Origin of the sequence: Actinomadura luteofluorescens, assembly GCF_013409365.1 — a bacterium.
In the GTDB taxonomy this organism is placed as follows: domain Bacteria; phylum Actinomycetota; class Actinomycetes; order Streptosporangiales; family Streptosporangiaceae; genus Spirillospora; species Spirillospora luteofluorescens.
Map to the genome: position 1 here is coordinate 4,810,108 of NZ_JACCBA010000001.1, position 56,643 is coordinate 4,866,750.

52 protein-coding genes (2 of these 52 cut by a window edge) are annotated in these 56,643 nt (G+C 72.1%); 24 read left to right on the forward strand and 28 right to left on the reverse strand.

Annotated elements, in window-relative coordinates:
- From BJY14_RS22370 to BJY14_RS22390, 5 genes are all read right to left on the reverse strand, one after another.
- Positions 1-1,687, reverse strand: partial view of an FUSC family protein gene (locus tag BJY14_RS22370; protein WP_179845415.1) — the 5' portion only. Its footprint begins 563 nt before the window's first position; 1,687 of the gene's 2,250 nt are visible here — the first part of the coding sequence; it begins with the start codon at positions 1,685-1,687; the stop codon falls past the left edge of the window.
- Positions 1,688-1,737: 50 nt separating this feature from the next.
- A complete protein-coding gene (serB, locus tag BJY14_RS22375) occupies positions 1,738-2,940 on the reverse strand; it encodes a phosphoserine phosphatase SerB (protein ID WP_179845416.1) in 1,203 nt (400 codons plus the stop codon).
- A gap of 63 nt (positions 2,941-3,003) precedes the next feature.
- Complete coding sequence (locus tag BJY14_RS22380) at positions 3,004-4,047, reverse strand: S-adenosylmethionine:tRNA ribosyltransferase-isomerase (RefSeq protein WP_179845417.1); 1,044 nt, start codon at positions 4,045-4,047, stop codon at positions 3,004-3,006.
- Complete coding sequence (locus BJY14_RS22385) at positions 4,044-5,402, reverse strand: MFS transporter (RefSeq protein ID WP_179845418.1); 1,359 nt, start codon at positions 5,400-5,402, stop codon at positions 4,044-4,046. The genes BJY14_RS22380 and BJY14_RS22385 overlap by 4 nt, the downstream gene beginning before the upstream one ends.
- Positions 5,399-6,067, reverse strand: coding sequence for an SDR family NAD(P)-dependent oxidoreductase (locus BJY14_RS22390; protein ID WP_179845419.1), 669 nt, complete (start codon positions 6,065-6,067; stop codon positions 5,399-5,401). The genes BJY14_RS22385 and BJY14_RS22390 overlap by 4 nt, the downstream gene beginning before the upstream one ends.
- A 214-nt stretch (positions 6,068-6,281) precedes the next feature.
- On the opposite strand from BJY14_RS22390, the gene BJY14_RS22395 reads away from it, so the two are divergent.
- From BJY14_RS22395 to BJY14_RS22420, 6 genes are all read left to right on the forward strand, one after another.
- Complete coding sequence (locus tag BJY14_RS22395; protein ID WP_179845420.1) at positions 6,282-7,421, forward strand: GAF domain-containing sensor histidine kinase; 1,140 nt, start codon at positions 6,282-6,284, stop codon at positions 7,419-7,421.
- On the forward strand, positions 7,418-8,119 hold the full coding sequence (locus BJY14_RS22400; protein ID WP_179845421.1) for a response regulator: 702 nt from the start codon (positions 7,418-7,420) through the stop codon (positions 8,117-8,119). The genes BJY14_RS22395 and BJY14_RS22400 overlap by 4 nt, the downstream gene beginning before the upstream one ends.
- A 36-nt stretch (positions 8,120-8,155) precedes the next feature.
- Positions 8,156-8,941 carry a PP2C family protein-serine/threonine phosphatase gene (locus tag BJY14_RS22405; protein ID WP_179845422.1) on the forward strand — a complete coding sequence of 262 codons (786 nt, stop codon included), beginning with the start codon at positions 8,156-8,158 and terminating at the stop codon, positions 8,939-8,941.
- Positions 8,942-9,361: 420 nt separating this feature from the next.
- Entirely contained in the window at positions 9,362-9,811 is a 450-nt protein-coding gene (locus tag BJY14_RS22410) for a DUF2752 domain-containing protein (RefSeq protein WP_246396042.1), read from the forward strand.
- A gap of 88 nt (positions 9,812-9,899) precedes the next feature.
- Complete coding sequence (locus tag BJY14_RS47300) at positions 9,900-10,616, forward strand: RDD family protein (protein ID WP_179845423.1); 717 nt, start codon at positions 9,900-9,902, stop codon at positions 10,614-10,616.
- 577 nt (positions 10,617-11,193) lie between these two features.
- Positions 11,194-12,159, forward strand: a complete 966-nt coding sequence (locus BJY14_RS22420; RefSeq protein WP_179843367.1) for an IS481 family transposase — start codon at positions 11,194-11,196, stop codon at positions 12,157-12,159.
- A 10-nt stretch (positions 12,160-12,169) separates the two neighbouring features.
- On the opposite strand, the gene BJY14_RS22425 is transcribed toward BJY14_RS22420, so the two are convergent.
- Positions 12,170-12,937, reverse strand: coding sequence for an Rv1486c family protein (locus BJY14_RS22425; protein WP_179845424.1), 768 nt, complete (start codon positions 12,935-12,937; stop codon positions 12,170-12,172).
- A gap of 226 nt (positions 12,938-13,163) precedes the next feature.
- On the opposite strand from BJY14_RS22425, the gene BJY14_RS22430 reads away from it, so the two are divergent.
- The 3 genes from BJY14_RS22430 to BJY14_RS22440 all read left to right on the forward strand — a co-directional run bounded on the left by BJY14_RS22430 (position 13,164) and on the right by BJY14_RS22440 (position 15,162).
- Positions 13,164-13,952, forward strand: a complete 789-nt coding sequence (locus tag BJY14_RS22430; RefSeq protein WP_179845425.1) for an ABC transporter ATP-binding protein — start codon at positions 13,164-13,166, stop codon at positions 13,950-13,952.
- Positions 13,953-14,058: 106 nt separating this feature from the next.
- Positions 14,059-14,832 (forward strand): sulfite exporter TauE/SafE family protein, encoded by a 774-nt coding sequence (locus BJY14_RS22435; RefSeq protein ID WP_179845426.1) that lies wholly within the window; start codon positions 14,059-14,061, stop codon positions 14,830-14,832.
- 90 nt (positions 14,833-14,922) lie between these two features.
- Positions 14,923-15,162: a DUF8836 family protein gene (locus BJY14_RS22440; protein WP_179845427.1), complete on the forward strand. Its 240-nt coding sequence runs from the start codon at positions 14,923-14,925 to the stop codon at positions 15,160-15,162.
- Between the two features lie 52 nt (positions 15,163-15,214).
- Here the strand turns inward: BJY14_RS22440 and BJY14_RS22445 are convergent, their stop codons facing one another.
- The 6 genes from BJY14_RS22445 to BJY14_RS22470 form a co-directional block, all read right to left on the reverse strand.
- Complete coding sequence (locus tag BJY14_RS22445; RefSeq protein WP_179845428.1) at positions 15,215-15,901, reverse strand: class F sortase; 687 nt, start codon at positions 15,899-15,901, stop codon at positions 15,215-15,217.
- A 4-nt stretch (positions 15,902-15,905) separates the two neighbouring features.
- On the reverse strand, positions 15,906-16,586 hold the full coding sequence (locus BJY14_RS22450) for an SH3 domain-containing protein (RefSeq protein ID WP_179845429.1): 681 nt from the start codon (positions 16,584-16,586) through the stop codon (positions 15,906-15,908).
- A 395-nt stretch (positions 16,587-16,981) separates the two neighbouring features.
- Positions 16,982-17,896, reverse strand: coding sequence for a Rieske (2Fe-2S) protein (locus BJY14_RS22455; RefSeq protein WP_179845430.1), 915 nt, complete (start codon positions 17,894-17,896; stop codon positions 16,982-16,984).
- Positions 17,897-18,002: 106 nt separating this feature from the next.
- Positions 18,003-20,258, reverse strand: a complete 2,256-nt coding sequence (locus tag BJY14_RS22460) for a molybdopterin oxidoreductase family protein (RefSeq protein ID WP_179845431.1) — start codon at positions 20,256-20,258, stop codon at positions 18,003-18,005.
- A gap of 150 nt (positions 20,259-20,408) precedes the next feature.
- Positions 20,409-21,029: a hypothetical protein gene (locus BJY14_RS22465; RefSeq protein ID WP_218905551.1), complete on the reverse strand. Its 621-nt coding sequence runs from the start codon at positions 21,027-21,029 to the stop codon at positions 20,409-20,411.
- Between the two features lie 114 nt (positions 21,030-21,143).
- Positions 21,144-21,359 (reverse strand): hypothetical protein, encoded by a 216-nt coding sequence (locus BJY14_RS22470; protein ID WP_179845432.1) that lies wholly within the window; start codon positions 21,357-21,359, stop codon positions 21,144-21,146.
- 172 nt (positions 21,360-21,531) lie between these two features.
- Here BJY14_RS22470 and BJY14_RS22475 point away from each other — a divergent pair, with 172 nt between their 5' ends.
- A complete protein-coding gene (locus BJY14_RS22475; protein WP_376770014.1) occupies positions 21,532-22,641 on the forward strand; it encodes a CapA family protein in 1,110 nt (369 codons plus the stop codon).
- Positions 22,642-22,930: 289 nt separating this feature from the next.
- Positions 22,931-24,784 (forward strand): SDR family oxidoreductase, encoded by a 1,854-nt coding sequence (locus BJY14_RS22485; RefSeq protein ID WP_179849552.1) that lies wholly within the window; start codon positions 22,931-22,933, stop codon positions 24,782-24,784.
- A gap of 1 nt (position 24,785) precedes the next feature.
- Here BJY14_RS22485 and BJY14_RS22490 read toward each other — a convergent pair whose 3' ends face one another.
- Complete coding sequence (locus tag BJY14_RS22490; protein WP_179845434.1) at positions 24,786-25,778, reverse strand: AraC family transcriptional regulator; 993 nt, start codon at positions 25,776-25,778, stop codon at positions 24,786-24,788.
- Positions 25,775-26,881, reverse strand: a complete 1,107-nt coding sequence (locus BJY14_RS22495) for an LLM class flavin-dependent oxidoreductase (protein ID WP_179845435.1) — start codon at positions 26,879-26,881, stop codon at positions 25,775-25,777. The genes BJY14_RS22490 and BJY14_RS22495 overlap by 4 nt, the downstream gene beginning before the upstream one ends.
- A gap of 107 nt (positions 26,882-26,988) precedes the next feature.
- Here BJY14_RS22495 and BJY14_RS22500 point away from each other — a divergent pair, with 107 nt between their 5' ends.
- Positions 26,989-27,759 carry an endonuclease/exonuclease/phosphatase family protein gene (locus BJY14_RS22500; RefSeq protein WP_179845436.1) on the forward strand — a complete coding sequence of 257 codons (771 nt, stop codon included), beginning with the start codon at positions 26,989-26,991 and terminating at the stop codon, positions 27,757-27,759.
- Here the strand turns inward: BJY14_RS22500 and BJY14_RS22505 are convergent.
- Complete coding sequence (locus BJY14_RS22505; RefSeq protein WP_179845437.1) at positions 27,756-28,556, reverse strand: SAM-dependent methyltransferase; 801 nt, start codon at positions 28,554-28,556, stop codon at positions 27,756-27,758. The genes BJY14_RS22500 and BJY14_RS22505 overlap by 4 nt on opposite strands.
- 104 nt (positions 28,557-28,660) lie before the next feature.
- Between BJY14_RS22505 and BJY14_RS22510 the strand changes: the two genes are divergently transcribed.
- Positions 28,661-29,716 (forward strand): MBL fold metallo-hydrolase, encoded by a 1,056-nt coding sequence (locus tag BJY14_RS22510; RefSeq protein WP_179845438.1) that lies wholly within the window; start codon positions 28,661-28,663, stop codon positions 29,714-29,716.
- Positions 29,717-29,726: 10 nt separating this feature from the next.
- Here BJY14_RS22510 and BJY14_RS22515 read toward each other — a convergent pair whose 3' ends face one another.
- The 7 genes from BJY14_RS22515 to BJY14_RS22545 all read right to left on the reverse strand — a co-directional run bounded on the left by BJY14_RS22515 (position 29,727) and on the right by BJY14_RS22545 (position 35,590).
- Complete coding sequence (locus BJY14_RS22515) at positions 29,727-30,488, reverse strand: class I SAM-dependent methyltransferase (RefSeq protein WP_179845439.1); 762 nt, start codon at positions 30,486-30,488, stop codon at positions 29,727-29,729.
- Positions 30,485-31,132 (reverse strand): GNAT family N-acetyltransferase, encoded by a 648-nt coding sequence (locus BJY14_RS22520; protein ID WP_179845440.1) that lies wholly within the window; start codon positions 31,130-31,132, stop codon positions 30,485-30,487. Before BJY14_RS22520 ends, BJY14_RS22515 begins: the two co-directional genes overlap by 4 nt.
- Positions 31,133-31,185: 53 nt before the next feature.
- Positions 31,186-31,383, reverse strand: a complete 198-nt coding sequence (locus tag BJY14_RS22525) for a hypothetical protein (RefSeq protein WP_179845441.1) — start codon at positions 31,381-31,383, stop codon at positions 31,186-31,188.
- Between the two features lie 87 nt (positions 31,384-31,470).
- Positions 31,471-32,196: a hypothetical protein gene (locus BJY14_RS22530; RefSeq protein WP_179845442.1), complete on the reverse strand. Its 726-nt coding sequence runs from the start codon at positions 32,194-32,196 to the stop codon at positions 31,471-31,473.
- Entirely contained in the window at positions 32,196-33,893 is a 1,698-nt protein-coding gene (locus BJY14_RS46635; protein ID WP_179845443.1) for a protein kinase domain-containing protein, read from the reverse strand. Before BJY14_RS46635 ends, BJY14_RS22530 begins: the two co-directional genes overlap by 1 nt.
- A 33-nt stretch (positions 33,894-33,926) precedes the next feature.
- Entirely contained in the window at positions 33,927-34,217 is a 291-nt protein-coding gene (locus tag BJY14_RS22540) for a chorismate mutase (protein WP_218905552.1), read from the reverse strand.
- A 68-nt stretch (positions 34,218-34,285) separates the two neighbouring features.
- Positions 34,286-35,590 carry a GH1 family beta-glucosidase gene (locus BJY14_RS22545; RefSeq protein WP_179845445.1) on the reverse strand — a complete coding sequence of 435 codons (1,305 nt, stop codon included), beginning with the start codon at positions 35,588-35,590 and terminating at the stop codon, positions 34,286-34,288.
- A gap of 149 nt (positions 35,591-35,739) precedes the next feature.
- Between BJY14_RS22545 and BJY14_RS22550 the strand changes: the two genes are divergently transcribed.
- From BJY14_RS22550 to BJY14_RS22570, 5 genes are all read left to right on the forward strand, one after another.
- On the forward strand, positions 35,740-36,363 hold the full coding sequence (locus BJY14_RS22550) for a TetR/AcrR family transcriptional regulator (protein ID WP_179845446.1): 624 nt from the start codon (positions 35,740-35,742) through the stop codon (positions 36,361-36,363).
- 84 nt (positions 36,364-36,447) lie between these two features.
- On the forward strand, positions 36,448-37,056 hold the full coding sequence (locus BJY14_RS22555; RefSeq protein WP_312879353.1) for an LURP-one-related family protein: 609 nt from the start codon (positions 36,448-36,450) through the stop codon (positions 37,054-37,056).
- Between the two features lie 195 nt (positions 37,057-37,251).
- Entirely contained in the window at positions 37,252-38,358 is a 1,107-nt protein-coding gene (locus BJY14_RS22560; RefSeq protein ID WP_179845447.1) for a ferritin-like domain-containing protein, read from the forward strand.
- A 259-nt stretch (positions 38,359-38,617) separates the two neighbouring features.
- Positions 38,618-39,628 carry a hypothetical protein gene (locus tag BJY14_RS22565; protein ID WP_179845448.1) on the forward strand — a complete coding sequence of 337 codons (1,011 nt, stop codon included), beginning with the start codon at positions 38,618-38,620 and terminating at the stop codon, positions 39,626-39,628.
- Positions 39,629-40,113: 485 nt separating this feature from the next.
- Positions 40,114-40,743 (forward strand): septal ring lytic transglycosylase RlpA family protein, encoded by a 630-nt coding sequence (locus BJY14_RS22570; RefSeq protein ID WP_179845449.1) that lies wholly within the window; start codon positions 40,114-40,116, stop codon positions 40,741-40,743.
- A 52-nt stretch (positions 40,744-40,795) separates the two neighbouring features.
- On the opposite strand, the gene BJY14_RS22575 is transcribed toward BJY14_RS22570, so the two are convergent.
- Together BJY14_RS22575 and BJY14_RS22580 are read right to left on the reverse strand one after the other, a co-directional pair.
- Entirely contained in the window at positions 40,796-41,785 is a 990-nt protein-coding gene (locus BJY14_RS22575) for an alpha/beta hydrolase (protein ID WP_179845450.1), read from the reverse strand.
- 9 nt (positions 41,786-41,794) lie between these two features.
- Positions 41,795-42,058: a hypothetical protein gene (locus BJY14_RS22580; RefSeq protein ID WP_179845451.1), complete on the reverse strand. Its 264-nt coding sequence runs from the start codon at positions 42,056-42,058 to the stop codon at positions 41,795-41,797.
- Between the two features lie 72 nt (positions 42,059-42,130).
- Here BJY14_RS22580 and BJY14_RS22585 point away from each other — a divergent pair, with 72 nt between their 5' ends.
- On the forward strand, positions 42,131-42,493 hold the full coding sequence (locus BJY14_RS22585) for a YkvA family protein (protein WP_179845452.1): 363 nt from the start codon (positions 42,131-42,133) through the stop codon (positions 42,491-42,493).
- 13 nt (positions 42,494-42,506) lie between these two features.
- On the opposite strand, the gene BJY14_RS22590 is transcribed toward BJY14_RS22585, so the two are convergent.
- A complete protein-coding gene (locus BJY14_RS22590) occupies positions 42,507-43,256 on the reverse strand; it encodes an IclR family transcriptional regulator (RefSeq protein ID WP_312879354.1) in 750 nt (249 codons plus the stop codon).
- A gap of 2,101 nt (positions 43,257-45,357) precedes the next feature.
- On the opposite strand from BJY14_RS22590, the gene BJY14_RS22600 reads away from it, so the two are divergent.
- From BJY14_RS22600 to BJY14_RS22615, 4 genes are all read left to right on the forward strand, one after another.
- Positions 45,358-45,612 carry a hypothetical protein gene (locus BJY14_RS22600; RefSeq protein ID WP_218905554.1) on the forward strand — a complete coding sequence of 85 codons (255 nt, stop codon included), beginning with the start codon at positions 45,358-45,360 and terminating at the stop codon, positions 45,610-45,612.
- A gap of 155 nt (positions 45,613-45,767) precedes the next feature.
- Positions 45,768-46,016 (forward strand): TFIIB-type zinc ribbon-containing protein, encoded by a 249-nt coding sequence (locus BJY14_RS22605; RefSeq protein WP_179845456.1) that lies wholly within the window; start codon positions 45,768-45,770, stop codon positions 46,014-46,016.
- A 267-nt stretch (positions 46,017-46,283) separates the two neighbouring features.
- Positions 46,284-48,080 (forward strand): fatty acyl-AMP ligase, encoded by a 1,797-nt coding sequence (locus BJY14_RS22610; RefSeq protein ID WP_179845457.1) that lies wholly within the window; start codon positions 46,284-46,286, stop codon positions 48,078-48,080.
- A gap of 61 nt (positions 48,081-48,141) precedes the next feature.
- Positions 48,142-50,967: an MMPL family transporter gene (locus tag BJY14_RS22615; protein WP_179845458.1), complete on the forward strand. Its 2,826-nt coding sequence runs from the start codon at positions 48,142-48,144 to the stop codon at positions 50,965-50,967.
- 8 nt (positions 50,968-50,975) lie between these two features.
- On the opposite strand, the gene aac(3) is transcribed toward BJY14_RS22615, so the two are convergent.
- The 3 genes from aac(3) to BJY14_RS46640 all read right to left on the reverse strand — a co-directional run bounded on the left by aac(3) (position 50,976) and on the right by BJY14_RS46640 (position 56,177).
- Positions 50,976-51,821 (reverse strand): aminoglycoside 3-N-acetyltransferase, encoded by an 846-nt coding sequence (gene aac(3) / locus BJY14_RS22620; RefSeq protein WP_179845459.1) that lies wholly within the window; start codon positions 51,819-51,821, stop codon positions 50,976-50,978.
- Between the two features lie 217 nt (positions 51,822-52,038).
- A complete protein-coding gene (locus BJY14_RS22625; RefSeq protein ID WP_179845460.1) occupies positions 52,039-53,268 on the reverse strand; it encodes a glycosyltransferase in 1,230 nt (409 codons plus the stop codon).
- A gap of 8 nt (positions 53,269-53,276) precedes the next feature.
- A complete protein-coding gene (locus BJY14_RS46640) occupies positions 53,277-56,177 on the reverse strand; it encodes an MDR family MFS transporter (protein ID WP_281382120.1) in 2,901 nt (966 codons plus the stop codon).
- A 358-nt stretch (positions 56,178-56,535) separates the two neighbouring features.
- Here BJY14_RS46640 and BJY14_RS22635 point away from each other — a divergent pair, with 358 nt between their 5' ends.
- Positions 56,536-56,643: the 5' end (the start) of a type I polyketide synthase gene (locus BJY14_RS22635; RefSeq protein ID WP_179845461.1), read on the forward strand. 6,402 nt of this gene lie beyond the right edge of the window; only the first 108 of its 6,510 coding nucleotides appear in the window; its start codon is at positions 56,536-56,538; the stop codon falls past the right edge of the window.

Genomic DNA, 56,643 nt, shown 5'->3' on the forward strand with positions numbered 1-56,643 from the left:
CGAGCCCGGCGTGCGTGCGCATGAGCCCTTCGAGCTGGCCCGGCAGCCGTTCGAGGTGCCCGGCCGGCCACAGCAGCAGGACGGCGAGGTAGGCCATCAGCGACCCGGCGAGCGTGAGGCCGATCCGTTCGCCCGCGATGCGCCAGTCGGCGGGCGCGGAGAAGTCCAGCAGCATCATCGCCAGCGGCGTCCCGAACAGGGCCCAGTAGGAGAAGTTCACCGACCGCATCGCGAACCCGGCCCCCGCGAAGCAGAACGCGATCACCGCGACGGTGGGCTGCCCGGGCGCGAGCGTCAGGATGACCGCGGCGACGGCGGCGCCGGCCGCGGTGCCCCCGACGCGCTGGACGAGCCGGTCCACGGTCTCGCCGTAGGTGGCGCGCAGGCTCAGCATCGCGGTGATCGTCAACCAGTGGCCGTGCGGGATCGCCAGCGCGGCGGTGAGCGCCATCGACACCACGGCCGTCACGTACACCCGCGACACCTGCCGGAACGTCGGGGAGCGCGTGCGGACGGCGCGGCGCACCCGGTCCCAGACCGGCATCGGGTCGAGCGTGCCCGGCATCCGCGGCACCGTGAACCCGATGCGCAGCCCGCCCGCGACGAGGCGGCGCGTGGAGGCGACCTCGCCGGCGATGCGGTCGACGGAGCGGCGCACCTGGCCGATCAGCGCGACCGCCACCAGGTCCTCGTCGCCGGCGAGCCCGGCGCGCCTGATCTGCTCGGCGGCGCGGACCATCCGCCGGACGGCGGCGGACTCCTCGCGGCCGAGGGGCGCCTCTCCCGCCGTCGCGATCGCCCCGGACAGCAGCCGCAGCCGCGCCGCGAGCGCCGAGATCGCCGTCTGCGTCTCCATCTGCCACTCGCGGTCCGGCGGGTAGTTCTTCGCCGCCTCCAGGACGGCCTGGAGCGTCACCGTCTCGTGCAGGACGCGTCCCAGCGCGTCGATGACCCGCTCCGGCCTCGTGGGTTCATTCCCCGCCCGCCCCGACCGGTACAGCTTGTAGGTGGCCCGCGCCGCCGTCAGCGACTCCGACGCCGCCCGCCGCTTGGCCTCCCAGTCGGGGATGCGGGTGACCGCCAGCAGGTCGGGGTTCGTCAGCTCGACGGCGTCGAGGGGCCCCGCGTCGGGGGCGCCGACGTCCTGCGCCACGGCGTCCAGTGCCTCGGCGACCGCGTCCGCCGACTCGCTCAGCGCCTCCCGCAGCGGCCGCAGCCGCCGCGCGGGCCACGGCGCCAGCAGCAGCGCGGCGGTGAGCAGCCCGCCCACCAACTCCAGCAGCCCGATGTTCACCACGTCCGCGGACGGCGGCCGGACGGCGCTCAGCAGCACCGCGAGCCCCGCCGTCGACCCGATCCGCGGTACCGCCACGCCGAGCGCGACCAGCGGCGGCACCACGATCACCGCGAGCCACAGATGCCCGCTGAGCAGCCCGCCGACCCCGGACCCGACCGCGACGATCAGCACGCCGACGGTGAGGTTGCGCGCCCGCGCACCGTAGGGGCCCTCGGGCGCCCGCAGCGCGACGAGATAGGCCCCGAGTGCGATCATCGACCCCTGCGCGGCGCGTCCCGTCAGCGCCCCGACGAGCAGCGGCACGGTCACCGCGAGCGCGGCCGCCAGCCCGTAGAAGGGCGCCGCCTGCCCATGCACCTGGGCATAAGCCCCCCGCGCCCGCCGCAGCATGAGGGCTGTCTACCCCAGGTGAGCCGGTTTTGCCCAGTGCTCAGGCGCCGCTAGGCCCGGGAATCCTCGGCGTCGGCGGCTTCCACCTCTTCGCGGGAGATGCCCAGGAGGAAGACGATGGTGTCGAGGTAGGGGACGTTGACGGCGGTGTCGGCGGCCTGGCGGACGACCGGTTTGGCGTTGTAGGCGATGCCGAGGCCGGCGGCCTGGAGCATGTCGAGGTCGTTGGCGCCGTCGCCGATCGCGACGGTCTGGCTGATCGGGATGCCGGCCTCGCGGGCGAAGCGCTCCAGGGCGGCGGCCTTGCCGGCGCGGTCGATGACCCGGCCGGTGACGCGCCCGGTGAGCTTGCCGTTCTGGATCTCCAGGGTGTTGGCGGCGGAGTAGTCGATGCCGAGGTCCTCGACGAGGGCGTCGGTGACCTGGGTGAAGCCGCCGCTGACGATCGCGAACTTGTAGTCGAGGCGCTTGAGGGTGCGGACCATGGTGCGGGCGCCGGCGGCGAGGCGGAGCCGGTCGCGGACGGCGTCGATGGCGGAGGCGTCCAGCCCGGCGAGGAGGGCGACCCGCTCGCGCAGGGAGCCCTCGAAGTCGAGCTCGCCGCGCATGGCGGCCTCGGTGACCTTCGCGACCTCGTCGAGGCAGCCGGCGTGCTCGGCGAGCAGCTCGATGACCTCGCCCTGGATGAGGGTGGAGTCGACGTCCATGACGATGAGCCGCTTGGCGCGCCGGTGCAGGCCGCTGTGCTGGACGGCGACGTCGACCCGCTGCTCGACGGCCTCGGCGGTGAGCGCGGCGCGCAGACCGTCGGGGTCGGCGCCGGAGACGTCAAGCTCGATGCAGGTGACGGGGTTCTGGGCGAGGCGCTCGATGCGGTCGATGTTGGCGCCGTGCGCGGAGATCCGCCCGGCGATGCCCGCCATGGCGGCGGGCTTGAGGGGGTTGCCGAGAACGGTGACGTGCAGGCGCCCGCTGCGCTTCGGCATGCGCTTGTTGCGCCCGGTCGACAGCTCGATCTCCATGTCGAGGTCGTTCGCGACGCGTTCGGCGGCGTTCCACACCCGTCCGATGTCGGCGCCCTCGGTGTAGGCGAGCAGGACTCCGAGGACGAGGCGTCCTCGGATCACGACCTGCTCCACGTCCGCCACCGTCAGTGGGAACTGGGAGAGTGTGCGGAAGAGGCGCGACGTGACGCCGGGGCGGTCGCGGCCGGTGAGTGTGATGAGCAGCGTGCGCTCTGCTGACCCGTCCATAGCTGTTCACAACGGTACCGGCCGCGCCGGGAGTCCCGCCCGTCAGGTCCGGCATGCGAGACGCTATCCGGGCAGGATCAGGTTCAGATCGCCGAATTCGTGCCACAGATAGCGCTCGGCGAGGGCGGCCTCGTAGGTGGCGGTGAGCAGGTCGAGGCCGGCGATGGCGGTCAGCATCATCAGGTGGGACGACCTGGGCTCGTGCAGACCCGTGAGGAGGCCGTCCACGGTTCGGACGCCGCCCTCGGGGGTCACGATGTGCTCGGTCCAGCCGGAGGACGCCTGGACGCGTCCCGCGGCGTCCACGGCCGTCTCCAGGGCGCGCACGGCGGTGGTGCCGACGGCGATCACCCGGCGGCCCCGCGCCCGGACGTGCCCGACGAGGGCGGCGGTCGCCTCGGGGACGGTGTAGTGCTCGGCGTAGGGCGGTTCGTGGGCCTCGGGGGACGCGACGCCCGTGTGGAGGGTGATCGGGGCGATCAGGACGCCGCGCGACACCAGCCGCGTCACCAGCTCGGGCGTGAAGGGGCGGGCGGCGCTCGGCATCTCCGCGCCGCCGGACGAGCGATCGTGCGCGAAGGCGGTCTGGTAGGTGGCGGCGGGCCAGTCGCGGCGGACGTGCCCGTACCTGATCGGGACGCCGTGGCGCCGCAGGTAGGGGACGACGTCGGTGCTCAGCCGGGCCTGCCAGAGCCGGCCGGACTCCCCGCGCGCGGGGTGGCGGTGCCGCCCGACGAGGGTGAGGGTGGCGCCGCCGGGCATCGGGATCCACTCGCCGGGGGAGCCTCCCGTGTACGGGCGGCTGGCCTTGCCGGTGAGGCGGCGCAGCTCGACGAGCCACAGCCGGTCGCCGGCGCCCTGGACCGGGGTGGAGAAGTGGACGCTGATCCGGTCGAGCCGGACGGCGGCGGGCAGCGTGGCCGAGGTGTTGACGACGAGCAGGTCGCCGGGGTCGAGCAGGCCGGGCAGGTCGCGGAACTCGTGGTGGGTGAGGGCGCCGGTGGCGCGCCGGGAGACCAGCAGCCGGACGCCGTCGCGGGTCCGGCCGCGCGCCTCGGGCGGCTCGTGCGCCTCCAGGGCGGCGGGGAGGGTGAAGTCGACGGTCATGTCCGGACCTCCAGGCGGAGAGCGGCGATCGCGCCGAACGCGGCGATCGCGGCGAACAGCGCCCCGGCGACGGCGAGCCCGGCGTCCAGCCGGGCGGCGCCGAAGCCGGTGACCAGCGCGCCCGCGACCCCGACCACGAGGGACGAGCCGAGGGTGTCGCTGATCTGCAGCGCGGAGGAGTTGACGCCCTGCTCGTCCTCGGCCGACAGGTCGAGCAGCAGGACGGAGAGGCTGCCGATCGAGAAGCCCATCCCGGCGCCGCCGACGATCCACGCGGGCGCGGCGAGCCAGCCGGAGAACTGCAGGGCGACGGTGGCGAGGACGATTCCGGCGGTGACGAGGACGGCGCCGAGCAGGGCGTAGAACTCGCGGGGGCGCTCGGAGCGGCCCTGGATCTGGGACGCCGCAGACCAGCCGAGCGCGCCGACGGTCAGGACGATCCCCGCCTGGGTGGCGCTGAAGTCGTGCAGCCGCGTCAGCGCCAGGGGGATGAAGACGTCGGTGCCGAAGAAGGCTCCCGACAGCAGGCCCCGGACGAGGATGACGCTCGGCAGCCCGCGGCGGAGCCGGAGCGTACCGGCGGGCACCAGGCGGGGGAGGCCGAAGGCCAGGCCCGCGAGGCCGGCGAGGACCGCGGGGAGCATCGTCCAGCCCGTCCCGTCGAGGCCGTAGAGGAGGATGCCGGTGCCCGCGGCGACGCAGAAGGCGGCCGGCAGCCGCGAGCGGCCCGTGGCGGGGGCGGCGTCTGACGGCGCTATGCCGCGCAGCACGGGGAGCAGGAGCAGCGCGGGCGGGATCACCAGCGGGACCAGCCCGAGGAACACCCACCGCCAGCCGGCGTGCTCGGCCAGAGCGCCGCCGGCCGCCGGGCCGATCAGCGAGGGCAGCACCCAGGCGGCCGACAGCGCGGCGAACACCCGGGACCGCAGGTTCTCGGGGTAGACGCGGGCGATCACGACGTACAGGGCGACGAGCGGGACGCCCGTGCCGAGGCCCTGCACGGCGCGCCCGGCGACGAACACCCACATGGACGGCGCCGCGCCCGCGACCAGCAGCCCCGCGACGAAGACGGCGAGCCCGATCAGGAAGGGGCGGGTCGGTCCCGACCGGTCGACCCAGCCGCCGGCGAGCACCGTGGCCAGCAGGCTCGTGATCAGGGTCGCGCTGAAGCCCCACGCGTACAGGGACAGGCCGTCCAGGTCGCCCGCGACGACCGGCATGACGGTGCCGACGGCCATGCTCTCGAACGCCAGCAGCGTCACGACCAGGACGATCCCGAGCGTCGCGCCCCGGAACCCCGCGCCCAAAATGCCCTGTTTTGTTGTCACCCGCTCATGATCAAGGACGGTGGTCATCGCGCGTCCGCCAGGTCCGCCGCGCGGTAGCGCCCGCTCGGAAGGCGGCCGGCGACGAGCCGGTACAGCGCGGCGGCGGCCTCCTCGGGCGGCGGGGCCGCGTCCGCGTCCTCGCCCGCCGCGCGGAGCATGGCGGTGTTCATCTCGCCCGGATCCGCCCACCAGACGGCCACGTCGGGCTCCTCGGCCGCGAGGACGTTCGACAGCTGCTCCAGCGCAGCCTTCGACGCCCCGTAGCCGCCCCACGTCTCGTAGCCCTCCACGGCCGCGTCCGACGTGATGTTGAGGATCGCGCCGCGCCGCTCCCGCAGCCCTGGCAGGACGGCCCGGATCAGCGCGAGCGGCGCGAGGACGTTCGTCGCGAACGCGTCCGCCAGGGCGTCCTCGGGAAGCGAGGCGAGCCGGGGCATCGGCGTCGGGCCGAGCGTGCTCGCGTTGTTGACGAGCAGATCGAGCCCGCTTTCGACCGCGCGGGCGAGGGCGGCCCGGTGCGCGGGATCGGCGACGTCCCCGGGGATCGCCGTGGCGCCGGTATCGGCCGCGGCGGCGGACAGGGCGACGGCGTCACGGGCGTCGATGACGAGGTTCCAGCCGTTGTCGGCGAGGGTGCGGGCGAGCGCCCGGCCGAGGCCCCGGGAGGCTCCGGTGATCAGTGCCGTCTTCATGCCCTCGACGCTAGGAACCCGCGCGTCCGGCGGCATCGGCCGACGGGTCCCCCAGGAGGTCGTCAGATGGTCCTAGGACCGGCGTCCCGCGCTCGCGGGAGGGGCGGCACGGCACGTACTCCCGCCGGCTGATTCGAGAAGACCCGCCTAGAGAGTACGGTCTTCACATGCGCGCGCCGAACGGCGCCCGCCGGGGGGAGAACGAGAGGCCGGGATGGTGACGGACGAGGGCCGCCACGGCGACCAGGGCGCGACCCTGCACGCCGTCAGCTCCGCCGTGCTCGCGGTGACCCGCCACCTGTCCGTGCACGAGGTGCTCCAGGTGATCGTCCGGGCGGCCGCCCAGCTGCTGGACGCCCGGTACGCGGCCCTCGGGGTGCCCGACGACGAGGGCTCGTTCGCCGAGTTCGTCGTCGAGGGCGTCTCGGAGGAGGACTGGGAGCGGATCGGCCCGCTGCCCCGCCAGCACGGGATGCTCGCCGCGATGCTCAAGGGCGACGCGCCGAAGCGGCTCGGCGACATCCGCAAGGAGCCCGAGTTCGAGGGCTGGCCGGTCGCGCACCCCGTCCTGAAGGACTTCCTCGGCGTGCCGATCCGCGACGGCGAGGACGTCCTCGGCATCGTCTTCCTGGCCAACAAGCGCCGGCCCGGCGGCTTCACCCAGGACGACGAAGACCTGCTCACCCTGTTCGCCGCGCACGCCGCGATCGCGATGGCGAACGCCCGCCTGTACGAGCACAACCGCGAGCTGACGGTCGTCGCCGAACGCAACCGCCTCGCCCGCGAGCTGCACGACGCCGTCGCGCAGAAGCTGTTCTCGCTGCGGCTGACGGCCCGCACCGCGTCCGCGCTGGCCGAGCGCGACCCGGTCCGGACCGTCCAGGAACTCCAGCAGGTGGAGACGCTCGCGGCCGAAGCCCTCGCCGAGTTGCGCGCCGTCATCTTCGAGCTGCGTCCCGCCGATCTGGCCGACGGTCTCGTGGCGTCGCTGCGCAAGCACGTCGATGTGCTCGACCGCGCGCACGAGTCCACCGTCCGCCTCTGCGCCGACGAAGCGATCGTCCTGCCGGAGGAGCATGAGGCCGTCGCCTTCCGCATCACCCAGGAGGCGCTCTACAACGCGCTGCGCCACGCCAAGGCGAGCACCGTGCAGGTGCGGCTCCGCACTGAGGACGAACGGGCCGTGCTAGAGGTCTCCGACGACGGCGCCGGTTTCGACGCGTCCGATACGGAGCCCCAAGGCGGCCTGGGCCTGACCTCCATGCGCGAGCGGGCGTACTCGATCGGCGGCGAGCTCGCGATCGACGCCGCGCCCGGCGAGGGCACGACCGTCCGGCTGGTGGTGCCGCTGTGAGCGCCGCGCGGGGGCCGATCCGGGTGCTGATCGCCGACGACCATCCCGTCGTCCGGCAGGGCCTGCGGACCTTCCTCGGCATCCAGGACGACATCGAGGTCGTGGGCGAGGCCGAGGACGGCACGTCGGCCGTGACGCTGGCCGAATCCCTGGAGCCCGATATCGTGCTCATGGACCTCAAGATGCCGGGCGCCGACGGCCTGACCGCGCTGGCGGAGCTGCGGGCTCGCGGAGTGACGGCACGGGTCCTCGTCCTGACCAGCGTGACGGAACGCGGGCACGTGCTGCCGGCGGTCCAGGCCGGGGCGGCCGGATACCTGTACAAGGACGTCGACCCGCAGGCGCTCGTCCAGGCGATCCGGGCGGTCAACGACGGGCACGTCCTGTTCGCGCCCGACGCGGCCGAGGCGATGCTGCGGAACGGGACGGCGGGTGACGCGGGAAGGGACGACCGCGGCCTCGCCGCGCTGACCGAACGGGAACGGGAGGTGCTCGTGCACATAGCGCGGGGCAGGTCGAACCGGGAGATCGCCCGCGCCCTCGTGGTGTCCGAGAAGACGGTCAAGACGCACGTCAGTAATCTGCTCATGAAACTGGGAGTCCAGGATCGGACGCAGGCGGCCCTGTACGCGGTCCGGCACGGTGTGGGAAACACGAGTGCCGCCGGGGAAACCGGGAAGACCACTGCCCGCGGCTGATACAACTCCTCTGACAGGATCGTCATCGAAATTGGTATGAACGTAGCAATCAGGTACGCAGCAGGCAGCGACATCGGGTGCAACCGGGAGAACAACGAGGACTCCGGGTACGCCGGTGCGCGGTTGATCGCGGTCGCGGACGGCATGGGCGGGTATGCGGGCGGCGAGGTCGCGAGCTCGACCGTGATCGGCTCACTGCGCTCGCTGGACACCGATGCCCATAAAGACGATCTTGTCGACATGCTGGGCCGCGCCGTGGCCGAGGCCAACGAGAAGTTGCGCATCGTCCGGGAGGAACGCCCCGACCTGAGCCGGATGGGCACCACGCTCACCGCCATGCTCTGGTCCGGCGAGTCCGTCGCGCTGGCGCACGTCGGTGACTCGCGCGGCTACCTGCTGCGCGACGGCGAGCTCTTCCAGATGACGCAGGACCACACCATGGACGAGCTGCTCAAGGCGGAGGCCGAGCAGGCCGGCCAGCAGGCCGATCCCGCCGAGACGTCCCGGCTCTCGCACGTGCTGTACCGCGTGCTGGACGGGCGCGAGGACCGCGAGCCCGACCTGCGGCTGCGCGAGGCCCGCCTCGGCGACCGGTATCTGCTGTGCTCCGACGGCCTGAGCGGCCCGGTCGACGCGCAGAAGATCTACGAGGTGCTGTCCGCGGAGGCCGAGCCGCAGCGCGCCGTCGACCGGCTGATCGAGATGGCCCGCGACAACGGCGGCCCCGACAACATCACCGCCGTCATCGCCGACGTCGTCGAGGCCGAGCACCTCGCCGGCTCCGACGAGCCCGTCGTCGTCGGCGCCGCCGCCCAGGCCTGACGCCCCGCCCGGCCCACCGCCCCGGGCCGGACGCCGCACCCGGCCCGACGCTCCCCGGGCCGGCCGTTTCCTCGGGCCTCGACGCCCCGGGCCGGGCACGATGGCGCCGGCCCGCCCGTGCGACACGCCGTGCCCCAAGGCGCCGAGGCGATCTCCTCCCATCTCCGGCGCATCCCCGGCATCGCCCGTTCCGCGCGCACGTCCCGTTCGCCGCACGTCCCGAACCGGACGATTCATTCATGCTCGTAACGCGAAAGAGTGCCCATGTAGCAGGTGATTTGTCCTACTCTTGCCCGAGAGGTGGTGTCGCCGGGCACCGAGTAACGGTCTCGTAGCGGATCGTTGCCCGGACTTGACCCGCCTCAGGGTGCACCCGATATACGGGTCACTCACCTGTATGTCATCGAGGCGGAGGATTCGTTGGGGGGAGCGCCCGGGACGGCGTCCGCCGGTGCACCGCGAGGTGCGCTCGGGGGGATCGTCAGCCGGACCCTCACCGCGGCGCAGCACGGACCCCAGGGTGTGGTGCTGCGCGTCGCGGCGATGGCCGTCGCGGCCATCGGCGCGTCATGGATCCATCGCGTGAACGACCCCGGCGTGCTCTGTCCCCTGCGGGCGCTCACCGGAATCCCATGTCCCCTGTGCGGGGGCACGACCGTGTTCATCGAGTTCGGCTCGGGCCGCCCCGGCCAGGCCGTCCTCGCGAACCCGGTCGCGCTCGCCGGCGCCGTCGCCGTCGCCGCCGCACCGCTGGGACTGGGTGGACGGTGGTGGGCACTCCAGCCGAAGACCCGTGCCTGGATGCTCGGCACCGCCCTCGTCGGGTCGGAGCTGTGGCAGCTCGTCCGGTTCGGTGTTCTGCGGGTTTGAGCCGCGGTCGGTCCTCGGTCAGACTTGCGGAGCCCACCGGGTCCGGCGGGCGTCACATAACCACAGGGTCAATCAATAAGGAGCAAGTGTGGGCAACCCCTACGACCCGTACGGTCAGCAGCCGGGCTACGGGCAGCAGCAGCCCGGGTACGGCCAGCAGCCCCCGGCCCAGCCCGGTTACGGCCAGCCCGGCGGGCAGCCCGGCTACGGCCAGCCCCCGGCGCAGCCCGGTTACGGCCAGCCCCCGGCGCAGCCGGGCTACGGCCAGCCTCCGGCGCAGCCCGGTTACGGCCAGCAGCCCCCCGCCCAGCCCGGCTACGGCGCGCCCTCGGGGCCCGCCCAGCCCGGCTACGAGGTGCACCACCACCACTACGGCTCGACCGGCCAGCTCGCCGAGTGGGGCTCGCGCGCCGGCGGCTACATCATCGACTACCTGATCTTCGGTGGTCCGGTGTTCGTGCTGTACATCCTGATGATCATCCTTTCCAGCTCGGGCAGCTCGGGCGCGGCGCTGTTCGGCGTCCTGCTCATGCTGATCGGCGCGGCCATCTCCATCGCGGGCGGCCTGTGGATCTGCTACCAGGAGGGCACCACCGGCCAGTCCATCGGCAAGCGGCAGATGGGCATCCGGCTCGTCGGCGCGCAGACCGGCCAGCCCATCGGCTTCGGCATGGCCTTCGTGCGCAAGATCGCGCACGTCGCCGACAGCTTCCTGTGCTACCTCGGCTTCCTCTGGCCGCTGTGGGACGAGCGCAAGCAGACCTTCGCCGACAAGATCTGCAACACCATCGTGGTCCGCGCCTGACCCACGACCCACGACAGCGGGGCGCCCCAAACCCGGGACGCCCCGCTTCGCCGTTCAAGCACAACCACTCCGTTAGCGCTCCGCTCCGGGAACCGGGGCAGTTTCTCTGTGGGGGGCGGCCCCCCACACCCCCGGGAAGAGCGGGTCCGACCCGGTGCCTTCCGCTCCGCTAGCGCTCCGCTCCAGGCACCGGGGCAGTTTCTCTGTGGGGGGCGACCCCCCACACCCCCCGGGAGGAGCGGGTCCGACCCGGTGCCTTCCGCTCCGCTAGCGCTCCGCTCCAGGCACCGGGGCAGTTTCTCTGTGGGGGGCGACCCCCCACACCCCCCGGGAAGAGCGGGTCCGACCCGGTGCCTTCCGCTCCGCTAGCGCTCCGCTCCAGGCACCGGGTCGGTTTCCTTGTGGGGGGCGACCCCCCACACCCCCCGGGAAGAGCGGGTTCGACCCGGTGCCTTCCGCTCCGCTAGCTGTACTTGGCCATGATCTTGGTGACACCTGACCGGTAGGTCTTTGATCAGCAAGAGGACCTCCTGGCGTAGTGGAGTTTCACCGACTTCACCGTCACCAGGAGGTCCTTGTGGGTCACGCTAATGCCCGGCTGACGCTTCATGGCAGATGTCTACTGGTTCGCCGTGTCGTGTTCGACCGGCGTGCGGTCGCGCACGTCGCCGCCGAGCTCGGGGTGTCGCGGCAATGCGCGCACCGGTGGGTCCGACGGTTCCGTGACCAAGGCTGGGCCGGGCTGGCCGAGCGGCGCAGCGGGCCGCGCGCGTGCCCGTCCCGGACCCCGGTCAAGACCGAGGAGCGGGTGCTGGCCGCCCGAGATGAGTTGCGTGCCGGGCCCGACCACATCGCGGCGGCCACCGGAGTGCCGGCCCGCACCGTCACCCGGATCCTGCGCCGTCACGGTGTGCCGGTGCTGGCGGCCTGCGACCCGCTGACCGGCACCCGGATCCGCGCGTCCCGCGCGAGCGAGCGCCGCTACGAGCACGACGCACCGGGCGAGATGATCCACCTGGACGTCAAGAAACTCGGCCGCATCCCCGACGGCGGCGGCTGGCGGGCACACGGCCGCGGCCAAGCCGTCCGCGTCCGCGGCATCGGCTACGACTTCGTCCACACCGCCATCGACGACCACACCCGCCTGGCCTACGCCGAAGTCCTGCCCGACGAGAAAGGCACCACCACCGCCGCCTTCCTCACCCGAGCCGCAGCGTTCTTCGCCGGCCACGGCATCACCCGGATCCACCGGGTGCTCACCGACAACGCCAAGAACTACCGCGTCTCGGCCGCCTTCCAGCAGGCCTGCGCCCAACTGGGCGCCCGCCAAAAGTTCACCCGACCCCGCCATCCCTGGACCAACGGCAAAGCCGAACGCCTCAACCGCACCCTGGCCACCGAATGGGCCTACCGGCGCCCCTACACCAGCAACGACCAACGCACCCAAGCCCTCAAGCCCTGGCTGGAGCACTACAACACCACACGCCCCCACTCGGCCCTGGGCGGCAAGCCACCCATCACCCGACTGTCACCAAGATCATGACCGAGTACAGCTAGCGCTCCGCTCCAGGCACCGGGTCGAACGCACTGTTGCACGCTGCCACCAGGGCGCGGCGTACGGCGGCGTCCAGGAGGCGGAGGGCCTCGTCGCGGCGCCTCATCTGGTCGGCGCTGAGGCCGCGGTCGTCCATCTGCCGGGCGAGGTCGACGACGAAGGAGAGGCGGCCGGCGAGGGCGGCGACGCGGTGGGCGCGGGGCGGGTAGCCGGGGGACAGCGGGTGGTCGCCGCGGTCGGGATCGCGCAGGTCGACCAGGGCGTCGCCGATCTCGGGCGGGACGCCGGCGAAGTCGTCGACGGTCAGCAGCGCCTCGGTGGCGTCCCGCATGGCGAGCGTGAGCCGCCGGTCGGCCTCCGCGAGGGACGGGACGTCGGGCGGCGCCGCCGACGCGTCGTGCGTCGTCCAGCGGACGCCGACGTAGGACGAGCCGCGCCGGTCCTCCGACGGGACGAGCCCCATCGCCCGCCCGTCGAGCACGGCGACGACGGCGGCGCCCGCCTCGATCGCCGCGGTGTTGAAGGACGGCGGCCCCGTCAGCCCGAGCGGGTCGCCCGGCTCCGGCAGCGCCAGCCGCAGCGCGGCCAGCCCGCCGACGCGCAGGTCGCCGAGGCCGCGCCGCAGCGTCACCTCGGCGGGCTCGCCGCCGACGATCTGCGGGCCCGCGCTCTTCTCGATCTCGTCGACGGCCTCGTCCAGGCCGACGTGCCCCGTCAGCCAGGCGTTGCCCCAGGCGACGAGGGCGATAGCGACGGCCCTGCTCATACGTCCGTGCTCATTCTCGGTCTCGTGCGTTCCGCAATGGGCATGCGATCCACGATAAGCGCTCGAATCGCTGGTGCCACCGGACGTAAGGGACCTCTCGCGGCGCGACGGCGTCCCGGGGCCGCCGTCCGGGGCCGATCCCGGGGGGCCACGGCCGCCCCGGATCGCATAGGTTCTTTCCTGCAAGCGGCAGCACGGACCACCGGATTGGGGACGAAGGCGCGCGATGGCAGGCGAGGTGCTTCAACTCCGCGGAGTCGGGGTCAGGCGCGGCGGGGCCACCCTGCTGCGCGACGTCACATGGACGGTGAACGAGGGCGACCGGTGGGTCATCGTCGGCCCGAACGGCGCGGGCAAGACCACGTTGCTGCAGATCGCCGCGGCCATGCTGCATCCCACCGAGGGCAGCGTCGAGATCCTGGAGGAGGAGCTCGGCCGCACCGACGTGTTCGAGCTCCGGCCGCGGATCGGGCTCGCCAGCTCGTCCGTCGCGGAGAAGGTCCCGTCCGGTGAGACGGTCATCGACCTCGTGCTGACCGCCTCGTACGCGATCCTCGGCCGCTGGCAGGAGGAGTACGACTCGACCGACCTCGACCGGGCCGTCGCGCTGCTGGAGGCCCTCGGCGCCGCCGACCTGATCCGCCGGACCTTCAGCACCCTGTCGGAGGGCGAGCGCAAGCGCGTCCAGATCGCCCGCGCGCTGATGCCCGACCCCGAGCTGCTCCTGCTGGACGAGCCCGCCGCCGGCCTCGACCTCGGCGGGCGCGAGGACCTCGTCGCCCGCCTCGCGGCCCTCGCCGACGACCCGGCCGCGCCCGCCATCGCGATGGTCTCCCACCACGTGGAGGAGGTCCCGGAGGGCTTCACCCACGCGCTGCTGCTGCGCCGCGGGGAGGTCGTCGCCCAGGGCAAGGTCGACGAGGTCTTCACCCGCGAGCACCTGTCGGAGACGTTCGGGCTGCCCCTGGCGATCGACCGCCAGAACGGCCGCTGGTACGCCCGCTCGGCCCGCTGAACCGGGCGGGACGCCACAAAACGACCCCCCGATCGACGGAGGTGCGCGGCGGGGTCCCTACGATGTGCGCACCGTCGGGAACTCGTAGCGCAGGGATGGGACGGACGTGAATCTGCTGGACGCGGCCGCCGTCTTCGCGGCCGGTGTGGCCGCCGGGGGCATCAACACCGTCGTCGGGTCCGGTTCCCTGATCACCTTCCCGACCCTGGTGGCGCTCGGCTACCCGCCCGTGGTCGCGAACATCTCCAACAACATCGGGCTCGTCCCGGGCGGCGTGACGGGCGCGTACGGCTACCGCCACGAGTTGAAGGGGCAGCGCGGCCGGCTGACACGCCTGGCCTCCGGCTCCTTCATCGGGGCCGTGATCGGCGGCCTGCTGCTGCTCGGCCTGCCCGCCGAGGCGTTCGACGTCATCGTCGTCGCGCTGATCATCATCGCGCTGGTCCTCGTGGTGGTGCAGCCGCGCCTGCAGAAGTGGATGCTGCGCCGCCGGGAGGGCGAGCACCGCCCGCAGCACGGCGGCCCGGCGCTGTGGGTCGGCGTGCTCCTCGCGGGCATGTACGGCGGCTACTTCGGCGCCGCGCAGGGCATCATCCTCATCGCGCTGCTCGGCATCATGCTGGACGACGACCTGCAGCGCCTGAACGCGGGCAAGAACGTCCTGTCGGCGGTCGTGAACGGCACCGCCGCGATCCTGTTCACGCTGATGTGGCTGTTCGCCGACGCCGAGATCAACTGGTGGGTCGTCCTGCTCATCGCCGCGGGCTCCACCTGCGGGGGCGTGATCGGCGCCAAGGTCGGCCGCCGCATCCCGCCGCTGGCGCTGCGCGCCGTGATCGTCGTCGTGGGCGTCGTCGCGATCGTCAATCTTCTGGCCTGACCAGGGCTTTCGCGCTGTTCGACAGGGTTGCGAACCGGACGTTCCGGGTATAAGTCGAATATACGTTCGACTACCGGAGGTTCGCGCGGGATGAAGGGCGACAGGGTCGAAATCGTGATCGACGCCGGGGGCGAGGGAACGCGGACGTACGAGGTCGCGGCGAGCCGGGCGGGCCGCCGCGTGGAGATCGCGACGCGGCGCGGCGTCGTGGAGGTCAGCGAGGTCACCCGGACGGGTACGCCCGTGCGCACGGCCCGCTTCATGGCGAGCCGGGTCCTGGCCCTGGTGGAGCACCCCGTGTCCTCCGACGGCGCCGAACCCTCCGGCTGACCGTCCCGAGACGGTCCGGGCGGGCCCGGCGGGGCCCGCCCGGCGACCGCCGTCAGGACTTGCGGTGCGTGCCCGGAACGGCGTTCCGGGGATCGGGTATCAGGGACGCGTAGACGATGACGTTGTCCAGGTAGTGGCCCCGCTTGCGGTCGAACCGGCCGCCGCAGGTGACCAGGCGCAGTTCTGGCCGGCCTTGCTGCCCGTAGACGCTGTCGGTCGGGAACTCGTCCTTGTCGACGCGCTTGATCCGGTCGATGCGGAAGGCCGGCGCCGTGCCGTCCGCGCGGACGACCTCGATCCTGCGGCCCGGGCGGAGCGCGCCGAGCCGGTAGAAGGCGCCCGGGCCCGACTTGGAGTCGACGTGGCCGACGAGCACGCTGCTGCCGTTCTCGCCCGGCGTCGGGCCGTCCTCCCACCAGCCGACCTCCCGGACCCGGGTGAGCGGCGGGACGCCGAGCGTCCCGTCCCGTTCCGTGGTGACGCGGCGGATCGGGGCGTTGACCTTTATCGAGGGTATTCTGACGCGTTCGGGAACGGACGGCCGAAGTGCGATTTCCGGTTCGGGCGCCGCGCTTCTGGGAGCCGGCTGGATGAGATCCGAGGACGGCGGCTGCGGCGGAGGATCGGTGTGGCCGCGCACCAATCCCACGACGAACATCGCGGTCCCTGTCGCGATGAGCGCGGCGGCCAGCCGATACCAGAAACGGCTCGACCGGCCACCGCGCCTTCTCCTGTCCATGGGCTCAGGAAACGCCCTTCACCTGACGGCGACGGGCCGCGACGGCGATGCCGCCGCCCAGGGCGAGAACCCCGAGACCGGCGCCGGCCAGCATCGGGAAGCTCGACATCGAGGTGCCGCCGCCACCGGCCATCACGCCGCCGTGCGGCTTGATCGGCTTGAGGTACCGCACCGCGACCCACTTGCCGATCCAGGCCGGCGGGACGCTCTGGCGCAGCTGGGTCCAGCCGCTGTTCTTGCAGTCGGCGCCGATGTGCTTGCCGTAGGGCAGCGTGCCGACCTGCTTGAACTTGGTGCCGGGACCGTTGCGGACCGCCAGGCCGTGCTTGGCGATGACCTCGTACCGGCACACCTTGACGGCCGTGATCGGCTTGAGGTACCGCACCGCGACCCACTTGCCGATCCAGGCCGGCGGGACGCTGCCGCGCAGCTGGGTCCAGCCGGTCTTCTTGCAGTCGGCGCTGATGTGCTTGCGGTACGGCAGCGTGCCGACCCGCTTGAACTTGACGCCGGGACCCGTGCGGACCGCCAGGCCGTGCCGTGCGGTGACCTCGTACCGGCAGACGGCCGCCTGGCTGGCGCTGCTGGCCGCCTCGGCGTGGCTCGCGCCGGTCGCCGCGACGGCGACGGCGCCGCCGGACAGCAGCGACAGCCCGCCCGCCGCACCGGCCACGGCGAGTGCCATGCCGGTTCGCGCGCTTGTCCTCATTCTTCCCCCATCGAAATGATCTTCGATGCCGGAGGTGTCCGGCATCGTTTCCTTGATCACGCTTCCCGTGGGGAATTCCGCGCATGTCGTGCAGGTCGCAAACATTGAGAATAGCGATCAGTGTGCATTGTGAAGGCTTTCTCGCGGAACGGCCAACGGCAATCTCCATTCCGCTGGCGAAAGCCCCATAATGGACATCTATCCCCCTTTAAAAGGGGGCATTCAGTGAAAACCCCATGATCTCCCCGGTGTCCGGGCTATACGGGCGCCATCGCGCAGGGCGGCGGGCCATCGCAGGACGGGCGGGCATGCGCGAAGGCGCCCGCGCGGATGCGCGAGCGCCTCAGATCGAAGCTTTCAGGCCGGAGACGTCAGACCGGGCGGACCTGGAGGGTGCCGTCCTCGGTGACGCGGGTCTCGAAGGACGGCTGGCGGGCCGTGGCCGGCCCGTGGACGACGGAGCCGTCGGCGACGCGGAACGTGCTGCCGTGCCAGGGGCAGACGACGCAGGTGTCGGCGCCGTCGTCGGTGAGGACGCGACCCTGGTGGAGCGGTCCGGCGAGGTGGCTGCAGCGGTCGGCGAGGACGTGCACCTCCTCGCCCTGCCGCAGCACGAACAGGTCGATGTAGCCGAGGCGCCGGGCCACGGGCCAGCCGTCGGGGAGGTCTTCGACGGCGCACAGGTCGTGCCATCCGAGCGGGACGAGGTGGGCGAGCTGGTCGGCGTGGCTGGCGCCGGCGGCCTGCCGGAACGCCAGGTGCCCGCCGAGGTAGGCGCCCGCGACGAGGGCGCTGAGGCCCGCGAAGCCGAACGCGCGCCCGGCGGCGTCGCGGCCCTGGTAGCGGGCCACGAGGGACGCCGAGTACAGCATGCTCGCGGTGGCCGTCCCGGCGGCGTGGACGAGCCCGACGCGCTGCTGCTCGCGGTGCAGGGCCGACCAGTCGGCGATGCCGGTGAGGACGGTCGGGACGGCGCCGGCGAGCCCGGCGGCGACCAGGACCTGCGAGGCGCGGCGCGTGCCGGGGACGAGGTCCAGGACCGCGGCCGACATCCACAGCCCGATGGGCAGGTCGGTGAGCGGCGCGTGGGCCGGATGGCCGACCGGGACGCCGTGCAGGGCGTCCTTGACCGGCCCTGGACGCAGCACCCGCCGGACGGCCCCGGACAGGACCCTGATGGGGCGGTCCAGGCCGCCGGCGTGCTCCAGCCTCTCGGTGGCGTCGGCCAGCCGCGCGGTCGCCTGGGGGCTCTCTCCGCGCCGGAAGATGTTGACCCGTCGGTTCATGCCCCTCCTCCGCGGTCCTGCTGGGACGCCTGTTGCGACCCTAGTCTCCCGCGTTCGCCCGCGGCCAGTCATACCTACCTGGTGCCGGGAGGGCCTAAACAAAGGGTCAGCGCGCCGCCTCCAGGGTGACGGGGACGCCGTTGAGGACGGCGTTGCCCGAGAGCGGGTCGATCTCCTGCTCGTCGGTGACGGCGTTGACGTTCACCCCGGCGTGCTCGCTCGCGACCCGCGTCCGGGTCCCGGGGCGGTCGTGGCCCCAGCCGTGCGGCAGGCTGACCACCCCGGCCATGATCGTGTCGGTGGGCTCGGCGACGGCCTCCAGGGCGCCCGCACGGGACGTGACGCGGACCGTGTCGCCCGCCGCGATGCCGAGCCGGTCGGCGTCGGCCGGGTTGAGCTGGAGGGTGCAGGTGTTGGAGCCGCGCACCAGCTCGGGGACGTTGTGCAGCCAGCTGTTGTTGGACCGCAGGTGGCGGCGGCCGATCAGCACCATGCCGCCGGACGTCCCCGGATCGCGCAGGGCGGAGCGCAGCCGGTCGACGTCGGCGGCGCACGTGGACGGGCACAGCTCGATCCGGCCGGACGTGGTGCACAGGACCTCGTCCAGCCGCGGTTTGAGGGCGCCGAGGTCGAGCCCGTGCGGGTACTCGGTGCGCAGCCGCGTCAGCGTGAGGCCGGTGACGCCGGAGGCGCCGCCGCCCTCCTCGCGGAGGGCGGGCTCGCCGCCGAACGCGTCCCCGTAGGGGCCGAGGCGGAGCATCATGTCGAGGCGCTGCTCGGTGAGGGTGCCGGTGTCGAGCATCTTGCGCAGCTCGTCCGGCTCGCGGCCGAGCACCGGGGAGCCGGGGAGGGCGACGGCTTTCTCCAGCGTCGCCTTGATGATCATCTCGTCGAGCAGGGCGGGGTCGCCGCCGGTCCCGGAGGCGGCCAGGGCGAGCCGCGCCAGGATCTCGGCCTCGCTGGGCCGCCCCTCCGGCAGCGGGACGACCGCGGGCGAGTAGCGCGCGTAGTCGCGGACGGCGAGCCCGGTCAGCGCGATGTCGTAGTGCGGGGTCTGCGCGGGGCGCGGCGGCGGCAGGACCACGTGCGCGTGCCGGGTCGTCTCGTTCAGGTAGGGGTCGACGCTGACCATGAACTCCAGGCCGGCGAGCGCGCGGTCGAGCCGGGCGGCGTTCGGCGCCGACAGGGCCGGGTTCCCGCCGATGGTGATCAGCGCCCTGACCCGGCCCTCGCCGGGCGTCTCGATCTCGTCGGCGAGCGTCGCGACGGGCAGCTCGCCGTTGACCTCGGGCAGCCCGCGGACGCGGCTGCGCCACCGCCCGGTCGTGAACGGCTTCTTGCGCCGGTACACCGGGGCGTGGGCGGGGCGCGGGAACATCGCCCCGCCCGGGCGGTCGAGGTTCCCGGTGAGGACGTTCAGGACGTCCACGAGCCAGCTGTTCAGCGTCCCGTAGGCCTGGGTGCACGTCCCGATGCGGCCGTAGACGGCGGCGCGCTCGGCCGCGGCCAGCTCGCGCGCGGTCCTGCGGATCGTCGCGGCCGGGACGCCCGTGACGGCCGCGACGTCCTCGGGGGCGAAGTCGACGGCGAGGGCGCGCAGGTCGTCCAGGCCGTTGACGCGCCCGGCGAGGTGCTCGGCGGTCCTGACCAGGTCCTCGGCGAACAGGGTGTGGACGAGGGCCATCAGGAGGAACGCGTCCGTCCCCGGACGGATGAACAGGTGCTCGTCGGCGAGGGCGGCGGTCCGCGTCCGGCGCGGGTCGACGACCGTGATCTTCCCGCCGCGCGCCCGGATCGCCTTGAGCCGTCCGGGGAAGTCGGGCGCGGACGCGAGGCTGCCGTTGGACTCCAGGGGGTTCGCCCCGAGCATGAGCAGGTGCCCGGTGCGGTCGAGGTCGGGCACGGGGATCGCCAGGGGGTCGCCGAACATGTGCCCGCACGCCACGTGCTTCGGCATCTGGTCGGCGGTGCTCGCGGTGAAGAGGTTGCGGGTGCCGAGCGCCTTGACGATCGCGGACCCGTACAGCGGCCCGGCGATCGAATGGGCCGTCGGGTTGCCGATGTAGACGGCGACGGCGTCCCGCCCGTGCCGCGCGATGACCTCCGCCAGCCGCCGGCCCACCGTCGCGAACGCCTCGTCCCACCCGGAGTCCTCGCCGGCCACGAGCGGCTCCGCGAGCCGGTCGGGGTCGCCGTCGAGGCGCCCGAGCGTGGCGCCCTTGGGGCAGATGTAGCCCTTGCTGAACGGGTCCTTCTCGTCGCCCCGGACGCGCGTGACCGCCCCCGCCTCGTCGAGGGTCAGTTCGAGCCCGCACAGGGCTTCGCAGAGGGGGCAGGTACGGAAGGCCGTGCGGTCGCCCATCGAGACACTCCTTGTGAACGGGACCGTCTCTCTATCATGGCCGCCCGTCCCGGACGGCGCCATGGCGAGGCATGACCCATAACGGCATTTCGGAGTTGCGGCGCTATAAAGCCCCATTCGGCGCGCCGTGTGGTCCTTTCTCCGGACGGGTCAGCCGGAGAAGGGCGGGGCGGCCTTGAAGACGGGGTGGAGTTCGATGCTGGGCGCCAGGCCCGTCAGGACGCGGCGGGCGCGGGACAGGGGGTGCTGGGGGAAGTGCGGGTCCCAGCCCGGGTCCTCGGAGAGGTTGCGGGGCAGGCCGCCCTGGATCTCCGGGGCGTAGGCGTGCTGCGCCCACCAGCGCATCATGTCCTGGAGGTCGTGGCCCTGCCCGTACTCGGTCAGGTAGTGGTTGAGCGCGGTGCTGTCGCGCATCCCGGTGACGCCCTGCTCCAGGCACTGGATCTTGAGCACGAGGCTGCGGTCCGCGCGCGGGACGGTGAAGGAGGCGATGTAGGCCACGCCGGTCGGGCGGTCGGGCAGCGGCAGCTTGACGATCTGCTGGACGGCCGGGAGCCCGTCCAGCGTGATCACGTCCAGCTCGATCAGGCCGCCGCCGGATTCGGCGGTCGTGGCGGAGATGCGGCGGCGCAGGTCGTCGAGCCGCTCCAGCGGGGCCGGCAGGTCGGGCGGGAGGTCGAATCCGTAGAGGCCGACGGTGTCGCCGTCGGCGTTGCGGTAGGCGCCGGGCTGGAGCGGCTCCCAGCCGGTCTGGTCGAAGCGCAGGGACATGATCGTGCACGTTAACGCACAGAACGGGGCGGAGGGGGAGCGGCCGGGCGGGAGGTCGCCCGGCCGCTCCCGGCGAGGGGCGGCCGCGAGGCCGGGCCTCCCCTCCGGTGAGGGTCAGTCGCCGTCCGCGCGAGCGCGGCAGGCGGGGCACAGGCCCCGGAACGTCACCTCGGCGGCCTCGATCCGGAAGCCGGTACCGGTCGCCGGCTCCAGGCAGGGGTCGTGCTCCGCGGCGCGGTCGACGTCCTCGGCCGCCCCGCAGTTCCGGCACACCAGGCGGTGGACGCCGGCTGCGCGGCTCTCCGGCCGGGCGGGGCTCGCCACGGTCATCGGGTGCGGGGCCTCGGCGTCTCGGCTGCGGTCATGCGGGTCAACCTATCCCCGTAAACATGAACGGTTCAAGACAAAGAGTTGTGCGTCTTTGTCGGGACGCGGGGCGCTCATGGCATGCTGGGCCGATCCCGACCCACAGGTCCACGGGGGGCCGGACGGAGGCGAGGCTATGGCCATGCGGGGGAAGACGGCCGTGCGAGGGACGACGGCCCTGGTCATGGCCGGGGTGGCGCTGGCCGCGGCGGCGTGCGGCGGCGGCTCGGACAAGTCCAGCGCGGAGGGCGCGACGCCCCCGGCCTCGCCGTCCGGCGGGCAGCCGGGCGGGACGCGGCCGGCGAAGGCCGCCAAGCAGCCGATCCTGATCGCCTTCGGCGGCGACACGCACTTCGAGGGGTCGCTGCGCGGACGGCTGGCCCAGCCGTCCACGGCGCTGGGCCCGATCGCCAAGCAGCTGCGCGCGGCCGACCTCGCCATGGTGAACCTGGAGACGGCCATCACGACCGGGGGGACGCCCGCGCCCGGCAAGCAGTTCACCTTCCGCGCCCCGGCGACCGCGTTCACGGCGCTGAAGGCGGCGGGCGTGGACGTGACCTCCATGGCCAACAACCACGGCATGGACTACATGGAAGGCGGCCTGCGCGACTCCCTGGCCGCCATCCAGCGCAGCGGGTTCCCGGTGGTCGGCATAGGCAAGAACGCGGCAGCGGCCTACCGCCCTTACCGCGTCACGGTGAAGGGCAACAAGATCGCCATCGTCGGCGCCACGCAGGTGCTGGACGACCACCTGATCCAGGCGTGGACGGCCACCGACACCAAGGGCGGCCTCGCGTCGGCCAAGGACGTCCCGCGCATGGTGCAGGCGGTGAAGGAGGCGCGCCAGGGCTCGGACGTCGTCATCGTGCACCTGCACTGGGGCGCGGAGCTGAAGGGCTGCCCGCTGCCCCGCCAGCAGGAGCTCGCCAAGGCGCTCGTCGCGGCGGGCGCCGACGTCGTGGTCGGCGGGCACGCGCACATCCCGCTGGGCGGCGGCTACATGAACGGCGCGTACGTCCATTACGGCATGGGCAACTTCGTGTTCTCCTCCGCGCAGGGCCAGACGGCGAAGTCCGGCGTGCTCTTTCTCAAGGTGGAGAACGGCAAGGTCACCAAGGACAAGTGGAACCCCGCGCTCATCTCCGGCGGCATCCCCCTGCCGATGAAGGGCGCCGCCGCCCAGGCGGAGGTCAAGCGGTGGAACGGCCTGCGCTCCTGCACCGGACTGAGCGCCCGCCCCTCCTGAGCTGGTGGCCACGTCTCCTGCACCGACGGGTGTTGCGTGCAGGTGTTGCAGCGCGGGCCGTACTCCGACGAGCCCGCGTCCCTCGCCCGCATGGATTCGCTGATGGAGGCCGAAGGCCTCGCGCCGCACGGCCTGCACCATGAGGCCTGCCTGTTCGATCCGCGGGAGGAGGATCCGGCAAGGACGCGCACGATCCTGTGCCGGCCGGTCCGCCAGGGAACTGTGGACACGCCGCCTCAGGGGCGTAGTTTCACGGGAAACGAGCTCCTAGGGACAGGCGGGCGTGCCGATGCGTGACCAGTGGGTGAGGTCGGGCGAGATCGAGCTGGCCGTGCGGGTGCGCGGCGTGGAGAACCGGCCGACGGTCGTGCTCGTCCACGGCTACCCCGACACGGGCGCGATGTGGGACGAGGTCGCCGAGCGGCTCTCCGGACGGTTCCGCGTCGTCGTCTACGACGTGCGCGGTGCCGGGGCGTCCGGTGTCCCGGCCGACCCGCTGGACTACCGGCTGGACGCGCTCATGGGCGACCTGGAGGCCGTCCTGGACGGCGTGGGCGCCGACGAGCCCGTCCACCTGGTGGGGCACGACTGGGGCTCGGTGCAGGGCTGGGAGGCCGTCATCGGGGACCGGCTGCGCGGCCGCGTCGCCTCGTTCACCTCCATCTCCGGCCCGGACCGGCGGCACATGGCCCGCTGGGCGCGGGAGTCCGTCCGGTCCGGGCCGCGGGGCGTCGCGGAGGTGCTCGGGCAGGTGCGGCGCAGCGTCTACATGCCGGTCCTGATGACGCCCTGGGCGGGCGAGGCCGCCGCCCGTGTCCTCGCCGCCGGGTTCGGCCGGGTGATGCGGCTGCGCGAGGGCGCCGACCCGCGCTCCGGGCATCCGGCCGGCACGCTGGCCGCGGACGCCCGCAACGGGCTCGGCCTGTACCGCGCCAACATGGGCCGCCGCGCTGACGTGAGAGGCCGCGCTGACGCGAGAGGCCGTGCTGACGTGGGGGGCCGTGCCGTGACGGACCGGGGCGCGGCGACGCTCGGCGATGGGCGGACGGACGTCCCCGTCCAGCTCATCGTCCCCGTCAAGGACCGCTACGGGTCGCAGGCGCTCCTGCTGTCCGCGCGCGGGCCCGTGGAGCGCCTGTACGTGCGGCGCGCACCGGCGGGTCACTGGGTGGCGCGCAGTCACCCCGACCTCGTCGCCCGCTGGATCAGCGAATTCGCGGACCACATCGAGGGCGCTCCGGAGACGCCTGCGATCGCCCACGCGCGCGCGGCGGGAGTCCCCGGCAAGGACTTCGGGGGCGATCTCGTCGTCATCACAGGGGCCGGCAGCGGCATCGGACGCGCCACCGCCCATGCCTTCGCCGCCGCAGGGGCACGTGTCGTCGTGGCCGACATCGACGAGGGCGCCGCCAAGCGCACGGTGGAGGAGATACAGGCAGCCGACGGCGAAGCCCACGCCTACGGAGTGGACGTGGCCGACGCCGAGGCCATGGAGCGGTTCGCCGACCACGTCCACGACACTCACGGCGTCCCCGACGTCGTCGTGAACAACGCGGGCATCGCCATCGCGGGGTCGCTGCTTGAGACGTCCGAGGAGGAGTGGAACCGCATCCGCTCCATCAACCTGGACGGCATGTACCGCGGCTCCCGCCTGTTCGGGCGCCTGATGGTGGCGCGCGGCGAGTGGGGCCACATCGTCAACATCTCCTCGATGGCCGCCTACCTGCCCAGCGCCGACATGCCCGCGTACGGGGCCACCAAGGCCGCCGTCCTGCAGATGACCGAGAGCCTGCGCCTCGACCTCGACCGCTACGGGATCGGCGTCTCCGCCGTCTGCCCCGGGGTGATCGACACCCCCATCGTCGGCAGGACCCGGTTCGTCGGCATGCCGCCGGGCGTGGAGACCGAGCTGCGCGCGTGGATCGTGCAGGCGTCCGAGCGCCGGGGGTTCCCGCCGGAGAAGGTCGCGCGGGCCATCCTGCGGGCCGTCCGGCAGGACAGGCCGGTCGTGCTCGTCACCGCCGAGGCGCGCCTGTGGCGCGCGCTCTCCCGCGTGTCGCCCACCGCGAACAGGGCCCTCGCCCGGTTCGGGCGCCGCGCCGGCGACCGGTTCCTGACCGGCATGGAGCGGCCCCAGGACTGACTCAGGCCCGCATCAGGGTCTGCGAGGGCGTCTCGCCGAAGCGCTGCCGGTAGTGGGCGGCGAAACGGCTCATGTGGAAGTACCCGGCCGCCCCGGCCACGTCGGTGATCGCGCCGGGCCCGGGCCGGGCCACGGTGAGCGCGGCGCGGGCGCGGTCGAGCCGCACGCCGCGCAGCATCTGCGTGGGCGTCATGCCCCACTCGGTCTGGCAGACGACCTGGAGCTGCCGCACGCCGAGCCCCACCGCCGCCGCGATGTCGGTGACCCCGATCGGGCGGTGGTGGTGCGCCTCCACCCACTCCCGGATGATCCCTGCCAGATGGTGGGGGACCCGGTCGGCGGGCTCGGCGAGGCTCGGCGTGCCCGTGTGGGGCAGGCCGAGGAGGATCGCCGTGAGCAGCGACTCCTCCAGGCTGCGCTCGGCCAGCGGATGGAGGCCGCCCTGCGCCGCCGCGTCGTCGAGGACGTCGCACACGTAGCGCCAGGTCCGCTCGACGATCGAGGACGGCACGAGGCCCTCCTCCCCGGCGTCGTGAAAACGCAGCGGCGCGGAGTGGCCGCGCCCGAGATGGGCGCCGAGATGGTCGGCGAGCCGCCCGGTGCTCGTCGCGATGACCAGGCAGCCCTCCGTCGGATGCGGCGTCATCCGCATCGCCTCGTCGTGCGACAGGACGAGGCTGCCCGTCGAGGTCGTCCGGCGCCTGGAGGCCCGGTACTCCACGCCCATGGGCGCCATCGGCGCGCACAGGGCGAAGTTCCCTTCCGTGGGCGGCGTGTCCACGATGACGCCGCCGCCCCCGTACCGCACCCAGACGAGGTTGACCGAGCCCACGCCGAGGGCGTTGACCAGGCCGTCCATCGGCACGTCCGGTTCGAGCGCCTGGAGGTCGTGGCCGACGGCGAACGGCTCGACGGTGTCGTGCAGGACTCCCATGTCCTCGCTGAGGACGCGCCGGTGGGCGGACAGGGGCGGCTTGGTCTCGGAAGAAGTCATCGTCCTGGCGGGGAGGCCGTTTCCTCGTGGTCGGCGGACAGAACACCTCGGGCGCGGAGCCGCGGCATGACCTCCGCGGCGAAGTAGCCCAACTCGTCAGCGTAATTGAGGAACGACAGAGCGATACCGTCGAATCCCGCATGAGCGAAATCCGCCAGGCCGTCCGCGACGTCGTCGGGGTCGCCGACCAGCGGGCAGCTGCCGTGGCCGGCCGCGAACCTGTCGCGGTACACCTGGAGCATGTCCGGCGTGAACGACTGCGCGTGCAGCCCCTGCAGCCGCATCACCTCGTCGACGGCGGGCCAGTCGGCGCGCTCGTCGGCGTAGTAGTGCAGGAAGTCCTCCGCCTCCTTTTTCGTCGGCCGGCACACGACGTGGCCGAGGGTGAAGACGCCCACCTCCCGGCCGTGCGAGGCGGCCTCGGCGCGGATGGCCTTCACGATGTCGGCCCCGTCCTGCGGCCCGCCGACGACGGTGAACGCCCGGTCGGCGTTGCGCGCGGCGAACGAGCGTCCCTGCTTGGACGACCCGGCGTTGATGACGGGAAGGCTCTGCCCGTTGTACGGCTTGGGCCTGCCCACGACGTTCTTGAGCTGGAAGAACCGCCCCTCGTGATCGAACGGCTCGTCGGACGACCAGATGCGCCTGACGACGTCCCACCACTCCTGCGCGAGGGCGTAGCGCGTGTCGTGGTCGCCGGGCAGCGAGAGGCCGAACATCTCGTATTCGGGAGCGTGCCAACCGGCCACGATGTTCAGCCCGACCCGCCCCTTGCTGAGGTGGTCGGCGGTGGCGAGCTGCTTGGCCGCGACGACGGGGTGGTGGAACGCGGTGTGGACGGTGGTGAACACGCGGAGCCGGGTCGTCTGGGCGAGCAGCCCGGACGCCCACACCAGCGGATCGAGGGCGCTGCGGTGGAAGTCGGTGTCCGGCCCCCAGTCCGTCCAGCGCGCGACCGGGAGGAGGAAGTCGATGCCGACCTCGTCCGCGATCCGGGCGAGCCGCAGATTGTCGTCCCAGGTGGCGTGCCATCGCTCCGGTGCGGTGGTGATGGCGAGCCCCGATTCGGTGTTGGGGGAGAACAGGCCGAGTTGGAATCCCATGCAGAACCTTTCCTATCCGATGCTTCCGTTAATGCCGGTCCGGTCGTTGCGCCCAGTATCGGAAGGCGTCGCCACGATGGGCAACGCGGTGACATACAGTGGCCGCCATGCAGGCGCGCGTCCTCACGTTCAACACCCTTTTCAAAGGCGAGGCCCTGGCCCGGATGGCCGTCCTGGCCGAGACGATCGAGCGGTCGGACTACGACGTCGTCTGCTTGCAGGAGGTCATCTCGTGGCGGGTGCTGCGCCTGCTGCGACGCGTCGCGACCTCGTATGCCCACATCGCCTACCTGCCGATGTTCCCGCTCGTGCGCGGCGGGCTGGTGACCCTTTCCCGCCACCCGGTGGTCCGCCGCCATTTCCGGGCGTACGCTCCCGCCCCTCCGGCTCGTCCTGAATGGCTGCTGGGCAAGGGCGCCCTGTTCACCCGGATCCGCCTCCCCGAGGGGCACCTGACCGTCGTGAACACCCACCTTTCGGCGAACCTGGACATGGACTGGTCCTCGTCCAACGTCTACGCGCGGGTCGAGAAGGCGGAGTTGGAGCGGCTGGCGGCGGCCGTCGACCGGATCCCCGAGACGGAACCGCTGGTGGCGATGGGCGATTTCAACGTCCCCCGTGACTCCCCCTACCTTGCGGAATTCATTTCGAGCACTGGTCTGCGTGACGCGTTCGGCGGTGACACGGAACCGACGTTCCGTCCCGAGTACGCCGAGATCGGCGCCATCGACCAGCTCCTGGTCAGGCCGGGCCTCGATGCGACGACGCGCCTGGTCTTCAAGGAGAAGGTCCGTCTTCCGAGCGGGCGTTCGGCTGTCCTGTCGGACCATTACGGGATCGCAGCCGACCTCACCGCCGGGAGCACGCGCGACGCTTAACCGTCCTTGCGGGCCACGGCCGTCCAGCCCGCGTCGGTGATGTATTCGCCGCCGTAGGGACGCCATTCATGCAGGCGGACCACGCCCGGGTCGACGATGGTGAGTCCGTCGAGAAGGGCGGCCACCTGATCACGAGTCCGGGCCACGAGGCTCGCGCTCGCCGCCTGCGACCGGTAGGTCTCCCCGACCCGCACGTTGCGCTGCTCCTCCAGCGCCGCGTGCGACAGGATGACGTGGCTGCCCGCGGGCAGGGCGTCGGTGAAGCGCCGGACGAGCCCCGCCGGGTCCTCCTCGTCATGGAGGAAGTGCAGGACCGCGACGAACAGCACGCACAGCGGGCGCCGGAAATCGATCAGCGCGTGCACCTGCGGGTCGTCCAGGACGGTGTCCGGCTCGCGCATGTCGGCCTGGACGATCGTGGTCAGCTCGTCCGTGGCGACCAGGGCCCGCGCGTGGACGGTCACCATCGGGTCGTTGTCGACGTACGCGACCCGCGTGCCGGGCCGCTCCACGCGCGCGATCTCGTGCACGTTGCCCTGCGTGGGCAGGCCGGTGCCGATGTCCAGGAACTGGTCGATGCCGCGTCCGGCCACGTAGCGGACGGCGCGCTGGAGGAACGCGCGGTTCGCGCGGGCGACCCCCTCGACCGTGGGCAGCGCCTGCGCGACCGCCTCCGCGGCGGCGCGGTCGGAGGCGTAGTTGTCCTTGCCGCCCAGGAAGTAGTCGTACATGCGGGCCACGCTCGGCGTGCCGGTGTCCACACCGGGCACCGACGAGGTCTCTCCGGAGTCCGCCATCCCGTCGCCACGACCTTCCCGAACCTCGCAAATCGTGATCATTCAGTTTACGCCGCCCAGGCATCGCGCGAGGGCGGCCGGCGACGGGCCGTTAGGCTGCCGTCATGTGCGAGACCGCGGGCGGAACGGGGGAGGCGGCGGCGTCGATGCCGCGCCCGGCGCGGGGGGAGGCGGTCGATCCCGTCGCGCTGGAGCCGGTGGACGAGGTCGAGATCGTCACCCTGGTCGACAACGTCTACGACGCCCTGCTGGGCGATGACGAGCGGACCCGCCGGGCGGGCTCCGGAGCGGGCGTGGTGGCGGCGCCGCAGTTCGAGGGCGCCCGCACCACCGCGGGGATGATCGCCGAGCACGGATTCTCCGCGCTGGTCACGGTGCGCCGGGCCGGCCGCTCCGCGACCCTGCTGTTCGACACCGGCCGGTCCCCCGACGCGATGGTCACGAACGCCGACAGGCTCGGCATCGACCTCGGCGACGTCCAGGGCGTCGTGCTCAGCCACGGCCACTTCGACCACGCGGGCGGGCTGACGGGGCTGATGGGCCTGCGCGGCGTGCGGTCGCTGCCGATGGTGCTGCACCCCCTCGTCTGGACGAGGCGCCGCATCGCCGTGCCCGGCCGGGACGTCGAGGAGCTGCCCACGCTGAGCAGGCGGGCGCTGGACGGGGAGGGCTTCCAGGTCATCGAGCGCCGCGAGCCCTCGCTGCTGCTGGACGGCAGCGTCCTGATCACCGGCGAGGTGGACCGGACGACCGAGTTCGAGCGCGGCATGCCGCCCCCGCACCAGGCATGGACGGGCGGGGAATGGGCCCACGACCCGCTCGTCCTCGACGACCAGGCGCTCGTCGTCGACGTCCGGGGCCGCGGGCTGGTCGTGCTGACCGGCTGCGGGCACTCCGGGGCCGTCAACATCGTCCGGCACGCGCAGCGGCTGACGGGGGTCGACAGGCTGCACGCGCTCGTCGGCGGGCTGCACCTCGGCGGCCCGGCCTTCGAACCGGTCATCCCGCCCACCGTCGCCGCCCTCACCGGCCTCGCGCCGGGACTCGTCGTCCCGGGCCACTGCACCGGCTGGCGCGCCCAGCACGCCCTGGCCGCCGCCCTGCCCGACGCCTGGGTGCAGGGCAGCAGCGGCACCGCCTACCGTCTGACCGCTGCGTAGCCCACCCGCCTCACGACGGCTTGCGGGCCTCGATGAGGGTGCGGGACGAGTGGGCGGTGAAGACGCCGTCGCGCCGGATCAGCTCGTCCAGTTCGCGCAGGCGGTCGCGGTGGCCGTCGACGGTGAAGCCGGGGACGATCCAGATCACCTTGCGCAGGAAGTAGACGACCGCGCCGACGTCGAAGAACTCCATCCGCAGGCGCTCGGCGCGCAGATCCACGATGTCGAGCCCGGCGGCCCGGGCGGCGGCGCTCTCGGCCTCGGGGTCCCGTGCGCGGCGGGCCTCGGGCTGGGGGCCGAGGAAGAACTCGGTCAGTTCGAAGACGCTCGCCGGGCCCACATGCTGGGCGAGGTAGGTCCCGCCCGGGGCGAGGACCCGCGCGATCTCGGCCCACCGGACCGTCGCCGGATGGCGGCTGACGACCAGATCGAACGCCTCGTCGGCGAACGGGAGCGGAGGCTCGCCGGAGTCCGCGACGACGACCGCGCCCCTGGGATGCAGGAGGCGGGTGGCCTTCGCGATGTTCGGCGGCCACGACTCGGTCGCCGCCATCGCCGGCGGGAGCTTCGCGGCCCCGGCGAGCACCTCGCCGCCGCCGGTCTCGACGTCGAGCGCCGCCCGGGCCCGGCCCAGCCGCTCGCTCATCAGCCGCTGGTAGCCCCAGGACGGGCGCTGTTCGGTCGCGCGGCCGTCCAGCCAGGAGAAGTCCCAGCCCGCCACGGACACGGCCGCGGCCTCGGCGACCAGATCGTCGAACGTCCGCTCCGTCATTTGGGGAGCCCCAGCATCGGCCGGCAGGGGGCGAGCCCCTCGATCGTGACGGGGACGGTGCGGTGGCGTTCCCAGTCGGCCCGGGTGAGCCGGTACCGCTGCTCGATGGTCACGGCACCGCGTATGACGTGGCGGTCCACTCCGTTGGGCTGGTAGCCGAGCTTGCGCGACACCGCGTTCGAGGCATGGCTGTTCTCGAACGCGGCGGAGACGGCCTCCTCGGCGTCCAGGCCCGCGAAGGCCAGGTGCAGGACGGCGGCCCTCATCTCCGTGCCGATCCCACGCCCGTGGTAGCGCCGGCCCAGCCATGAGCCGGTCTCGACCTGCCGGAGGACGACGAGGTCGCGCGCCCAGAGGGACTGCTGCCCGACGACTTCGCCCTCGTGGAACACGGTGAGGTCGAACTCCCACTTCTCCGGCGTCCACTCCGCGAGGTTCCTCCAGTGGTGCTGGACGACGCCGCGCGCGACCTCGGCGGGCGGGCGGTCCGTCCACGGCACCATGAACGGCATCGTCTCCGGATCGTGGACGCCCTCGGCGGCGAGGCCGGCCAGCGCGGCGAGTTCCTCGGACGAAGGCAGCCTGAGCTCCAGCCGCGGCGTCGTGAGCCGCAACCCGAGCGGCGGGAAGTGATCGACCAGCATCCCTTCACCATGGCCCTTCCCGCCGTCCAGGGCACCTGGTTTTGACGGTCTGGTCAGTGGCCCAGGAGGAGGAAGACGACGCCGCCGACCACGTGGGCGAGGACGGTCACGGCCAGGACGGCTACGAACAGGGCCTTCGCGGTGGGGTGGTCGAAGTGGGAACCGGGGCGTCCGCGTTGGGACGACCTGCTCTGCGCCTGCTGTTCGAGTTCGTCCAGGGACGGCAGGAAGGACGGTCGCTTGAGGGCCATCGAGGGAGCGTCCTCCTTGGTCCGGGGGCTGTTTCCACCTCTTTCAACGCGCCGCGAGCCCGGTTCTAATCCGCTGCCCGGCGAGCGTCATGGCCAGGTCACGCCCAGGGCCGCGCCAGGGTCGAGCAGCGCGGAGTCGGTCTCGGCCAGCAGGTGCAGGACCGCCTCGTCGTCTGTCCGGGCGAAGGCCGCGGCGACGGCCTCCGCAGCGGGGCCGCCGGTCAGCCAGTCGACGACCCGGCGGTATGAGGGAGCCGAGGCGTCCCAGAACGCGTTGCTCAGTCGCGGGGTGCCCCTTGTCCAGGTCAGGCCATGGACGGCGAACTCGTGCAGATGCCTGATGGGCGCCTCGGATGCCAGCCGTCCCCACTCGTCCAGGTAGCGGGGTATGTCGGCCTCGGCCGCCGCCAGAGCGCAGAGGGACGTGTCCACCGAGGGACGGTTGGGGAACCGCTCCAGCGTCCGGGTCCAGAACGCGTCGAAGAAGGCGGCGAGGGCGTCGCGCTGGCCCCAGGTGCGCCAGCCCGCCTGGGCGAACTTGCCGAACACGATCTCTGGGTCGGGCCAGATGAAGGCGTCGTGGGCGGCCAGTTCCAGAAGCCGCGGCGCGAAGTACCGCAGGTCCTCGGGGCCGCCCCACGTGTTCAGCACCTTGGCCGCGTACCGGGACAGCTCCTCGACGCCGAGGTCGCGCGGCCGGCGCCGGAGCAGGGCCTGCCCCTCCTCGGGGTCGACGCAGCACGGGCATCCGGACGGCGCGGCGGGACGGGGAACGTGCGCGAACGCCGCGTACAGCTCCTCGATCTCGCGCATCAGGACGTGCGCAGCTCGTTGATCGTCACCTTCTCCGCCGGGGCGCCGTCCGTGCCGCCGCCCTCGACGCCCCGCTTGGCGACCTTGTCCACGACGTCCATTCCGGAGGTGACCCGGCCGAAGACCGTGTAGGACGCGGGGAGGTCCGTGGTGTCGCCGTACAGGATGAAGAACTGGCTGCCGTTGGTGTTCGGGCCCGCGTTGGCCATGGCCACGGTCCCCCGCGTGTAGCGCGCGGATCTCAGGCTCTCGTCGTCGAACTGGTAGGTGGGTCCGCCCGTTCCGGTGCCGCTGGGGTCGCCGCACTGGAGGACCTGGAGGCTCGTGCCCGTCGTGAGCCGGTGGCATGAGGTGCGGTCGTAGAACTTCTGGGCCGCGAGGTAGGCCAGGGAGTTCACCGTGCAGGGCGCCGTCCCGGCGTCCAGCGAGATCTGGAGCGTGCCGAGGCCGGTCTCGACGGTGGCGCGGGACGGGGCCGTCGCCGGGAGCGCGGTCGGCGGCGTCCCGACGTCCTTGGTGTTCGTGCCGGTCGCGGGCCGGTACGCGCACGAACCGGACCGCGTCGACCGGGCGACCGGCGTCCCGCCGCCGCCCCGCCCGCCGCCTTCCGCCTCGCCATCGCCCATGAGGAGGAGCGCGGCGACGAGCCCGCCGGCCAGGACCACGGCCGCGGCGGCCGCTCCGGTGATGAGGAGCACCCGGCCGCCTCGCCCGGCCGGTGGCGGGCCGCCCGGATACGTTCCCGGAAGCGGCGGGGGCGCGGGGACCGGCGGCGTCCAGCCTGCGGCCTGCGGGTGGGGCGCGGCCGGCGGTGCCCAGTTCGCCGCCCGCGGTGGCGCGGCCGGCCGCGCGGCCGCCGAGGTGCCTTCCACGAGGAGGTTCGCGTTCGGGCCGAGCCCGAGCAGCCGCTGGAGCACCTGGAGGGCGGTCGGCCGGGCCGCGGGGTCCTTCTCCAGGCTGGCCGCGACGAGCGTCCGCAGTTCCCCGGTCAGCGCGCCGAGGTCCGGCTCCCCGTAGAGGATCCGCTGCATGATGGCCGGCACGGAGTCGCTGCCGAACGGCGGGACGCCGTTCGCGGCGAACGCCATCGTGCACCCCCACGCGAACATGTCCAGCGGCGCTCCGCCCGCGGATCCCGCCACCTGCTCGGGCGCCATGTAGGCGGGGGTGCCGACCGCGCCGGTCAGGGTGGCGGAGGTGGCCTCCAGCGGGCGCGCCACGCCGAAGTCGATGACCTTCGGGCCGTCGGGTCCGAGCAGGACGTTGGCCGGCTTGAAGTCGCGGTGGACGACGCCCGCCTCATGGATGGCCGCCAGGGCCGTCGCGGTGCCGACGGCCAGCCTGACCAGCTCCGCCGGGGACGCCGCGCCCTCCTCGAGGACCCGGTCGCGCAGCGAGGGCCCGTCGATGTACTCGCTGACGATGTGGGGGGTGTCGCCCTCGGCGTCCGCCGCGAGGATGCGGGCGGTGCAGAACGGGGCGACGCTGCGGGCCGCCGCCAGTTCCCGGTCGAAGAGGGTGCGGGCCCGCTCGTCCCGTCCGAAGTCGGCGTGCAGGAGCTTCACGGCGACCCGCTGCCCGGTGCCCGATTCGCCCAGGAAGACGAGGCCCTGGGCGCCCTCGCCGATCCGGGCCGTCAGCCGGAACCCGCCGATCTCGCGGGGATCGGTGGCGCGCAGCGGGCGGGACTCCGGCATTCAGAACCTCCACGACGAAGCGGAGAGAGCAGACTATCCGCGGCGGGTCGCGTGCTCGGTCAGCTCCAGATCGATGAAGGCGCCGATCATCGCCCGCCACACCGTCTCGGCGACCTCGGGCGAGAGCCCGGCGTCCGCGGCCCGCTCCCGCGCGAGCGCGACGACCCGCTCCACCCGGTCGGGCGCCCGGACGGCCCCCTCGTCGCGCTTGAAGGCGGCGGCCGCGCGCACCAGCCCCTCTCGCTCGGCCAGCAGCCGGACCAGTTGCCCGTCGATGGCGTCGATCCGCGTGCGCACGTCCGCGAGCGTTTCTGGAGTCTCCATGCGCATCAGCCTGCCGCACGGCCGGTCGGGAGGAGAGGAGCGGGGCCTGGGGCCGAACGCAGGGTTCGTCAGCGATTCCTGGACGACGCGATGAGGTCGCGGTACCAGCCGTAGGACGTCTTGGGCGTGCGCTTCTGCGTCTCGTAGTCGACGTGGACGAGTCCGAAGCGGGGGTGGTAGCCCTCCGCCCACTCGAAGTTGTCCAGGAGCGACCAGGCGAAGTAGCCGCGGATGTCGATGTCCTCGTCGACGGCGGTCCGCATGGCGGCGATGTGGGCGTCGAGGAACTCGATGCGGGACGGGTCGTCCACGGTGCCGTCCGGGCCCGGCTCGTCGGCGAACGAGCAGCCGTTCTCGGTGATGTAGACCGGCGGCAGGTCGTAGCGGGAGTCGAGGGTGCGCAGCAGCGACAGGAAGGCGTCCGGGACGATCGGCCAGCCCATCCCCGTCGTCGGGTACTCGGTGATGTCCACGAGGTCGAACGGAAGCGGGCCCTCGGCCGGCGTCGCGACCCGCGTGGGGTTGTAGTAGTTCACTCCCAGGAAGTCGATGGGTGAGGCGATGACCGACATGTCCTCGGAGCGGATGAACGGCGCGTCCCCCATCAGGTCCGGGTAGCGGCCGAGCAGGACGGGGTCGGTGAACAGCCGGTTCATGAACGCGTCGAAGGCGTCGGCGGCGGGCTGGTCGGCGGGGGAGGCGGCCCAGGCGGGGGAGTAGTGGTTCGTCAGCCCGACCGTGCGCGCGCCCCGGCTGCGCAGGGCGTTGACGGCGAGGCCGTGGCCGAGGAGCTGGTGGTGCGCCGTGGGCAGCGCGTCGAGCAGGAGCGTCTTGCCGGGTGCGTAGACGCCGAACGCGTAGCCGTAGGCGGTGACGACCACGGGCTCGTTGAGGGTTATCCACATGTCGACGCGATCGGAGAGGCGCTCGGCCGCCAGGTAGGAGAATTCGGCGAACCGGTAGGCGGTGTCACGCTCCATCCAGCCGCCGGCGTCTTCGAGCGGCTGCGGGAGGTCCCAGTGGTAGAGGGTGGCGGCGGGGGCGATGCCGGCGGCGAGCAGGCCGTCCACCAGCCGGTCGTAGAAGTCGAGGCCCTTGGCGTTGACGGCGCCGATGCCGGAGGGCTGCACGCGCGGCCATGCGATCGAGAACCGGTACGCGTCGACGCCGAGGCCCGCCATCAGCGCGACGTCCTCGGGCCAGCGGTGGTAGTGGTCGCAGGCGACGTCGCCGGTGTGGCCGTCGCGGGTCCGCCCGGGCGTGTGGGAGAACGTGTCCCAGGTGGACGGTCCCCGCCCGTCCTCCCCGACCGCGCCCTCGATCTGGTAGGCGGCGGTGGCCACGCCCCAGCGGAAGTTCTCCGGAAGACCCATCCGCGCTTCCTTCCCCCATGGTCCGACCGAAAATGCGAATAGCCTTCGGATATTAGTGGCGGGGTGGTGCGGGCGGAAGACTCCCGCGACCCAGAGGTGTGGCACGCTGTGCATGCCCGGCACCGTTGCGACCGGGGGACAATGGCAGGGTGACCGAGATCCGAACCCCGCTCCGCCGCCGTCCCGCCCAGCGCCGCAGCGCCGAACGCGTCCAGCGGATGCTGGACGCCTGCGCCGAGATCCTGGACGAGGACGGCTACGACGGCCTGACCACGACGCGCATCGCCCAGCGCGCCGAGGTGGCGATCGGCTCGGTGTACCAGTTCTTCCCCGACAAGCGCGCGGTCGCGCAGGCGCTTGCGCTGCGCAACCTGGAGGAGTTCGGCGACCGGATCTCCGCGCGGCTCACCGCGGGCCGGTTCGGCGACTGGTCCGACACGGTCGGCGCGATCATCGAGATCTTCGTGGAGATGCACCGGACCGTGCCGGGCTTCCGGGTGCTGCGCTTCGGCGACGTCGCCGACGTCAACCTGCTCGACTCCGATGCCGACAACAACGCCGTGGTCGCCGACCGGCTCCGCCGGATGATCGTGGACACGTTCGGCGTCCAGGACACCCCGGGCCTCGCGACCGCGCTCGCCATCTCGGTCGAGGCCGGCGACGCCGTGCTGAAGATGGCGTTCCGCCGCAGCCCGGAAGGCGACCCGGAGATCGTCGCCGAGGCCGAGCGGCTGATCCACGGATACCTGGCCGCGCACATCCAGGAGTCCTGACCCGGACGTCGGACGCATCCGGGAAACGCCGGATGAAAGGGACTTGCTATGGCAGACTCCCCTCCGCAAACCGACACGGAACGGGTGAGTTCGCTGGACGAGGAAAGACTCCAGGCACAGCGCAAGCTGCTGATCCGGCAGCGGGTGCGCCTGATGGTGAACCAGTACGAGGTGCACGCGGAGGGGCCGGGCGGCGACGAGGGCGAGCTGCTCGCCTTCGCGCAGCAGAAGCGGCTGGCGTTCAAGGAGCAGGTCACCCTCTACTCGGACGACTCCAAGACGCGCCCGATCCTCGGGTTCAAGGCGCGCAAGCGCATCGACCTCGCGTCGGCGTACGACATCACGGACGCGCACGGGCAGCCGATCGGAGTGTTCCGCAAGGACTTCAAGAAGTCGCTGCTCGCCTCCACCTGGCATCTGGAGCAGCCCGGCCTCGGCGTGACGACCGGCAGCGAGCGCAACAAGTTCGTCGCCCTGCTGCGGAGGGTCTGGCAGTTCATCCCGTACGTGGAGAACCTGCCGTTCGCATGGCCGTACCACTTCGACTTCTACGCCGGTGACCAGGTCGTCTTCAGCGTCGAGAAGAAGTTCGGCTTCCGCGACCGCTACATCGTCGAGATCAGCGACCCGCGCCTGGACCGCCGCCTCGTCATCGCCCAGGCCGTCGGCCTGGACGCCCTCCAGTCCCGCTGACCCCGGGAACGTTCCGCCCGCTCGCCCGCACCCCTCCCGGGGCGCGGGCGACCGTGTTCGGTGGCGCCGGCGTCACGGGTTCCGGTGACTCACTGGCCTCCGCGGGCTTTACATGTTACGAAGGCATGTAAAGCCAAGGGCGGTGCACACCCGCGTCGCGATCGTGCGGCGTCACCCCTGGAGGAGGATCCCCCCGTGAGTTCCTACGACCTCTACGCCACGCCGGTCCCGACCGAGACGTGGAACGTCCCGATGGCGGGCGACACCCGCTTCACCTGGGAGTACGACGAGGGCCGCGACCGGCTGCTGAACCTGTACCAGAAGGGCAAGGACAAGCAGTGGGACGCGCAGAAGCGCATCGACTGGGACCTTGAGGTCGATCCGATCAACATCGCCGGGCTGCCGGAGAACTTCAACCCGCTGTTCGGGTCCGACATCTGGGACAAGATGTCGCAGAAGGAGAAGGACGAGTTCGGCCGCCACCAGGGCTCGTGGCTGTTCAGCCAGTTCCTGCACGGCGAGCAGGGCGCGCTGAACGTCTCGGCGCGCATCGTCCAGACCGTCCCGGACCTGGACTCGAAGTTCTACGCCGCCACCCAGACCATGGACGAGGCGCGCCACGTCGAGCTGTACGCGAAGTTCGTGCACGAGAAGATCGGCATGTACTACCCGGTCAACCAGGACCTGGCGAAGCTGCTCGCCGAGTCGCTGGAGGACAGCCGCTGGGACCTGCCCTACCTCGGCATGCAGGTCCTCATCGAGGGCCTCGCCCTCGCCGCGTTCGGGCTGTACCGCGACATGTCGACCAACCCGCTGGTCAAGCAGCTCCTCGCGTACGTCATGCAGGACGAGGCACGGCACGTCGCGTTCGGGCGCCTCGCGCTCAAGGACTACTACGCCGAGCTCACCGACAAGGAGCGGGCCGAGCGCGAGGAGTTCGTCGTCGAGGGCTGCTACCTGATGCGCGACCGCTTCAAGGGGCGCGAGATCTTCGAGCAGCTCGACATGCCGGTCGACCGGTGCATGGAGTACGTCGACAACTCCGACATGTACACGCTCTATCAGTCGCTCCTTTTCAGCCGCATCGTCCCGTGCGTCCGGGACGTGGGCCTCTGGGGTGACAAGGTGCAGGCCGCCTACCAGGACATGGGCGTCCTCGACAACGCCAAGGCCGACCTCGAAGCCCTGATGAGGCAGGACGAGGAGATCGCCGAGAAGGTCGACGAGGAGCGCTACGCGACCGAGCTCGCCGCCCGCCAGGACGAGGTCGACGAGGCCATCTCCCTCGGCGCGGCCGAGTAGCCGGACCGCGGTCGGGCGGGGGCGTCCTCCGGGACGCCCCCGCCCTTTGCTTTATCCGAAATTGTCAGCATTTGGCATTTCGCCGAACAGCTATGATCAGTTCATCTAGATCTTTCTGGTTTCCCCAAGTCATTTTCGAATCGGCCGCATCCGGCCGCGCTGTGTACTAGCGTCCCCGCTCGACGGTGCGCCGGGATTCACCAGCCGCTCGGGCGCACGCCACAGGTGCACGGCCAATCCGAAAACCCCGGGGGAAAGAATGAACCGCTCCGCCAGAAGCCTGTTCAGGGTCTCCGTCCTCGCCTCGTTCGCCGCCGCGATCGCCGTGGCGGCCGCCCCGACGGACGCCGCACCCGCGAAGGCGGCGCCGAGCGCGGCGTCCGGCCCGTCCACGCTGCTCCTGTACGAGACCGCCTCCACGGGCCATACCGTCATGCGCACCCTCCCCGCCCCCGTCGCCGGGACGGGCGGCCGGACCGCGGAGCTGGGCACCGGCGCCGCGGACGGGCTGCTGCGGGCCGCGCCGGCGGGCTCGGGCATGCGCACCGCCCGCGCCCGGTGCCGGGTGCGCCCGGACGAGACGCTCGGGTCGAGCACCGGGCTTGGGCTGCCGGACGCGCAGCTGCCGTCCGTCGGCCAGGCCCCGATCAGTGGGCTCCCCCAGGGCGACTGCCCAAGTGCGACCCACCGTGACGCCCGCGCTAGCAAGCCCGGGACGGCGCTGCCCATCCCGCCCGGTGGAGGGGGCGACGTCCCCGGCACGCTGCTCGGCGGCGTCGGCAAGCTCGGCAAGGGCCTGCCCACCGGCAAGCTCCTGCCCGGCGGCAAGCTCGGACACCGCGAGGCCGCGCGGAACGCCCGCGCCGCCGAGACGCCCATCAGCCTGGCCGGCCCGGGGCCGAACTCCGGGCTGCCGGACCTCGGGTCCCTGCTCGGCGGCGCGACCCCCGGTGGCCTGCCCCTCGGCTCGGTGCTCTTCCCGCGGGCCGCCCGGTACGCCGGGCCCGCCCCGTCCGGCGACCTGGTCGGGCAGGCTGGCGGCACCGTGGACAAGGCCAAGTCCGGCCTCGGCCGGCCCGAGGGCGGCGTCGGCAACGTTGTGGACGTCCTGAAGGCGCGTGACGGCGCCGCCCGCAGGACGGCTGACGGCGGGCCGGAGGACGGCCCGCTGTCCATGCCCGACGCGTCCGTGCTCGGCGTGCCGAAGGTGCCGGCGGTGCCTGCGGTGCCCGCGGTTCCGGCGGTTCCGGCCGCCGGCGGGCGCGGCTGACGCGCCGCCTGTCGTCCCAGCTCACGGGGCGGTCCGACGGAAGTGATCTTCCGTCGGGCCGCCCCGTTCCCATGTGCCGGATCCTTTGTTATCCGTCCGAGATCAGCGGTATGCGCGCAGTAAAGACGATCTTGAAATGTGGTCACCCGATGAAGTTGATCAGCTTCGGCGGGCAAAAGGTGAGGTGACAAATCCCACAAACAACGGCTCTACGGCTTGATCTATGGAGGACACAACGTACGGTCAGGGACTTGTGCGGCGCTTCAGCGATTTCGAAAAGTGAAGATGCCTTTCCAGCCGCACCTGCCGGACGCCGATCCGCGATCATGCGGACGCGCCTGAGAGAACGGCGCGAAGCGGGCCGATGAGCCCGCGGGCGGCGGGGGATCCGGGGGACGGCCTACGTCGCCCGGCCCTGCCATGAGAGAGCGGCGGTGAGATCCGCCGGGCGTCCGGGGTCCTGTCCCCTAACAAAGGACTCCTCTGTGGGTAGCCCTGTCAGGCGTCTTCTTCGAGCGCGCCTACGCACCATCCTGATCGTCTCCGGCGCCGCCGTCGCCGTCCTCGCCGCGGGCGCTTTCGCCCTGGCCGGACGCGAAGGCCCCGCCGACTCGGCACAGGCGGCGCAGACCGCGCCCCAGGCCGCGGACCCGCTGGCGGACCGTCCGCACGGCGAGCCGACCCGCGCCGGCCGAGGCCGGCCCCGCTCTCCGGAGCCGTCACCTTCGAAGACTCCCAGGAAGGGCAAGAAGAAGAAGTCGTCGAAGGCCGACAGCCAGGCCGCGAACCTGGCGAAGCCCAAGAAGAAGAAGCAGTACAAGGTCGTGAAGTCGGGTTCCTGCGAGGCCTCCTACTACTGGGAGGGCCAGATGACCGCGAGCGGCGAGCCCTTCGACCCGAGCGAGCTGACGGCCGCGCACAAGACGCTGCCGCTGGGCTCGAAGGTCCGGGTGACCAACAAGAACAACGACCGTTCGGTCGTCGTCCGCATCAACGACCGCGGCCCGTACGCGGGCGGACGCTGCCTGGACCTGTCCAAGGCCGCCATGAAGAAGGTCGGCGGCACCGGGTCGGGCGTCATTCCCGTCCGCTACGAGGTCCTGTCCAAGGGCTGACCCGCTCGGTCACCACCCGCCCGGCGGGCGCGGCAGCGTGCCCGCCGGGCGGTCAGAACCCGTGGCCCAGCCCGGCGCCCGTCCGTGCCTCCGGGGCGTTCCCCGTGCCGGACGACCACGAACCGTGCCGCCGCTCCATCGGCTGCGTGTCACCGCTCGCCTCGGCCGCCCCGCCACCGGGCCCGGCCTGCGCGGCCCCCTCGGCCGCCCCGGGCGCGAGCGTGGCGAGACGGTCGCGGAACCAGTCGGTGAGGACGCCGTCGACCCGGACGGCCTCGGTGATCGGCGGACGCGGCTCGGTGCCGGGCTCGGCGGCCAGCGCGTGCCCCATCCGGAACGTGGTCGACTCCGCCTGGCCGCCGTGCCTGCGCAGCTCGTCGCGGAGCGCCGTGATCTCCCGTGCGGGGACGACGCGGTCCTTCGCGCCGCCGACGAGCAGGACCGGGACGTCCCGTCCGGCGATGTCACCGGCGAGGGCCCCGAGGTCGAGCCGGTCGGCGAGCGCGACGGCGTGCTCGCTCCAGGCGCGCTCCGAACCGGACCTCTTCTCCACCGCCCGCGCGGCCCGCGCCGGGGCGACGACGGGCGCGACGAGCGCGGCGGTGCTCACCGGGACCACACCGTGCGCCACGGCGAGCAGGGCGGCCGCGCCGCCCGCGCTGAAGCCCGCGAGGCCCACCGGGCCGTCCGGGACGTCGAGGTCGCGGCGGATCTGCGCGAGCGCGTCGGGCAGCCGCCGGGCGGCGTTCTCCACGGCCGCGCAGTACGCCTCGATGCTCTCGGTCTCCAGGATCGAGCCGGAGCCGAGACCGCCGGGCGAGCGCCCCGGCAGGTCGAGATAGACGCGCCACACGGGCACGCCCGTCATCGGGATCGCCGTCGCCAGCGCGCTCGCCGCCCGTGGCGGGTCGAAGCCGGGCCAGGCCACGATCAGCCGGGTCGGGCCGGACGCGGTCGCGTCGACGGCCGTCGGGGGCAGCGCGACATAGGCGTCGCCTGCCACGGTGCCGTGGACGGGGCGGTTCGTATCGTCGCCGCTCATATCGGTACGTCAGCTCCTGCGATGCTCGACGGGCTTTGCCGGTCGTGCCGGGCGGAGGCGGCGCTCCCCCGGATCGCCCATGCTCGCAGCGGCCGCCAGCCGACACGCCGCGAACCGCCGCACGTCGACCACGAGAGTGATGAACACCTCACCTGAGGTCACCCGGATCGAGCGCGATCGCCCGATCCGATCGATGATCGTGCTGGCGAGAGCCGGATCGGCCCGGGGTGTGACCCGCACCTCATGATCGATCGAAGGGAACAATTCCGGCACTCGTCGCGTCCTAGTCGTACGTGGGCGTTGCGGGGGCGCGCCCGCCCAGACGTCCCGATTCAAGGAGTGCTGGTGGACAGGAAGCGCAGTGCGGCCGCCGCCGGGCAGGCCTGGCATATCTACCGCGAGACGCTCGAACCCGACGCGCCAGGATTCTGGGAACGCTTCCGCGCCGTTCCCAGGATGCTCAAGTCGGTCCTGCGCGGGCAGTACAAGGGGATGTCCTTCGGGACGCTCGGACTGCTCGCCCTGGGGCTCGTCTACATCATCTCCCCGATCGACGCCATTCCCGACGTCATCCCCGTCGTGGGCATCGCCGACGACACCGGGCTGGCCCTGTGGCTGGCGACCGTGCTGGTGAAGTCCGCAGGGGACTTCGTCACCTGGGAGCGCAGCGGGCGCCCGACCGTCATCGTCGGCGAGCCCGTCGACTGACGACCGCACGGACTCAGGAGGCGTTCGGCCCCAGTTCCTTGGCGAAACGGTCGGCGGCGTCGCGCATGATGGGCACGACGTTCGGAACGGCCTCGTGCGTCATACGTCCTGAAGGCCCCGACACCGAGATGGCCGTCAACGTCGGCGCACCTTGCAACGCCACCGCGACGCACCGGACACCGAGCTCCTGCTCCTCGTCGTCGAGCGCGTAGCCCTGCCGGCGGATCTGCTCAAGTTCCGCTAGCAGGGCTTCTGCGTCGGTGAAGGTGTTGGGCGTGTGCGCGTCCATGCCCGTCCTGGCGAGGATCTCGCGGACCCGATGGTCCGGCAACTGCGCCAGGAGCGCCTTCCCCACACCCGTGCAGTGCGGCTGGACGCGCCGCCCCACCTCGGTGAACATCCGCATCGAGTGCTTGGACGGCACCTGCGCCACGTACACGGCCTCGTCCCCCTCCAGGACCGCCATGTTGGCCGTCTCGCCGACCTCCTCCACCAGCCGCGACAGCACCGGCCGCGCCCACGTGCCGAGCAGGCGGCTCGCGCCCTCGCCGAGCCGGATGAGGCGCGGGCCCAGGGCGTAGCGCTTGGACGGCTCCTGCCGGACATAGCCCTGGTTGACCAGCGTCCGCATCAGCCGGTAGATCGTCGGCATCGGCAGCCCGGAGACCTCCGTCAGCTCCGACAGCGCCATCTCGCCGCCCGCGTCCGCCAGATGCTCCAGCAGCTCGAACGCGCGGGCCAGCGACCGAACGCCCTCCGTCACCCGTGACTCCTCTCCATCGCGATCACCCGATTCTACGAAGATTCGATTTCGCTGTGCGAAAGAGGGTGGGTTGCCGGGATGCGGCACGTTACTCCGGCGAGTGACGCGGCAATAACTCCTTGTGTCCGACATCGTGAGCGCGGCCCCCGGGTGCCCACGAGGAGACCGCTAGGGGGAGCGTGTGCGAGGGGAGCGCCGAGGAGCCCGCTGGGGCGCGATCACGGTGAGCAGCGCGCTGGCCGCGCCGCTCACGCTGATGAGCCCGGCCGCCCAGGCGGTGCCGGAGACGGCCCCGCCGAACGTCCGGTTGCGTGTGGCCACGAAACCCGACGGCGTCACGTTGCAGGGATCCGACTACACGCTGGCCTTCACCGTCCGCGTCAGCGCCCAGGGCGGCGTCGCCCGCAAGGCCGGCCTGCGCCTCACTGCCGACCGCCCCTTGTCCTGGACGAGCCGCACACCTGATTGCTCGCCGCTCGGCTCCGGCCAGGGGCTGCGCTGCGTCCTTGGCGATGTGGGCCCGGAGGGGCGTGAACGTAGGGGGACCGTCCGGTTCCCGGCCTCGCTGGTGCAGGGACCGTCCGCGAAACCCCTGAGCATCCTCGCCGTAGCGGACGCCTCCAACGCCCCGCGCCGCTCGACCCGCACCTTCCTCGACTTCACCAAGACCGCCCGGACCGCGTTGAACGGCGCTTCACCTAACCCGTCCAGCGTCGGCCAGAGCGGCGATGAGTTCACACCCTGCACCAACGACAAGGCGAGCCCCGCCACGCAGTGGTGCCCAACGGCCCCCCTGCCCGGCGCCACCAAAGAGACGCAATGCAAGAAGAGCAACACAAGCCCGCCCACCCGCCCGTGCACGCCACCTTCTGGAAGCGATCCAGCGTACGCAGCCAAGCCGCAGCCCGGTACGCCATCACAGTGCGCGGTCGCGGCATCCGACAAGGGCAGCCGCCCGTGTACGTCGCCTTCTGGCAGCGATCCGGCGCAGGCCAAGCCGGGCTCCAGCGCGAAGCCCAGCGCGGGTGGCGGGCCGTCGCAGTGCGCGGGCGCCACGTCGGGCGGGGGCGGCCCATGCGTGTCGCCTTCCGGTGGCGAGGCGGTGCACGCTGCTAAGCCGCGGTCCGTAATGGGGCCTGGCGCGGGTGGCGGGCCGTTGCAGTGTGCGGGGGGCGCGTCGGGCGGGGGCGGTCCTTGTGTGTCGCCTTCTGGTGGGGAGCCGGTTCATGCTGCTAAGCCGCGGGCCAGTGTTCAGCCCAGTGCGGGTGGGACGGTGGCGCATTGTGTCGCTGGTGACTTCGGGGGGAGTGGACGGCCGTGTGCGTCGCCATCCGGTGGGAAGGCGACGCACGGGGCCAAGTCGAGTCCTAGTTCGCAGCTGAGTGGGCCTTGTGTGCGGGGCAACGCTGGCGGCGGGGGGCGGGCGTGTCCGTCGCCGTCCAGGTGGAACCCGACGCCTGGTGTCACGTCATCTGGGTCTTCCCCAGGAGCGGGTAGCGCGCCGCCGCAGTGTGTGGGGGGCGGCTCTGGCGGGAGTGGACGGCCGTGTGTGTCGTCCAGCCACGGTGTTAAGCCGTCCCCTAGGGCTCATCCGCGGCCGGTGGGGCCGGGGGGTCCGTCTACGCCGTGCGTGGGAAGCAGTACGACCGTGGAGGGGTGGCCGTGTCCGGCGACAATCCATGGAAAGACGCCCCACGTTGCGGTGCCGTCCGACAGCGGTAAGCCGCGTCAGAGTTCGAAGCCGTCATCTCACGTCCTGCCGCCGCACAGCGCGAAGCCGAGCCACAGCGCGAAGCCGAGCCACAGCGCGAAGCCGAGCCACGGTGTGAAGCCGAGTCACGGTGGGGCGCCGTCCGGTGGTGTGGGGCCGAGTGGGAGTGTTGAGCCGCCGCACAGTGTGAAGCCGAGCGTGGCCGCTAAGCCGGGTGAGAGTGGGAAGCCGAGCCCGGGCGGTAAACCCGAGGTGGGTGCCCAGCCGGGCGGGGGCGGTCTGCCGCCTGGGGGCGGGCCGGTTGTGGACGGGCCGGGGATGCCGGGCGGGAGTGGGCAGCCGAATGCCGGGGTTCCGGTCGCTCCGAATGTGCCCGGGCAGGTGCTGCCAGTGCCGTCGGCGCCGGTCGTGCTGCCGCCGGTGAAGCCTCCGGCCCTGCCGCCGGTGGCGGACGCGAGTCATACGTCCCTGATGTCGCCGACCGGCGTGGAGGAAGGCGACGGGACGGACTGGGCCGTCGTCCTGGCCGTGGCGCTGGTGGCCGAGATCGGCCTGCTGTGGGGCGCGGCCTGCATCGTCCTGGCACGGCGCCGGGTGGCGCTCAGCCACGCCGAGTCCAGGGCAGAGCAGGACAGAACGGGCTGATGCCGACGAAGGGGCTAGGGCGACGCGAACGGGCGCGTGTCCCGGTCCCGCGTCCGAATCGGCGGACGAGTGTCCTGTATCGACCCGAAAAGGGTCCAGTGTCAGTATGCTGACCGGCGACGGTAAAGGCGGGCGTGACGGACAGGGGATCCGGTATGTCAGACGCGACGCTGCAGTGCCCGAAGTGCGACTCCAAGCTCGACACGCACGAACGCCACGGGGTCGTGATCGAGGAATGCCCGGGATGCAAGGGCGTCTTCCTCGATCGCGGCGAACTCGAGCAGCTCATCGACGCGGAGAGCCGCTACCTAGCCGAGCTTCCGGACGAGGTGAACCCGGAGACGACGTACCAGGGGCGGCACCGGCGGGGCATCATGCAGCAGATCTTCTCCGCCGACCGGTAGCCCCGGGCACGGTCGGTGACCGGCCGGAAGCCCAGGTGTGAAAGGGGATTTCCTCTTGTCACGGGGATGACAAACCGTGCTTCGGCGAATGTGACCGGCAGCTAATATCGCGCACTGACTACCATCCGGTAGCTTTGTGATCATCGCCGGTCACCGGGGCGTCCAGGCAGAGTCGTCCGGCGGGCGCGGCGCGCCTGCGCCGGCGGAGTGCGACCCCTCACGCATCGTCCACGGCCCCGTCCGGCCCGTCCCCTCGGGAGATGATCAATGGCATTGGGCTCGCTGCTTCCCGAACTCCTGCCCGGCGGCTCCGGCCGCACCCCGCTGATCGAGCGGGTCGCGCGGTGGGCGAGGGAGAAGCCGGACGCCCCGGCCTACACCTTCGTCGACTACTCGGCCGACCCGTCCGGCGCGCACCTCACGCTGAGCTGGGCCGAGACCGACCGGCGGGCGCGCGCCATGGCGGTGACGCTTCGGCAGGTCACCGGGCCGGGGGAGCGCGCCGCGCTGCTGCTGCCGCAGACGCTCGAATACATGATGACCATGCTCGGCGCCCTGTACTCGCACGTCATCGCGGTCCCGCTGTTCTCGCCCGACCTGCCGGGGCACGCCGACCGGCTGATCGGCGCCTACACCGACGCCGAGCCCGCGGTGATCGTCACGACGCGGAACGCGCTGCCGCACGTGGAGAAGTTCCTCGCCGACCACGACGTCCCGCAGCCGAAGGAGATCGTGTTCGCCGAGGAGGTCGACCTGTCCCTGGCGGACCGCTGGCGCGACGAGACGGTCGCCTTCGACGACGTCGCCTACTTGCAGTACACGTCGGGATCGACGCGCCGTCCCGCCGGAGTGGAGATCACCCACGGGAACGTGACGGCGAACGCCGCGCAGCTGTGGGCCGGGTGGGCGCCCGAGAAGCCGGACCCCGAGCTGGTGAGCTGGCTGCCGCTGTTCCACGACATGGGGTTGATCGCGACGATGGCGCTGCCGCTGGTGCGCGGCGACCACGCCATCTACACCGACCCCGTCTCGTTCATCATGAACCCGATGCGGTGGCTGCAGCTCATCGCGGGACGTCCCGGCAAGAACGTCTACACCGCCGGTCCGAACTTCGCCTACGAGTACGTCGCGTCCATGGCCGCGCCGGAGAAGATCGCCGATCTGGACCTGTCCGGCCTGACGACCTGCCTGAACGGCGCCGAGCCGATCCGCACCTCGACGCTGTCGACGTTCGCCGACGCGCTGGCGCCGGCCGGGCTGCGTCCGGGCGCGCAGGCGCCGGGCTACGGGCTGGCCGAGGCCACCGTGTTCGTCACGGCCGCCGCCGAGGACGTCCCACCGAGGATCATCTCGGTGGACCGTGAGGCGCTCACCCAGGGCGACCTGCGGCTCCGCGAGGACGGCGCCGAGGGGACGACCGCGCTGGTGTCGTGCGGACGCCCGTGCGGGCAGATCGTCGCGATCGTCGACCCCGAGGCCCGCGTCGAGCAGCCGGACGGGAGGGTCGGCGAGATCTGGGTCCACGGACCCAACACGGCACCCGGCTACTGGCGCAACTCCGAGCGGAGCCAGGAGACGTTCGGCGGCGAGCTGCCCGAACCAGGGGACCTGCCGTCCGGGCCGTGGATGAAGACCGGCGACTACGGGGTCGTCCACGAGGGTGAGCTTTATGTGACCGGCCGTATCAAGGACCTCATCATCGTGGACGGCCGCAACCACTACCCGCAGGACATCGAGGTCACCGCGCAGGAGGCCCATCCGGCGGTCCGCCCCGACCACGTGGCGGCGTTCGCGCTCACCGGGGAGGAGACCGAGCGGCTGGTGGTCGTCGCCGAGCGCAACCGCCGCGTCCCCCTCGGGCGGCTCGACGTCGACGAGGTGGAGTCGGCGGTCCGCGCGGCCGTCAACGTCGAGCACGAGATGAGCGTCCACGCGTTCGTATTGATCGAACCGGGTGGCGTGTCGCGCACCTCCAGCGGGAAGATCGCACGGGCCGCGACCCGGCAGCGCTACCTGGACGGCGACCTGGCGACGACCGCGGACCGCCTCGCGTCCCGCAGGTGACGACGGAACCGGCCGTGCGGGGGCGAGGGAGCCTCCGGGCGGCCGTGGAAACAGGAGGAACATGCTTTCGGGGCTGGGGCGTCTCATCCACCGGCGGCGCTGGACCAGCCTCGTCCTGATCCTGATCATGACCGTGGTGGCGGGCGCCTGGGGGCTCGGCGTGTTCGCCAAGTTCAAGGAGGGCGGCTTCGAGGACCCCGACGCGTCCTCGACGCTCGTCGCCAAGCTCGGCGCGACCTACTTCGGCAGCACCAACCCCGACGTCCTCGTGCTGTATTCGAGCGACACCATGACGGTGGACGACCCGCGCTTCGAGGCGAGCGTCGTCACCACCATCGCACGGCTGCCCAGGGCCCAGGTCGAGGAGATCATCTCCTACTGGTCGTTCAACGGCGAGGCCGCGCGCACGTTCGCCTCCCACGACCGGCACTCGACCTTCGTCGCGGTGAAGCTGAAGGGCGAGGAGGCAGCGGACAAGACGGAGAACTACCACGCCGTCAAGGACCGCATGGCCGCGCCAGGACTCGACGTCCGGTTCGGCGGCAGCGTCCCGCTGGGCGAGGAGTTCGGCAAGCAGGTCGTCGCCGACATCGTCCGCGCCGAGACCATCACCATGCCGCCCCTGCTCATCCTGCTCGTCATCCTGTTCGGCGCCGTGGTGGCCTCGTCACTGCCCATCGTCGTGGCCGTCTTCTCGACGGTCGGGGGACTGGCCGTCCTGCACGTGGTGACGTACGCGGCCGACGTGACGTCCTTCGCGCTGGAAGTCGTCACGATGATGGGCGTCGGCCTCGCGATCGACTACTCGCTGTTCATCATCAGTCGTTTCCGTGAAGAACTTCAGCGCGGCATGGCCGCGCAAGGTCTGCCGCCAGGAAAACCCTGGAAGCGGGAGGACGGCAAGGTAGCGCGCAAAGCCGCCAAGAAAGCGCACAGGACGGCTCTCAAGCCCATACGCGAAGCCGCCCTGGCGGCCACCATGGCGACGGCGGGCCGCACCATCATGGTCAGCGGCATCACCGTCTCGTCGGCTCTCGCGGGCCTCCTGCTCTTCCCGCAGATGTTCCTCCGGACGATCGGGCTCGCCGGCATAGCCACCGTCATGGTCGCGGTGTTCGGAGCCACCGTTCTGCTGCCGACGCTCTTGGCCCTCCTCGGGCCACGTGTCGAAGGCGGGCAGATGTGGTGGCGGCGTCCCTCGTCCAAGCGCGCGCGGCGAGACCCCGAGAGCGGCTTCTGGTACCGGCTCGGCCACAGCGTGATGAAGCACCCGCTCCCATACTTCGCGGTCGTGCTCGTCATCCTGGGCGTGATGTTCGTGCCGTTCCTGAACGTCCAGTTCGGCAGTGTGGACGCCCGGGTCCTTCCCAAGGACAGCCCCACCCGCGCCGTGGTGGAGACCATCAAGAAGGACTTCCCCAACGGGTCCGTTGAGCCCATCGATGTGGTGGTGTCCGGAGACCTCATCCCGCGCGACTGGACGCCGTCCGGCAAGGGCGACCCCATCCCGCCCTACCTGGAGCAGTTCAGGAAGCAGCTCGGGTCGCTCCCCGGCGTCACCGAGGCCCAGTTCACCGGCTACTCCGGTTCGTACGGGGGCGTGCGCATCTCCGTCACGCACAAGTACGAGCCGATGGACCAGCACGCCCAGGACCTCGTCACCGAGATCCGCGGGATGAGCCTGTCCAAGGACGGCTACCCGATGCACATCGACGTCGGCGGCAGCACCGCGTCCCAGATGGACCTGATGTCGAGCCTGATGAGATCCCTGCCGAAGATGGCGCTCGTCGTCGGGATCGCCACGTTCGTCCTGCTCTTCATGTTCTTCGGCTCGATCGTTCTGCCGCTGAAGGCCATCGTCATGAACGTCCTGTCGATCGGCGCCTCGTTCGGCGCGATCGTCTGGGGCTTCCAGTACGGGCACCTGGCCGGGCTGCTGAACTTCACCCCCACCGGCGGCGTCGAGGCCACCAGCATGATCCTCATCCTCGCGGTCGTGTTCGGCCTCTCCATGGACTACGAGGTCTTCCTGCTGAGCCGCATTCGCGAGGAATGGGACCTCACGCACGACAACCGCGTCGCCGTCGCGTCCGGCATGCAGCACACGGGCGGCATCATCACCAGCGCCGCGCTGCTCTTCCTCCTCGTCATCGCCGCGTTCAGCATGGCCGGGATCACCGTCGTGAAGCTGATCGGCGTCGGCATGTTCGTGGCCGTCGTCGTGGACGCCGCCCTCGTCCGCTCCCTCCTCGTCCCGGCCACGATGCGCTTCATGGGCTCGGCCAACTGGTGGCTGCCGGGCTTCCTCGCCGGCCTGCACGCCCGCATGGACCTGCGCGAACGCAGCACCCTCGCCCCGGCCGGCGCCACCGCGACCCCGCCCCGCCTGCCGGACGAGCAGCCCTTCCCCTACGCCATCAACTGGGCGGAACCGACCCCGCCCCCCGCGGGCACCGTGCCGCCGGACGGGCACGTCCGCCCGGACGCCGCCGACCCGGCCGGGATGCGGGCCGCGCCGGAGCCGCTCACCCCTCAGGACCCCGAACCGTCCGGCACGCCCGTCGGCCCGGAGTGGCAGGACGCTCCTGCACGCAGGACGGCCAAGGTCGCCGGTGACGTGCCGCGCGCCCGCCATCGACCGGACGCGAACGCCGCGTTCCAGGCCGCCCCGCAGCCGAGCACGGGCGAGTCGCCGAAGCTCGTCTTCCAGACGGCTCCCGGCGGCGCGGGGTCTGGCGCGTCAAAGCCCCAGGGAGCGCCGTGGGCGCCGTGGGCGGACGGCCCGCCGCAGCCGAAGCCGCGCACCGCCCCGCGCACCAGGCGCGTGATCGTCGCCAATTCGGACGGCTCAGGCTGGCACTGGGGCGAGGAAGACGACACACCCTGACGCCCTGATCAGGCGAGCTTGCCTTCGATCCAGCGGACGCCGAAGTCCACAACGTCGGACGCCTCGAACAGGTGACTCGCGGCAGCGCCGACCTGCCCTTCTCGCCCGAGTCCGGCGTGGAGCATGTCGCGGGCGATGGTCTCGAAGGGTTCCACTCCTTCGGGCACGACCGGGGTGTAGTCGAAGGCGCCGTTCTCAGAGTCGATGTCGTGAAAGCGCCGCCATACGCGCTCGCCGTTCACGCTGATGGGTTGCTCGTAGGTGACGAACCGCTTCGCCGGCGCCTTGGCGAGCGCCTCAGCGTGGTGCAGGAGGGTGAGGGTGTCCAGGGGTGCGCCCAGCAACAGGACCCGACCGCCCATCGCGGTGAGACGGGCAAGGGGACTGCCGGGGCCGTGCGGGTCGTCCCAGGGGTGGTCGTCCATCAGCGCGTGGGCCGCCGGGCCGAGGGCGGCGAAACTCGCGTCCGGGTGGCGGCTGCGGACCGCGCCCGGCCATCGGCGCAGCGCCTCGGGCAGCCGTCCGTTGGCGTGGTCGGCCTCGCTGGTCCGGGGGTCATAGGCCGGATGCTCGGCACGCATGGCGGCCTGCCAGTCCGCCGGCCAGTCGGTGAAGTCGTACGGCAGGGCGTCGTTCCAGCCGCAGGTCACCATAAGAGTGCCCCTGTCGCCGACCGCGTCCCGCAGCGCATCGATGACCGTCTGAGAGCCACCCGCGACAAACCCCAGGGCCGACATCCGGGTGTGGAACATGACGATGTCGCCGTCAGCCAGCCCGAGCCGGGTCAGCGCCCGAACGAGCCCCCCGCGCGTGACCGGACCGCTGGAACGTCCAAGAAGTTCGCGCTCACCCACGGCCGAAACTTAAGCGCCCCCCTCCCACGGCGGCCACTCCTTTTCAGACCACGCCAAGAGCGCCACCCCGACTGCCCCTCCCCCTCGGGCCGCGCAGGGAGCGACGTCCCCGACGTGACGTTTCCGCGAGGCTTGCCTTTCTCGGACGTAAGGCACCCGGCACCTCGCCACCCCGTCGGAGCAGGACCCGTCGGCGCGATGTGACTACGACGTCCCGTCAAAGGAGCGAGTCGATGATCTCTTGTGCCCGTCCGACGCCGTCCTCGTCCCGAATGCGCTGCCCCAGCACACTCGCCTGGTCGGCCATCCCCTGATCCCGGACCGCACGCCGGATCTTCTTGGCGAGCCGCGGCACGGTCATCGCGCGGAATGGCAGGGGGGCGGGCCCCGCCCCCAACGCCGCGACGCGTTCGCCCCAGTACGGCTGGTCGCCGAAGAACGGGCACACCACGGTGGGCACCCCTGCCCGAAGCCCCGCCGCCGTCGTGCCGGCGCCACCGTGGTGCACGACCGCCGCCATGCGCGGGAACAGCCATGAGTGCGGCACGTCCCGAACGGCGAAGACGTCCTCGTCCGATGTCGCCGGGTCGCCCTGCACGATCCCTCGGACCCCGGCGAGCTTCAGGGCCGCACACACGGCCATCCCGGTCATCTCGGCGTCTTTGGGCACCATGCTCCCGAACCCGACGTACACCGGCGCGGGCCCCGCCGCCAGGAACTCCGCGAGCTCCCCGGGCGGCTCCCATTCGGGCTCGTCGAGGAACCAGTAGCCCGTCAGGTTCACGTTGGAGGCCCAGTCCTTGGGGCGCGGAACCACCACCGGACTGAAGCACGCCAGCACCGGGCCGCCGTCGGCCCGCCGGCCTCGCAGCGGCAGCCGCGGCAAGCCCAGCGTCTCGTCCCGCCACGGGTTGATGAACGGGCGCGAAAGCTGCCACGCGATCTGATCGACCGCGTGGAAGGTCGCCCGGTTCGCCCATGGCCCGAGCACGCGCGCCTGCGGGACGAACGGGTGCGGGAACGCCCCGGTCGGCTCGCTCGGCTGGAAATGGATCAACGCCCACGGAACACCGAGATGTTCGCCCAGATGCCGAGGAAGGAAACCCAGTGTGGGGCCCAAGATCAGGTCCGCGCCTTTACAGGCGTCCGAACACTCCGCCAGCAGCCGCTCGGCCATCGGCCCGAGGATCCGCCGGAAGCCGCCGAGGAACTTCACCGGATTACGCCCGCCGGCCAGCAACTCCTGCCCGGCGTCCGATTCGAGAATCTCCATCGGATCAGCCGTCAGGGGCGCCAGCTCCAGCCCCGCCGCGACGACCATCGGCGAGTACCGTGCACTCGCCACCAGCCGCACGTCGTCCCCCCGCGCCCGCAGCGCGCGTCCCAGCGCCACGCAGGGCTGGATGTCCCCCCGCGACCCCGCCGCGAAGATCACGATCCGGCTCACGCTACCTCCTACCAGGCATCACTACGCGGGACGATGTGCGGCTTCTCCGCCGGCTCCTCTTCGGGCACATAAGGCTCGTACCACCCCTCAGGCGGCGCGGGCCGCCCGCCGCTCCCGCCATCGGCTTCGCCGGCCCCCGCCGACCCACCGTCCACCAACGACTCCGCGCCCCCGTCCCCGCCCTCTGAACCGCCTCCGAGCAGCCCGTCGCCCATCTCTGGCGAGGTAGCCTCCGGAAGACCAATCGACCGCCCGCCCGGCGCCGCCTTCGCCCCCTCGGCAGGCCGCGTGGTGGCTACGCCTGCGTTGGCCTCTGGCCCGTCGAGCCACTGCGCACCGCTTTCGCCGAGATCGGCACGCTCGCCAGGTTCTGCTGGGTGTCCGTACCGGGGAGCGGTCGGGTGTTCGTCACTGGGGGCGGCCGTGCTCCCGCTCGTGGGTTGTCCGGTGCTTTCGGCGGCGGCTCCGGAATTGCCGCTGAATGGAGCCCTGCCGCCCTCGGTGGGTGTCGTTGGCTGCTCGTCCAGTGGCGTCTTGACGTCTTCGGCCGGCCGTGTGGCGGCGACGCCTGCGGTGGTCTGCGGGTTGCTGTCGAGCCGGTGCTCGCTGCTAGCGCCGGGGTCGGTGAGTTCACCGGGTGCCGCTGGGTGCCTGTGGCCAGGGGCGGTCGTGGTCTCGGTCGGGAGTTTTTCGGTGCTTCCGGCGGTGGTTCCCGAGTTGTTGGTGAGGGGGGACTTGATGCCTTCGGTGGGCTGCCCGGGGGCGGCCTGTTGGCCGGGGTCTTTCTTGGGCTGTCTGGTGGCGCGTTCGAGATGTGGGGAGGTGGGCTTGTGTTCTTGTTCGGCGGCGCTGGGGCGGGGCGCTGAGCCGTTGCCGAGCGGACGGTCTTCGGGGGCGCCAGTGCCGGGTGTGATTTCGCGCGGAGGTGCCCATTCGTGGCCTGGGGAGTCGGAGGCTTCTGCGGTTTCGCTTGCGTCGCGCGGGCCCGGGCTGTGCAGGGGTTCTGCTTGACCGCAGGGAGCCGTGAGGTTTCCCGGGGGCTCGTTCAAGGGTGGGGCGGCGCTGCCAGACGGCTTGGGGGTTGGGGGGTGCGGCAGGTTCCGCTGCGGGGGTGGGGCGGGGGGAGTGTTTGGGGGGAGGCTGAGCGGCGGTGGGGTGGGGGGTGTGTTCGAGGGGGGTTTGTTGGCTGGGGGTGGGGTGGGGGTGGCGGTGGGCGGTGGCTCCGCGGCGGTGGGCGGTGGCTCCGCGGCGGTGGGCGGTGGCTCCGTGGGGGTGGTGGGGGGTGGGTCTGTGGGGGTGGGCCAGTCTTTCCAGGGGTTGGGGGTGGGTGGGGGTGGAGGCCAGGGGGTTTCGGTCGTCCAGGTGTAGGTGTCGTCGTGGGGCTTCGGGGGAGTGTCGGTCCACCAGTGGGGGCCCGGGGTGGGTTCGGGCATGGGGTCTTCCTCCCAGGTGAGGGGGAGTGGGAGGGGCTCGCCCGGCGGAGTGGCGACGGCGATCGGGGCGGTCAGGGCGGGGACGGGGTCGCGAGGAGGTTCTGCGGGGCGGCGGGGGGTGGGTTCGACGAGGGGCGAGGACTTGCCGTGCTTGGGGCCCAGCCATCCCCGGCGGCTGGGGAGGGTGAGGCCGCTGATCAGGCCGCCGATGAGGACGAGGACGGCGCCGAGGATGAGGCCGGAGGCGGTGCCGCTGCGGAACGTCTCCAGTTCGGCGGCGCTCGCGCCCTCGTCGGGGACGTGGTGGATGAGCAGGCCCACGATGGCGATGCCGAAGGCGCCCGAGGCCTCGCGGATGACGTTGATGATGCCGCTCGCGACGCCCGCCTGCTGCTCCGGGACGGCCTTCAGGACGTACATGACGAGCGGCATGCCCATCGCGGCGCCCACGCCGACGATCATGACGCCGGGCATGAGGTCGGCGTAGCCGTCGCCCTGCTGGATGGTGGAGAACAGGAACATGCCGAAGGCCATGAGGGCGAGGCCGCCGCCGATCGCGGGGCGGGGGCCGAGCTTGGCGGCCAGCCAGAACGCGACGGGCGTCATGACCATGATGGCGATGGACGGCGGCAGCATCACCAGGCCCGCCTGGGGCGGGGAGAAGCCGAGGAAGCGCTGCAGGAACGTCGCCGAATAGAAGATCATCCCGTTGAATCCGATGCCGTAGAGCATCTGGGAGAGCAGGCCGCCGGCGAAGACCCGGTTGCGGAAGAACCGCAAATTGATCATTGGGTCGGGGGCCCAGCTCTCCACCAGGATGAAGCAGGCCAGGGCGATGAACGCGAGCGCGAACACGCTGAGGACGGACGGGTCGGCCCAGCCGTGCTTGTTCCCCGACTCCAGCCCGTAGGTGAAGGCGAACAGCATCGTGGCGGAGATGAGGACGCCGGGCAGGTCGACGCGGGCGTCGCGGTTCTCGCCCTTGCCGGTGAGGACGACGAGGCCGAGCAGGATGACGAGGATGCCGGGGACGATGTTGATCAGGAAGATCCAGCCCCAGCTCCACTGCTGGACGATGAAGCCGCCGATGGTGGGGCCGAGGGCGGTGGCGCTGGAGCCGGCGCCGACCCAGACGATCGTGCCGAGGGAGCGCTGCTTGTCGGTGCGGCCGACGGTGACCATGACCTGCGTGGCGGGGAGGGCCAGGGCGGCGCCGGCGCCCTGCGCGACGCGGGCGAGGATGAGGGTCGCCGAGTCGGGGGCGAGGCCGCAGACGGCGGACGCGGCGGTGAAGACGACCATCCCGGACACGAAGGTCACGCGGCAGCCGAAGACGTCGGTGAGCCGCCCGCCCGCCACCATCAGGCAGGAGAACATCAGGATGTAGCCGGTGGCGACCCAGTCCTTGGCCGAGTTGGACATGTCGAGGTCGCTCATGATGGTGGGCAGCGCGTTCGCGACCACCGTGTTGTCCATGGTGATCATGAATGCGCTGACGGCCACCACCGCCAGCGCCCATCGGTATCGGCCGCGGGTCAACAGTCCGTACGGCGTGAACTTCCGCACCGGACGCGGAAATCCGCCGCTTCCCCCTAAAAACAGTCGTCGCTATTGTTACTATTGGTTGGCGCTTCGTTACTCGGCCCTGACTCCAGGCCGTGGTACCACAACTATCCCATCAGGCCACATTGGTTACTGCTGAGTCTTGTCATCGCCGTGACAAGACGAGAGGGAGAAAAGTGGCCTGGGTGCGCATCGTGAGTCGGTCATCGTAAGACAAAGTGGTCCCTCCGCTTCGACGAACGATCCCGGTTTCATGGGGGGACCCCACCGCATGCAGAGCAACGATCGTTCCGGAGCCGCGCGGGAGAACGCGCAGGACGAGACACGGATCAGCGAGGATTCGGTCCGCCGGCACTTGATCGAGCAGATCGCGCGCCGC

Excerpts from the sequence above, each read along its gene's own strand:
- serB (WP_179845416.1), bottom strand. The coding sequence starts at position 2,940 with ATGGACGGGTCAGCAGAGCGCACGCTGCTCATCACACTCACCGGCCGC.
- BJY14_RS22380 (WP_179845417.1), bottom strand. The coding sequence starts at position 4,047 with ATGACCGTCGACTTCACCCTCCCCGCCGCCCTGGAGGCGCACGAGCCG.
- BJY14_RS22385 (WP_179845418.1), bottom strand. The coding sequence starts at position 5,402 with ATGACCACCGTCCTTGATCATGAGCGGGTGACAACAAAACAGGGCATT.
- BJY14_RS22390 (WP_179845419.1), bottom strand. The coding sequence starts at position 6,067 with ATGAAGACGGCACTGATCACCGGAGCCTCCCGGGGCCTCGGCCGGGCG.
- BJY14_RS22395 (WP_179845420.1), top strand. The coding sequence starts at position 6,282 with ATGGTGACGGACGAGGGCCGCCACGGCGACCAGGGCGCGACCCTGCAC.
- BJY14_RS22405 (WP_179845422.1), top strand. The coding sequence starts at position 8,156 with ATGAACGTAGCAATCAGGTACGCAGCAGGCAGCGACATCGGGTGCAAC.
- BJY14_RS22425 (WP_179845424.1), bottom strand. The coding sequence starts at position 12,937 with ATGAGCAGGGCCGTCGCTATCGCCCTCGTCGCCTGGGGCAACGCCTGG.
- BJY14_RS22430 (WP_179845425.1), top strand. The coding sequence starts at position 13,164 with ATGGCAGGCGAGGTGCTTCAACTCCGCGGAGTCGGGGTCAGGCGCGGC.
- BJY14_RS22440 (WP_179845427.1), top strand. The coding sequence starts at position 14,923 with ATGAAGGGCGACAGGGTCGAAATCGTGATCGACGCCGGGGGCGAGGGA.
- BJY14_RS22445 (WP_179845428.1), bottom strand. The coding sequence starts at position 15,901 with ATGGACAGGAGAAGGCGCGGTGGCCGGTCGAGCCGTTTCTGGTATCGG.
- BJY14_RS22450 (WP_179845429.1), bottom strand. The coding sequence starts at position 16,586 with ATGGCACTCGCCGTGGCCGGTGCGGCGGGCGGGCTGTCGCTGCTGTCC.
- BJY14_RS22455 (WP_179845430.1), bottom strand. The coding sequence starts at position 17,896 with ATGAACCGACGGGTCAACATCTTCCGGCGCGGAGAGAGCCCCCAGGCG.
- BJY14_RS22460 (WP_179845431.1), bottom strand. The coding sequence starts at position 20,258 with ATGGGCGACCGCACGGCCTTCCGTACCTGCCCCCTCTGCGAAGCCCTG.
- BJY14_RS22465 (WP_218905551.1), bottom strand. The coding sequence starts at position 21,029 with ATGTCCCTGCGCTTCGACCAGACCGGCTGGGAGCCGCTCCAGCCCGGC.
- BJY14_RS22470 (WP_179845432.1), bottom strand. The coding sequence starts at position 21,359 with ATGACCGTGGCGAGCCCCGCCCGGCCGGAGAGCCGCGCAGCCGGCGTC.
- BJY14_RS22475 (WP_376770014.1), top strand. The coding sequence starts at position 21,532 with ATGGCCATGCGGGGGAAGACGGCCGTGCGAGGGACGACGGCCCTGGTC.
- BJY14_RS22485 (WP_179849552.1), top strand. The coding sequence starts at position 22,931 with ATGCGTGACCAGTGGGTGAGGTCGGGCGAGATCGAGCTGGCCGTGCGG.
- BJY14_RS22490 (WP_179845434.1), bottom strand. The coding sequence starts at position 25,778 with ATGACTTCTTCCGAGACCAAGCCGCCCCTGTCCGCCCACCGGCGCGTC.
- BJY14_RS22495 (WP_179845435.1), bottom strand. The coding sequence starts at position 26,881 with ATGGGATTCCAACTCGGCCTGTTCTCCCCCAACACCGAATCGGGGCTC.
- BJY14_RS22500 (WP_179845436.1), top strand. The coding sequence starts at position 26,989 with ATGCAGGCGCGCGTCCTCACGTTCAACACCCTTTTCAAAGGCGAGGCC.
- BJY14_RS22505 (WP_179845437.1), bottom strand. The coding sequence starts at position 28,556 with ATGGCGGACTCCGGAGAGACCTCGTCGGTGCCCGGTGTGGACACCGGC.
- BJY14_RS22510 (WP_179845438.1), top strand. The coding sequence starts at position 28,661 with ATGTGCGAGACCGCGGGCGGAACGGGGGAGGCGGCGGCGTCGATGCCG.
- BJY14_RS22515 (WP_179845439.1), bottom strand. The coding sequence starts at position 30,488 with ATGACGGAGCGGACGTTCGACGATCTGGTCGCCGAGGCCGCGGCCGTG.
- BJY14_RS22520 (WP_179845440.1), bottom strand. The coding sequence starts at position 31,132 with ATGCTGGTCGATCACTTCCCGCCGCTCGGGTTGCGGCTCACGACGCCG.
- BJY14_RS22525 (WP_179845441.1), bottom strand. The coding sequence starts at position 31,383 with ATGGCCCTCAAGCGACCGTCCTTCCTGCCGTCCCTGGACGAACTCGAA.
- BJY14_RS22530 (WP_179845442.1), bottom strand. The coding sequence starts at position 32,196 with ATGCGCGAGATCGAGGAGCTGTACGCGGCGTTCGCGCACGTTCCCCGT.
- BJY14_RS46635 (WP_179845443.1), bottom strand. The coding sequence starts at position 33,893 with ATGCCGGAGTCCCGCCCGCTGCGCGCCACCGATCCCCGCGAGATCGGC.
- BJY14_RS22540 (WP_218905552.1), bottom strand. The coding sequence starts at position 34,217 with ATGGAGACTCCAGAAACGCTCGCGGACGTGCGCACGCGGATCGACGCC.
- BJY14_RS22545 (WP_179845445.1), bottom strand. The coding sequence starts at position 35,590 with ATGGGTCTTCCGGAGAACTTCCGCTGGGGCGTGGCCACCGCCGCCTAC.
- BJY14_RS22565 (WP_179845448.1), top strand. The coding sequence starts at position 38,618 with ATGAACCGCTCCGCCAGAAGCCTGTTCAGGGTCTCCGTCCTCGCCTCG.
- BJY14_RS22575 (WP_179845450.1), bottom strand. The coding sequence starts at position 41,785 with ATGAGCGGCGACGATACGAACCGCCCCGTCCACGGCACCGTGGCAGGC.
- BJY14_RS22605 (WP_179845456.1), top strand. The coding sequence starts at position 45,768 with ATGTCAGACGCGACGCTGCAGTGCCCGAAGTGCGACTCCAAGCTCGAC.
- BJY14_RS22610 (WP_179845457.1), top strand. The coding sequence starts at position 46,284 with ATGGCATTGGGCTCGCTGCTTCCCGAACTCCTGCCCGGCGGCTCCGGC.
- BJY14_RS22615 (WP_179845458.1), top strand. The coding sequence starts at position 48,142 with ATGCTTTCGGGGCTGGGGCGTCTCATCCACCGGCGGCGCTGGACCAGC.
- BJY14_RS46640 (WP_281382120.1), bottom strand. The coding sequence starts at position 56,177 with ATGGACAACACGGTGGTCGCGAACGCGCTGCCCACCATCATGAGCGAC.